49 protein-coding genes, 1 tRNA gene and 2 pseudogenes (1 of these 52 running past the window's edge) are annotated in these 55964 nt (G+C 73.6%); 25 read left to right on the forward strand and 27 right to left on the reverse strand.

Translation table 11 applies throughout. The annotated features are described in order from the left end of the window. The 3 genes and pseudogenes from ABT137_RS00005 to ABT137_RS00015 form a co-directional block, all read right to left on the reverse strand. Positions 1-99, reverse strand: a pseudogene (locus ABT137_RS00005) (glycerophosphodiester phosphodiesterase family protein); the annotation flags it as partial. Between the two features lie 19 nt (positions 100-118). Beyond that, complete coding sequence (locus ABT137_RS00010) at positions 119-529, reverse strand: rodlin (RefSeq protein ID WP_351699954.1); 411 nt, start codon at positions 527-529, stop codon at positions 119-121. A gap of 154 nt (positions 530-683) precedes the next feature. Beyond that, positions 684-1097 (reverse strand): rodlin, encoded by a 414-nt coding sequence (locus tag ABT137_RS00015; protein ID WP_351699956.1) that lies wholly within the window; start codon positions 1095-1097, stop codon positions 684-686. Positions 1098-1362: 265 nt separating this feature from the next. Here ABT137_RS00015 and ABT137_RS00020 point away from each other — a divergent pair, with 265 nt between their 5' ends. From ABT137_RS00020 to ABT137_RS00030, 3 genes are all read left to right on the forward strand, one after another. Beyond that, complete coding sequence (locus tag ABT137_RS00020; RefSeq protein ID WP_351699958.1) at positions 1363-1779, forward strand: rodlin; 417 nt, start codon at positions 1363-1365, stop codon at positions 1777-1779. 267 nt (positions 1780-2046) lie between these two features. Further along, complete coding sequence (locus ABT137_RS00025; protein WP_351699960.1) at positions 2047-2298, forward strand: chaplin; 252 nt, start codon at positions 2047-2049, stop codon at positions 2296-2298. Between the two features lie 118 nt (positions 2299-2416). Next, positions 2417-3139 carry a chaplin gene (locus ABT137_RS00030; RefSeq protein ID WP_351699962.1) on the forward strand — a complete coding sequence of 241 codons (723 nt, stop codon included), beginning with the start codon at positions 2417-2419 and terminating at the stop codon, positions 3137-3139. 48 nt (positions 3140-3187) lie between these two features. On the opposite strand, the gene ABT137_RS00035 is transcribed toward ABT137_RS00030, so the two are convergent. Then, positions 3188-4444 (reverse strand): FAD-dependent oxidoreductase, encoded by a 1257-nt coding sequence (locus ABT137_RS00035; protein ID WP_351699965.1) that lies wholly within the window; start codon positions 4442-4444, stop codon positions 3188-3190. Further along, positions 4444-5859, reverse strand: coding sequence for a carboxylate--amine ligase (locus tag ABT137_RS00040; protein WP_351699968.1), 1416 nt, complete (start codon positions 5857-5859; stop codon positions 4444-4446). Before ABT137_RS00040 ends, ABT137_RS00035 begins: the two co-directional genes overlap by 1 nt. A gap of 161 nt (positions 5860-6020) precedes the next feature. Here ABT137_RS00040 and ABT137_RS00045 point away from each other — a divergent pair, with 161 nt between their 5' ends. After that, positions 6021-7322 (forward strand): glycoside hydrolase family 26 protein, encoded by a 1302-nt coding sequence (locus tag ABT137_RS00045; protein WP_351699971.1) that lies wholly within the window; start codon positions 6021-6023, stop codon positions 7320-7322. A 23-nt stretch (positions 7323-7345) separates the two neighbouring features. Here the strand turns inward: ABT137_RS00045 and ABT137_RS00050 are convergent, their stop codons facing one another. The 9 genes from ABT137_RS00050 to ABT137_RS00090 are packed head-to-tail and all read right to left on the reverse strand — an operon-like array spanning position 7346 to position 17783. Continuing rightward, complete coding sequence (locus tag ABT137_RS00050; protein WP_351699974.1) at positions 7346-8464, reverse strand: GNAT family N-acetyltransferase; 1119 nt, start codon at positions 8462-8464, stop codon at positions 7346-7348. After that, positions 8461-9102 (reverse strand): YveK family protein, encoded by a 642-nt coding sequence (locus ABT137_RS00055; protein ID WP_351699977.1) that lies wholly within the window; start codon positions 9100-9102, stop codon positions 8461-8463. Before ABT137_RS00055 ends, ABT137_RS00050 begins: the two co-directional genes overlap by 4 nt. After that, positions 9099-10238 (reverse strand): glycosyltransferase, encoded by a 1140-nt coding sequence (locus ABT137_RS00060; protein WP_351699980.1) that lies wholly within the window; start codon positions 10236-10238, stop codon positions 9099-9101. The genes ABT137_RS00055 and ABT137_RS00060 overlap by 4 nt, the downstream gene beginning before the upstream one ends. A 1-nt stretch (position 10239) precedes the next feature. Beyond that, the gene (locus ABT137_RS00065; protein ID WP_351699982.1) at positions 10240-10995 is read right to left on the reverse strand and encodes a polysaccharide deacetylase family protein; all 756 of its coding nucleotides are present in this window, start codon (positions 10993-10995) and stop codon (positions 10240-10242) included. After that, positions 10979-12685, reverse strand: a complete 1707-nt coding sequence (gene murJ, locus ABT137_RS00070) for a murein biosynthesis integral membrane protein MurJ (RefSeq protein ID WP_351699984.1) — start codon at positions 12683-12685, stop codon at positions 10979-10981. The genes ABT137_RS00065 and murJ (ABT137_RS00070) overlap by 17 nt, the downstream gene beginning before the upstream one ends. After that, positions 12682-13977 carry an O-antigen ligase family protein gene (locus ABT137_RS00075; protein WP_351699987.1) on the reverse strand — a complete coding sequence of 432 codons (1296 nt, stop codon included), beginning with the start codon at positions 13975-13977 and terminating at the stop codon, positions 12682-12684. The genes murJ (ABT137_RS00070) and ABT137_RS00075 overlap by 4 nt, the downstream gene beginning before the upstream one ends. 2 nt (positions 13978-13979) lie before the next feature. Continuing rightward, on the reverse strand, positions 13980-15401 hold the full coding sequence (locus tag ABT137_RS00080) for an exopolysaccharide biosynthesis polyprenyl glycosylphosphotransferase (RefSeq protein ID WP_351699990.1): 1422 nt from the start codon (positions 15399-15401) through the stop codon (positions 13980-13982). Further along, positions 15398-16633, reverse strand: coding sequence for a glycosyltransferase (locus ABT137_RS00085; RefSeq protein WP_351699993.1), 1236 nt, complete (start codon positions 16631-16633; stop codon positions 15398-15400). Before ABT137_RS00085 ends, ABT137_RS00080 begins: the two co-directional genes overlap by 4 nt. A gap of 58 nt (positions 16634-16691) precedes the next feature. Then, positions 16692-17783, reverse strand: a complete 1092-nt coding sequence (locus ABT137_RS00090) for a DUF3344 domain-containing protein (protein ID WP_351699995.1) — start codon at positions 17781-17783, stop codon at positions 16692-16694. A 285-nt stretch (positions 17784-18068) separates the two neighbouring features. On the opposite strand from ABT137_RS00090, the gene ABT137_RS00095 reads away from it, so the two are divergent. The 7 genes from ABT137_RS00095 (at position 18069) to ABT137_RS00125 (ending at position 22212) form a co-directional block, all read left to right on the forward strand. After that, positions 18069-18308 (forward strand): chaplin, encoded by a 240-nt coding sequence (locus ABT137_RS00095; RefSeq protein WP_351699998.1) that lies wholly within the window; start codon positions 18069-18071, stop codon positions 18306-18308. A 229-nt stretch (positions 18309-18537) separates the two neighbouring features. Next, on the forward strand, positions 18538-18828 hold the full coding sequence (locus ABT137_RS00100) for a hypothetical protein (RefSeq protein WP_351701086.1): 291 nt from the start codon (positions 18538-18540) through the stop codon (positions 18826-18828). A 136-nt stretch (positions 18829-18964) separates the two neighbouring features. Beyond that, positions 18965-19465, forward strand: coding sequence for a DUF5949 family protein (locus ABT137_RS00105; protein WP_351700001.1), 501 nt, complete (start codon positions 18965-18967; stop codon positions 19463-19465). After that, positions 19465-20049, forward strand: a complete 585-nt coding sequence (locus tag ABT137_RS00110; protein WP_351700003.1) for a vitamin K epoxide reductase family protein — start codon at positions 19465-19467, stop codon at positions 20047-20049. Before ABT137_RS00105 ends, ABT137_RS00110 begins: the two co-directional genes overlap by 1 nt. A gap of 178 nt (positions 20050-20227) precedes the next feature. Beyond that, entirely contained in the window at positions 20228-20743 is a 516-nt protein-coding gene (locus tag ABT137_RS00115) for a hypothetical protein (RefSeq protein WP_351700006.1), read from the forward strand. Positions 20744-20867: 124 nt separating this feature from the next. Then, positions 20868-21362, forward strand: a complete 495-nt coding sequence (locus tag ABT137_RS00120; protein WP_351700008.1) for a tyrosinase cofactor — start codon at positions 20868-20870, stop codon at positions 21360-21362. After that, positions 21346-22212 (forward strand): tyrosinase family protein, encoded by an 867-nt coding sequence (locus ABT137_RS00125; protein WP_351700010.1) that lies wholly within the window; start codon positions 21346-21348, stop codon positions 22210-22212. The genes ABT137_RS00120 and ABT137_RS00125 overlap by 17 nt, the downstream gene beginning before the upstream one ends. A 64-nt stretch (positions 22213-22276) precedes the next feature. Here the strand turns inward: ABT137_RS00125 and ABT137_RS00130 are convergent, their stop codons facing one another. Together ABT137_RS00130 and ABT137_RS00135 are read right to left on the reverse strand one after the other, a co-directional pair. Next, positions 22277-22561, reverse strand: a complete 285-nt coding sequence (locus tag ABT137_RS00130; protein ID WP_351700012.1) for a chaplin — start codon at positions 22559-22561, stop codon at positions 22277-22279. A gap of 122 nt (positions 22562-22683) precedes the next feature. Continuing rightward, positions 22684-23655: a D-2-hydroxyacid dehydrogenase family protein gene (locus ABT137_RS00135; RefSeq protein WP_351700014.1), complete on the reverse strand. Its 972-nt coding sequence runs from the start codon at positions 23653-23655 to the stop codon at positions 22684-22686. 294 nt (positions 23656-23949) lie between these two features. Between ABT137_RS00135 and ABT137_RS00140 the strand changes: the two genes are divergently transcribed. Together ABT137_RS00140 and ABT137_RS00145 are read left to right on the forward strand one after the other, a co-directional pair. Then, positions 23950-24609, forward strand: a complete 660-nt coding sequence (locus ABT137_RS00140) for a TetR family transcriptional regulator (protein WP_351700016.1) — start codon at positions 23950-23952, stop codon at positions 24607-24609. A 103-nt stretch (positions 24610-24712) separates the two neighbouring features. Then, complete coding sequence (locus ABT137_RS00145) at positions 24713-25402, forward strand: GAF and ANTAR domain-containing protein (RefSeq protein WP_351700018.1); 690 nt, start codon at positions 24713-24715, stop codon at positions 25400-25402. 35 nt (positions 25403-25437) lie between these two features. Here ABT137_RS00145 and ABT137_RS00150 read toward each other — a convergent pair whose 3' ends face one another. Further along, positions 25438-26073, reverse strand: a complete 636-nt coding sequence (locus ABT137_RS00150; protein ID WP_351700020.1) for a TetR/AcrR family transcriptional regulator — start codon at positions 26071-26073, stop codon at positions 25438-25440. A 136-nt stretch (positions 26074-26209) separates the two neighbouring features. On the opposite strand from ABT137_RS00150, the gene ABT137_RS00155 reads away from it, so the two are divergent. From ABT137_RS00155 to ABT137_RS00175, 5 genes and pseudogenes are all read left to right on the forward strand, one after another. Further along, positions 26210-27337, forward strand: a complete 1128-nt coding sequence (locus tag ABT137_RS00155; protein ID WP_351700022.1) for a VOC family protein — start codon at positions 26210-26212, stop codon at positions 27335-27337. 52 nt (positions 27338-27389) lie between these two features. Next, on the forward strand, positions 27390-28325 hold the full coding sequence (locus ABT137_RS00160; RefSeq protein WP_351700025.1) for a fumarylacetoacetate hydrolase family protein: 936 nt from the start codon (positions 27390-27392) through the stop codon (positions 28323-28325). A 165-nt stretch (positions 28326-28490) separates the two neighbouring features. Continuing rightward, positions 28491-30119 carry a bifunctional 3-(3-hydroxy-phenyl)propionate/3-hydroxycinnamic acid hydroxylase MhpA gene (mhpA, locus tag ABT137_RS00165; RefSeq protein ID WP_351700028.1) on the forward strand — a complete coding sequence of 543 codons (1629 nt, stop codon included), beginning with the start codon at positions 28491-28493 and terminating at the stop codon, positions 30117-30119. Beyond that, positions 30116-30964 (forward strand): annotated as a pseudogene (locus ABT137_RS00170) (AMP-binding protein); the annotation flags it as partial. The gene mhpA and the pseudogene ABT137_RS00170, both read left to right, overlap by 4 nt. Positions 30965-31352: 388 nt before the next feature. Then, positions 31353-34145 (forward strand): helix-turn-helix transcriptional regulator, encoded by a 2793-nt coding sequence (locus ABT137_RS00175; protein ID WP_351700031.1) that lies wholly within the window; start codon positions 31353-31355, stop codon positions 34143-34145. A gap of 113 nt (positions 34146-34258) precedes the next feature. Here ABT137_RS00175 and ABT137_RS00180 read toward each other — a convergent pair whose 3' ends face one another. The 4 genes from ABT137_RS00180 to ABT137_RS00195 form a co-directional block, all read right to left on the reverse strand. After that, positions 34259-34930 carry a hemerythrin domain-containing protein gene (locus tag ABT137_RS00180; RefSeq protein ID WP_351700033.1) on the reverse strand — a complete coding sequence of 224 codons (672 nt, stop codon included), beginning with the start codon at positions 34928-34930 and terminating at the stop codon, positions 34259-34261. Positions 34931-34943: 13 nt separating this feature from the next. Beyond that, positions 34944-35861, reverse strand: coding sequence for a TIGR03619 family F420-dependent LLM class oxidoreductase (locus tag ABT137_RS00185; RefSeq protein WP_351700035.1), 918 nt, complete (start codon positions 35859-35861; stop codon positions 34944-34946). A 192-nt stretch (positions 35862-36053) separates the two neighbouring features. After that, a complete protein-coding gene (locus ABT137_RS00190) occupies positions 36054-38714 on the reverse strand; it encodes an AfsR/SARP family transcriptional regulator (protein WP_351700037.1) in 2661 nt (886 codons plus the stop codon). A gap of 153 nt (positions 38715-38867) precedes the next feature. Further along, positions 38868-38940, reverse strand: a tRNA-Arg gene (locus ABT137_RS00195). 320 nt (positions 38941-39260) lie between these two features. Between ABT137_RS00195 and ABT137_RS00200 the strand changes: the two genes are divergently transcribed. From ABT137_RS00200 to ABT137_RS00220, 5 genes are all read left to right on the forward strand, one after another. Further along, entirely contained in the window at positions 39261-40868 is a 1608-nt protein-coding gene (locus ABT137_RS00200) for a dynamin family protein (protein ID WP_351700039.1), read from the forward strand. Between the two features lie 276 nt (positions 40869-41144). Then, positions 41145-43076: a YfjP family GTPase gene (locus tag ABT137_RS00205; RefSeq protein ID WP_502984454.1), complete on the forward strand. Its 1932-nt coding sequence runs from the start codon at positions 41145-41147 to the stop codon at positions 43074-43076. Between the two features lie 323 nt (positions 43077-43399). Continuing rightward, positions 43400-43879, forward strand: coding sequence for a single-stranded DNA-binding protein (locus tag ABT137_RS00210; RefSeq protein ID WP_351700045.1), 480 nt, complete (start codon positions 43400-43402; stop codon positions 43877-43879). A 436-nt stretch (positions 43880-44315) separates the two neighbouring features. Continuing rightward, positions 44316-45683 carry a Cys-Gln thioester bond-forming surface protein gene (locus tag ABT137_RS00215; protein WP_351701089.1) on the forward strand — a complete coding sequence of 456 codons (1368 nt, stop codon included), beginning with the start codon at positions 44316-44318 and terminating at the stop codon, positions 45681-45683. Positions 45684-45707: 24 nt separating this feature from the next. Continuing rightward, positions 45708-46061, forward strand: coding sequence for a hypothetical protein (locus tag ABT137_RS00220; RefSeq protein ID WP_351700048.1), 354 nt, complete (start codon positions 45708-45710; stop codon positions 46059-46061). Between the two features lie 37 nt (positions 46062-46098). Here the strand turns inward: ABT137_RS00220 and ABT137_RS00225 are convergent, their stop codons facing one another. From ABT137_RS00225 to ABT137_RS00240, 4 genes are all read right to left on the reverse strand, one after another. Then, on the reverse strand, positions 46099-47157 hold the full coding sequence (locus ABT137_RS00225) for a zinc-dependent alcohol dehydrogenase family protein (RefSeq protein ID WP_351700049.1): 1059 nt from the start codon (positions 47155-47157) through the stop codon (positions 46099-46101). A 103-nt stretch (positions 47158-47260) separates the two neighbouring features. Then, positions 47261-48541, reverse strand: coding sequence for a DMT family transporter (locus ABT137_RS00230; RefSeq protein WP_351700050.1), 1281 nt, complete (start codon positions 48539-48541; stop codon positions 47261-47263). A gap of 266 nt (positions 48542-48807) precedes the next feature. Further along, positions 48808-50802: an FtsX-like permease family protein gene (locus ABT137_RS00235; protein ID WP_351700052.1), complete on the reverse strand. Its 1995-nt coding sequence runs from the start codon at positions 50800-50802 to the stop codon at positions 48808-48810. Continuing rightward, positions 50799-51554: an ABC transporter ATP-binding protein gene (locus tag ABT137_RS00240; RefSeq protein ID WP_351700054.1), complete on the reverse strand. Its 756-nt coding sequence runs from the start codon at positions 51552-51554 to the stop codon at positions 50799-50801. Before ABT137_RS00240 ends, ABT137_RS00235 begins: the two co-directional genes overlap by 4 nt. Positions 51555-51694: 140 nt before the next feature. On the opposite strand from ABT137_RS00240, the gene ABT137_RS00245 reads away from it, so the two are divergent. Further along, positions 51695-52927 carry a sensor histidine kinase gene (locus ABT137_RS00245; protein WP_351700056.1) on the forward strand — a complete coding sequence of 411 codons (1233 nt, stop codon included), beginning with the start codon at positions 51695-51697 and terminating at the stop codon, positions 52925-52927. Next, the gene (locus ABT137_RS00250; protein ID WP_351700058.1) at positions 52924-53625 is read left to right on the forward strand and encodes a response regulator; all 702 of its coding nucleotides are present in this window, start codon (positions 52924-52926) and stop codon (positions 53623-53625) included. Before ABT137_RS00245 ends, ABT137_RS00250 begins: the two co-directional genes overlap by 4 nt. A 3-nt stretch (positions 53626-53628) precedes the next feature. Here the strand turns inward: ABT137_RS00250 and ABT137_RS00255 are convergent, their stop codons facing one another. Together ABT137_RS00255 and murJ (ABT137_RS00260) are read right to left on the reverse strand one after the other, a co-directional pair. After that, on the reverse strand, positions 53629-53970 hold the full coding sequence (locus ABT137_RS00255) for a DUF4333 domain-containing protein (RefSeq protein WP_351700060.1): 342 nt from the start codon (positions 53968-53970) through the stop codon (positions 53629-53631). Between the two features lie 330 nt (positions 53971-54300). Continuing rightward, a protein-coding gene (gene murJ, locus ABT137_RS00260) for a murein biosynthesis integral membrane protein MurJ (protein ID WP_351700062.1) crosses the window boundary here: on the reverse strand, positions 54301-55964 show its 3' portion. It continues 13 nt past the right edge of the window; 1664 of the gene's 1677 nt are visible here — the last part of the coding sequence; its start codon lies off the right edge, out of view; its stop codon occupies positions 54301-54303.

The following is a 55964-nucleotide window of genomic DNA, read 5'->3' on the forward strand; positions in this document are numbered from 1 at the left end:
GTCCGCGAGCTCCAGGGCCGAGACCGCGCCCCGCCCGTTGGACGTACGGTTGACCCGTCGGTCGTGGACGCACACCAGGTGGCCGTCGGCGGTCGCCCGCCGCCGCGGCGTCTGCGGACTACTGGTTCGCGGTGCCGTTCGCGGACAGCGCGGAGATGTCGTCCAGGATGTGCGACAGCGGCTCGTCGCCCTTGGCCTGGGTGGAGTTCTCGACGCACTGCTGGTTCTGCGGCGCGGACAGGATCGGCACGTCCTGGGCGACGCCGACGGCGGCCGCACCGAGCAGACCCTGCAGGTTCGCCTTGACCGGGAGGCCGACGCACGGCTTGTTCAGCGAGCCCTGGACCAGCGAGAGCTGCGGGCTCTGGTCGCCGAACGTGGCCGAGTTGCCGAACTCCGACTTGGCGAAGTTGCCGCTGGCCGAGGTGGTGCCGTTGTCGTTGCCGGTGGCCAGGGCCTGGGGAGCGGCCGTGGCTGCGAAACCGGCGACGGTGACGGCGACAGCCGCGGTTGCCCACAGCTTCTTCATGTTTGTTCCCTTTCGAAAGGCGGACTCCGGGGAGGAGCTGCGTGATCGTCAACTTACCCGGATTCGCCGAGGTTGCGTGGTATGCCCCGATTGGCGTAGCGCGGTCGGATCAGCCGATCGGCGCCCTCGAACCGGGGCCCGGAAGGCTGCCGGGCTACTTGTTGCCGGTGCCGTTCGCGGACAGCGCGGAGATGTCGTCCAGGATGTGCGACAGCGGCTCGTCGCCCTTGGCCTGGGTGGAGTTCTCGACGCACTGCTGGTTCTGCGGCGCGGACAGGATCGGCACGTCCTGCAGGACGCCGACGGCGGCCGCACCGGCCAGGCCCTGGAGGTTCAGCTTCGCCGGGAGGCCGATGCAGGGCTTGTTGAAGGAGCCCTGGATGAGCGCCAGCTGGGGGCTCATGTTGCCGTACGTGGCGGAGTTGCCGAACGCCTGCTCGGCACCGTTGCCGCTGGCGGAGGTGGTGCCGTGGTCGTTGCCGGTGGCCAGGGCCGGCGAGGCGGCGGCAGCGGAGGCGCCGACGACGGAGGCGGCGACTGCGGCGGCGGCCAGAACCTTCTTGATCACTTGTCAGTTCCCTTCTGAGGACACCCCGTCCACCGGAGCGCACTGGTCAACTGCGCGCGCTTCGTTTGGTTGCTCCGCTTCACCCCAACGGCCCACGGTCCGGGAATCTCCGGATTGCGCGCCGGCCCTGGTTTCCGGGGAATTCCGGGGGCCGCCGGTCCGAACGGGTGACGTGCCGTGCGGTGCCGCAACCATTCCGGATGCGGGCGGTTGATGCCGGGCAGGAACGTCCGTCTTGGCCTGAGGGCCGGGAAAGGAATAGGAAATGCTGAAGAAGGCAATGGCCGCGGCGGCGGTCGCCGTGTCCGTCGTGGGTGTGTCGGCGGCGGCAGCCCCCCAGGCGCTTGCCACCGGGAACGACCACGGCACCACCTCCGCCAGCGGCAACGGCGCCAAGGAGGCGTTCGGCAACTCGGTGACCAAGGGCAAGATGAGCCCGCAGGCCACCCTGGTCCAGAGCTCGCTCAACAAGCTCTGCGTCGGCCTCCCCGCGAAGGCGAACGCCCAGGCGATCTTCGGCCTCATCGCCGCCGTCGGGGTGGCCCAGGACATCCCGGTCCTGTCCGCGCCGCAGAACCAGCAGTGTGCCGAGAACTCGACCCAGGCCAAGGGTGACGAGCCGGTGTCGCACGTCCTGGACGACATCGCGGTCCTCGCGGCCAACGGCGTCGCCAACCAGTGACCCCGGTCCCGTGAAGCCCGCCCGGGCGGTGCGCGTTTGTGCGCCCCCGGGCGGGCTTTCGTCGTGGCCGCGTAATTCCCGCCGCCGGAAGAAGCGTCGAAGAAGCGTTTCCTCTCTTTTTGTCAATTCTGCGGAGGCGTTCGAGTGAATTAACCGATGGCATGCGTTCCGTAGTTTCTTCGGCTGTCTATTCCTCGTTCTACAGCCTGCCGGTCATGGTGCGAGCCGTTCATGCTGTGCTCGCTCGGTTTCGGCCGACATACGGGCATGACCGCAGAGAAGGGAAAGTTCATGAAGAAGACCGCTGCTGTGATCGCCGGCGCCATCCTGGCGCTGGGCGGTGCCGTCCCCGCCTTCGCCGACGCCGGTGCGCAGGGCACCGCCACCACCTCCCCGGGCGCTGTCTCCGGCGACGTGATCGAGGTTCCGGTCCACGTCCCGGTCAACGCCTGCGGCGACACCGTCGACGTCATCGGTCTGCTGAACCCCGCGTTCGGCACCCCCTGCGCCAACGACTGACGGCGTCACACAGCGCACCAAGCTCCCGGCTGTGTCATGGCCGGCCTCGGACCGCCGATTCTTTGCATCCGCGGTCCGAGGCCGGCTTTCCACTTCGTCAAGCAGGAAGAGAACGAGATTGCGACAGACCCTCAGCAGGGGAATGCTCGCGGCCGCCGCCGCGACGAGCATTCTGTCCCTGTACGGCAGTCCCGCGCTCGCCGGCACGGACCCGACCGGGACCGCGGCCGGTTCGCCGGGTGTCGTGGCGGGCGGTGACGTCCAGACCCCGGCGAGCGCTCCGGCCGACGACTGCGCCAACTCGGCCGACACCGCCGCCGCGTCGCACGCGGCAGCCGGCAACTCCTGTGCGAACGACCGGGGTGCGGACGAGCACACCCGCGACCGCGCACGCGAGGGCTCGGGATACGGCTCCGAGGGGAACTCAGGCGGCGAGACCGGCACGACCCCGCCGCCCGACAGCCGCGAGACGCCTCCGCCCTACGGGGACGAAGCGCCCCCGGCCTACGGCGACGACACCCCGCCCGCGTACGGCGAGGACACTCCGCCCCCGTACGGCGAGGACACTCCGCCCGCGTACGGCGAAGACACCCCGCCCGCGCCGACGTCCCCGCCTCCCACCACACGGCCCCCGACATCGCCGCCTCCGGCCACCCACCCGCCGACGACCCCGCCGCCGGGCCGGACGCCTCCGCACGGTGGGGAGCACCACGGGGCGCCGCCCACCCTGCCGCACACCGGAAGCGCGGCCATGCTCGCGACCTCGGCCGTCAGCGCCGCGCTCGTCGCGGGTGGGGCGGTCCTGTACCGCCGGGGACGAGCGGCCTCCCGCCGGCCGTAGCGGAAACCGGGTGCCGGACGCCCGAAAGGCCCGGCACCCGCCCGCCCGTCAGCTCCGCACCGTGTCCGGTGCGGACTCCCGCCGCCCGGCCGGGACGCCCCAGCCGGCCGGCCCCGAGCGCAGCCGCCGCCGTACCCCGCGCACCAGTGTCTCGGCCGTGAAGCCGGCGCCGTGCACGAAACGCATCGCCGGACCGAAGCCCGCCGCCGTGACCAGACCGGCCAGGAACAGCCCGGGATACGACGACTCGAAGTCCCGGCCCACCTCGGGCGCCCCGTCGGCCCCGGTCACCAGGGTCGTCCGCAGGTCGTCGGCCAGCAGCCCGAGCCGCCCCCGGGTCGCCCTGAACCCCGTGGCCGCGATGACGTGTTCGGTCTCCAGGGTGCCCACCCCGCCACCGCGCACCGTGGTGTCCAGGCGTACCCCGCCCGCCGTCGCGCGTGCCGCCGTGACCTCGCGGCCGAGCAGCACCTCCACCCCGGACTCCACCCGCTCCCGCACCCACCAGGCGCCGGCCGGACCGAGGGCGCTCGCCGCGATCCGGGTCCGGGTCGGCTCGGCGAGCCGCCGGTACAGGCCGGGCCGCTCGGAGTAGAACCAGTTCCGCCAGCCGGGGCCGAGCCCGCTGTGCGGGGCGCGGACCGACTGCCACCAGGGGCGCTGCCAGGGCGGCGGCACCTCGTTCCAGAACAGTTCGTCCGCGCGCACCAGCACCCGTACCCGGCTGTCCAGTTCGGCGAGGAGCGCGGCCGTCTCCAGGGCCGCCTGGCCGCCGCCGATCACCGTGACGTCCCGGCCCCGGAAGCGGCCCAGGTCGGCGTGGTGGCTGCTGTGCGTGACCAGGTCGGGGGAGAGACCGCGCACGGCGGCGGGGATCTCCACGAACGGCAGCACGCCGATGGCGAGCGCGATCGTCCGGCCGCGCAGGACCTCGCCGTCCGCCGTCGTCGCCTCGAAGCCGCCGGCGCGCGGTGCGACCCGGGTGACCATGCGTTCGTCGACGGGCGGTGCGGCGTTGCGGGCGAACCACAGGCCGTACTCGGCGAACATCTCCAGCGGGATCGGCTGCCCGTGCCGGGCGGTCACACCGCGGCCCGCGCAGTAGACGTCCAGCCGCCAACGCGCCTCGGGGTCCGACAGGTTGGAGGCCCAGGGTTCGGACTTGAGGAACATCCCGCGGGGCATGTGGTCGCGCCAGGACGCCATCGGGCGGCCGAAGACCCGCACGTTCAGGCCCGCCGCCGCGGCGTGGGACGCGATGGACAGGCCGTACGGGCCCGCTCCCACCACCAGCAGGTCGTACATCAGCAGCTGCTCGCTTTCTCGTCGTCGGACCGGTCGGGCTGACCGGCGAGGCTGGAGACGCCGGGCGCGGCGGGGACACCGGCCACGCCGGTGAGTTCCTCGTCCCGGGCGGTGGGCACGAGGGATTCCTCGTCCCGGGCGGCGGGCACGAGGGGTTCCCCGGCCTGGGCGGCGGGCACCAGGGGCTCACCGGCCTGGCGGACCACGGGGGCGTGCGGGCGCGGCGCCTGGACGGGGGTCCCGTCGTGCAGCCGGTCGAGGAGCCGGCCCGCCACGTGCCTGCCCCACAGTGCCCACATCGCGAGGCCCGGTCCCCGGTCGTCCGGCGCGGACCAGGCCAGCTCCCGCCCGCGCGGGGCCGGACGCAGCGCGCTCAGCGGCGCGTAGTTCTCCACCACGAACGCCCGCCCCGCCAGCGGCACCCCGTCCGGCAGCGGACGGTGGGTCAGGTCCAGGTGCAGGGCGCGTACGACGTCCAGGCCGGCGCTGTCGGTGAAGAGCCGGAACTGGGCGCCCGGACGGGGGTTGAAGTCGAGGAGGTGGTAGCGGCCGGTGCTGCCGCAGCGCCGGAAGTCCAGGTCGAAGATGCCCCGGAAGCCCAGCTCGCCGGTGAGCCGCTCGGCCAGCGCCTGGACCTGCGGGTTGGGCGTCCACAGGCCGACCGCGGTCAGTCCGGCGCCACGCGGCCAGGCCCGCTGCTTGCGGCCGGGGCCGCCCGCGCGCACCTGCCCGGTGCGGTCGGCGTAGCCGTGGAAGAACCAGTCGCGGTCCGGGCCCGGCGGCAGGAACTCCTGGAGCAGCAGCCTGCTGCCCGCCTCCTCGCTGCGCAGGTACAGCTCCACCGCCTCCTGCGCCGAGCGCACCACGACCGTGCTGCGCAGCCCGGCCCCGGCCGGCAGCAGCCAGGGCCGGCTCCACTTGGCGATCACCGGCAGCCCGAGCCGCCGGACCGCGGCGGCGGTCTCCTCGGCGCTGTCCGGGACCAGGGTCGGCGGGTGCGGGATCCCGGCCGCCGCGCACACCTCGGCCAACTCGGCCTTGTCGGCGACGCGTTCGGGCAGGGTGCCGGGCTGCTGCGGGAGCAGGTAGGCGGGCGCGAGGTCGGCGCGGAGCCGGCCGGCCGCGATGGCGCTCGCGTCGTCCATCGGGATCAGCACCGCCGGGCGGGCGATCCGCGCCGCCACCCGGCGCAGCACGGCAGCGATCTCGGCGGGCGACGCGCCCGGCGCCGGCGGCGGATGCAGCCGCCGTACGAAGCGGGATTTGCGGACCGGGCTGCCCGCGGAGTCGGCGACCACGTGGACCTCCACCCCGGCTCTGCCGAGCGAGCGCACGGCCCCCAAGGTGCCGTGGTGAAAGGGATTCCGGTCGATCCGCAGCAGAACCGCGGGGACCCGGATGTCTAGCAGCGACACGGACCTTTTCCTTTGCGTCGGTTCACCCGTGCGGGCGTTCGGGGCACCCGAAAGCCGCAACCGCACTGGCGGAATTCATATTGATATGACTGAGTGTCAGTAACTGGCACTTCCTCAGCGGTGCTGCGAACGGACGATCACTGGTGGAGAAAGGAGCAGACATGGCCCCACAGCTGCGAAAGCGGACGCGGTTCTGGTGGTACCGACCGGCCCTGGCCGCGGCGGCCGTCGTCGTCGCCGCGGCGACCCTGGCGACCGGCCCGGGATTCGCCGCGGGTGCGGGGGCGGCGCGGACCACCGGCCCGCCGGCTCCGGCACCCGCGACGGCCGTCCCGACGCCCACGACGTCCGTCCCGGCATCGGCGGCACCCCTGCCGACCCCGGCCGCCGACGCACCGGCCGTCGGCGCGGCGGCCAAGGCGATGCCCCCGGCCTTCGGGGCGTTCCTCGACTCCGGCCCGCTCGGAGTGGCCCGGATGGCCCAGCTGAGCAGCTGGCTCGGCGGCACCGAGCTCAAGATCGCGCACACGTATCTGCCCGGCAACCGCTGGGCCGACATCGAGGGCGCCCCCGGCTTCCTGGACGTCTGGGCGCACTGGCGACGGGAGAAGGCCGACCGGACGCTCGTCCTCAACGTGCCCATGCAGGAGCGCAACGAGGAGGGCATCGGCGACGACGAGGTCCGCTCGCTGCTGCGGCAGGGTGCGGCCGGAGAGTTCGATCACCACTTCCGGGCCCTGGCCGAGCGGCTGGTGGAACTGCGGGTCCCGGACACCGTCATCGTGCTCGGCTGGGAGATGAACGGCATTACCTACACCCATCGTTGTGGGCCGGACCCGGAGGCCTGGAAGACATACTGGAAAAGGATCGTCACCACCATGCGTGCGGTCCCGGGCCAGAAATTCAGGTTCGACTTCACTTCGAGCCGGGGTCGCGACGCCGTACCGTGGACGCAGTGCTATCCCGGGGACGACACGGTCGACATCATCGGTATGGACTCGTACGACCAGCCGAGCGGACTTTCCTTCGACCAACAGGTGCGGGAGCCTTACGGGCTTCAGCAGCACGTCGATTTCGCGAAGGCCCACGGAAAACCCGTCTCCTATCCGGAATGGGGCCTCTTCCGCAACGGAGACAACGCCGAGTACATGCGGCGGATGCTCGCCTGGATGGACGAGCACAAGCCGCTGTACAACACGCTGACGGACTACTGCCCGCACGGTGTCTGGCAGTGCTCGGTCAACCCGCGCTCCGCGCACGTCTACCGCGAGGCCCTCTTCGGCCGCACCGACACCACGACACCGACGCCGAACCCGACACCCAGGCCGACACCGACCCCGAGCCTGACCCCGGCCCCGGCTGCCACGCCCAGTGCCCCGCCCGCGTCCGACTGCACGTCGATGGACCTGGGTGCCTGGATCGAGTACTGGCTCGGCGGGAAGTTCTGCTTCAGCCTCGACTGACGGACGGGTACGCCCGAGACCCCCTACTCCTGTCGGCGTTCCTTCCACCGCTGCCGCACCTCCTTGATCCGCTGCCGGGCGGCGGCGTCGCACAGCGCCGCCGTCAGCAGCGGGGCGGTGCGCCGCCGGGCCAGCAGCAGCCGCTGGTTGACGACCGGCTGGGGCCGCCAGTGGTGCTTGTACGGCTCGTCGCCGCGCAGCAGGCTCAGCGCGCCCCGCTCACCGGCGCCGGTGTGCTGGGTGCAGGCGTCCAGGAGCATCACCGCCACGTCCGCCTTGCGCTCCCGCAGCCGGGGATGCGCCCCGTACAGATAGCCGCCGGCGAGACTCGGCGACAGCAGGGTCAGGTCGACGGCGACCACCTCGTCGTCGAGCCGGAACTCGGTGACCACCGCGTCCCCGGACCGCACCATCGGCCCCACCGAGCGCACCAGATGCTCCTGGAACCGGGACTGGAGGTGCTCGGTGGTCACCTTCCGCCCCTGCCACTGGAGCCGGTGCAGGTCGAGGAGGCGGCGCAGCGCCGCGTCCACCCCGTCGGGCGGCACGACGTCCCGGCGCACCCCCAGCGAGCCCAGTTTGCGCAGCTTGGCACGGACCCGCTGGGCCTTGTTCGAGGGCAGCCGGCCGACCAGCTCGTCCATCGACACGGCCGGCAGCTCCAGGCAGACCGAGTCCGGCACCTTCCGGCACGGTCCGCGCCAGCGGTCGTAGACCCGCTCCGCCGCGCCACCCGGCCGCACCTCGCGGAAGTCGATCAGCGCCGTCCGGGCCGCCTCCGCCAGCTCCTGGGTGAGGGCGCCCGCCACCCGGCCGTCGTCGGCGTCGGCGAGCAGCACGTCCGCGTAGTCCGAGATCGCCCCGCCGAGCGGCACCAGCGTGGGCAGCGGCCGGTGCACCAGCGCCAGCGGGGCCGCGCCGACCAGCTCACCGCCGTAGCGGACCAGGACGAGGCGGAGCCGGCCGGGGGTCCCGTAGGAGCGCCACCAGGAGTGCAGCCAGGCGTGACTCTGGAACGGGGTGGCCGTGCCGCACCGCCGGTAGAGGCGGCCCCAGGCCGGGGCCAGCTCGGCGAAGGCGCCCTCGTCGGTGACGAGTTCGGTGGTGTACGCGGCGAGCGTCGGGTGGGCCGTCGTCGTCACAGCTGTCCGTGTACGTCGGCGGCGACGGCCGGACCGGGCACCGAGGCCTGGAAGGCGGCCTCCTCCACGCGGCGCCGGGGCCGTACCAGGAGCACCAGGCCGCCCAGCAGCCCGCCCGCGCTCGCGCCCACCAGCCCGGTCACCTTCGAGGACGCGGAGGTCGGCGCGGTCGGCTTCGGCGCCCGGGAGAACTGGAGGAGTTCGACGTTCGTGTCGCTCTTGGTGTCGTTGGCGTGCTGGATGAGCGAGCGGGCCACCGCGTTCGCCATGTCGGTGGCCTGGAGGGCGTGCGGCGAGCTGGCCGAGACGGCGACCATCGGCGCGTCCGGCGAGGTCTCCGTCTGCACACTGTTCTGCAGCGTCTTCAGCGGTACCCCGGCCCACATCTGCGCGTCCCCGAGCACCGCGAGCTGGGTGGCGACCCGGCCGTAGGCCTGCGCGAACCCCTGCGCGGACGCGGTGTCGGACTTGTCGGCGGTGACGGCGATGACGTAGGCGGTCGCCGTGTAGCTGGGCGGCGTCAGCACGCCGTAGGCGCCGCCCAGCAGCCCGCCGGCGAGGACCCCGGCCGCCAGCAGCGACCAGGGCGGGATGGCACGCGGGAACGGGCGGGGTGCTCGGACGGTGTTCTCGGTCATGGCGTACTGGCTCCCTGAGATGTGGTGGCGAGTGCGGCCGCGTAGACGTCCATGAGCTGGGCGGCGCTGCGGGTGATGCAGTAGTGACGGGCGGCGTCCGGCACGCCGCGCGGGCCGGGTCCGGCGGCGCGGGCGGCGGCCAGCGCCTCGGCGTAGGCGGCGGCGCCGCCCGTGACCCGGCGGGCGCCCGGGGCGGCGGCGGCCGGCAGGTCCTCGACGGCGGGGCAGGAGCTGTAGAGCACGGGCAGTCCCGCGGCCAGCGCCTCGACGACCGCGAGCCCGAAGGCCTCCTCGGCGGAGGGTGAGGCGAACACGTCCATGGCGGAGGTGAGGGCGGGCAGGTCGGGGTCGCGCGCGCTGTCGGAGGCGTAGGGCCGCTCGCCCGCGAACAGCACCCGGCCGGCCACCCCGGCCTCCTGCGCGGTGCGGCGCAGGGTGTCCTCCTCCGGGCCGCCGCCCACCAGCAGCAGTCTGCAGTCGGCGGGGAGGTGGGCGAGGGCCTCGACCAGGACGTCGAACCGCTTGCCGGGCGCGAGCCGCCCGACGGCTCCGACGACCCAGGCGTCCTGCGGGATGCCGAGGCGGTCGCGGACGCGCCGGCGCCGGGCGGGGTCGAAGCGGAACCGGTCCAGGTCGATGCCGTTCGGGACGACCTCGATCCGCGGCCCCGGCACCCCCCACCGGCGCAGCCGCTCGGCGACGGTCGGCGAGACGGCCACCGTGGACCGCCCGAGCCGCTCGCCCGCCAGGTACAACGCCCGCACGCCCGACGTCAGTTCACGCCCCTCCAGCTGCGAGTCGCCGAGCGAGTGCTCGGTGGCGACCACGGCCCGGACCCCCGCGAGGCGCGCCGCGATCCGGCCGTAGAGACAGGCCCGGTAGAGGTGGGTGTGGACGAGGTCGTAGCGGCCCCGGCGGATCAGCCGGACCAGGCGGGGCAGCGCGGACAGGTCCCGGTTCCCGGCCATCCCCAGGTGGACCACCCGCACCCCGTCCGCGGCCAGCCCGTCCGCGACCGACCCCGGGTTGGTGAGCGTGACGACATCGCAGGCGACCGGCAGGTGCCGCAGCAGCAGCCGCAGTTGCTGCTCCGCGCCGCCGATCCCAAGGCCTGTGATGACGTGAAGGGCCTTCATTTCACAGCCCCTGCACGGGACGGCGGCGCAGCCGGTGCAGCCGGTACTTCAGGAAGAGGCGCGCGGCGTGGTCGTTCTGCCCGATGTGCACGCGGGGCAGGGCGTGCGGGCCGCCCAGCGGGCCCGGGTCGATGGCGCAGGCGTAGCCGTATCCGGCGTCCCGTACGGCGTCGACGGCCCGCTGGTCGACGCTGCCGTAGGGGTAGCAGAAGCCCTCGACGGGGGCCTGGATCAGCTCCTCCAGCAGCGCCCGGCTGTCGGCGGTCTCGGCCCGCAGGGTCTCCGGGTCGGCCTTCGTCAGGTCGACGTGGGTGAGTCCGTGCGACCCGATCTCCACCCCGCTGCCCGCGGCCCGCCGGATCCCGTCGGCGGTGAGCAGCGGCTTGCGCGGGCCCAGCTGGTCCCAGGCGTTGTCGCCGCCGAGCCGGCCGGGCAGCACGAAGAGGGTGGCGCCGCAGCCCCAGCGGTCGAGGAGGGGCAGGGCGTGGTCGAGGAAGTCGGCGTACCCGTCGTCGAAGGTCAGCGCCACCAGCCGGCGCCCCTCGCCGCGGGCCCGGGCGGCGATCAGCCCGGCGACCGACACCCCGCGCAGCCCCCGCCGGCGCAGCCAGCCCAGCTGTTTCTCCAGACGCCCGGGGGAGACGGTGACGCGGTACGGGTCGTCGGAACAGTCGCCCACGGAGTGGTACATGGCGACCCAGGGGACCGGGCCGGTGACGCGTCCTGCCCTCGCGGCGGACTCAATGGAAGACGGCATGCGCGAGCCTTCGGGTGACGGTGGCTACGGAACGGAGTGCGGGTGCGAAGCCCTGGGCGTCCAGGGCTCGGCCGAGCAGGACGAAGACGACGGTGACGGCCGTGGTGCCGGCGGCCAGACCGGTGAACGGGTCCGCCGGCTGCGCGGCGGCGAAGAGCCCGGCGGCGGTCGCGGCGACCGCCGCCCGCACCGGCCGGCTCAGCTCGACGAGCACCCGCCGGGTACGGATCGGGACGCTGCGCGGGCCCATGCCGGCCAGCAGGAGCACGGCGGTGGCGGTGATCCCGGTGGCGTTGGCGGCGGCGATGCCGGTGACGCCGTACGCGTCGACCACCAGGGCGCCGATCCAGGAGGTCACCGCGATCCCGGCGGCCATGGCGCCCACCGGGTACCAGGAGGCGCGGCCCGCCGAGAAGTAGGAGCGGACCAGCACCCCGACCAGGGTCTGCCCGAGCAGCCCGAGCGCGTACACGCGCATCACCCCGGCCGTGGCGGCGGTGTCCACGGCGTTGAACGCCCCGCGCTGGAACAGCAGGTGGATGAGTTGCGGCGCACAGGACACGACCACGGCGGTGCCGAGCAGCACCACGCTCGCGGCCACCGACAGATCCCGCTCGACCCGGCTCCGGGCCCGCTCGGTGTCGCCCTCGGCCAGGGCCCGGGCCACCACCGGGAAGGTGACCGTGCACAGCATCATCGACATCGTCATCGGGATCTGCGCGACCTTCTGCGCGTAGTTGAGGTGCGAGATGGCCCCGGAGTGCAGGTGCGAGGCTAGGAACCGCTCGATCAGCACCTGCGACTGCCGGCACAGCGCGAACAGCAGCACGGTGGCCATCAGCGCCACGTTCAGGGGCCGCTCCTCGGTGCCGGCCGCGCCCTCCTCCCGCGCCTTCGGCCGGTGCCGCAACTGCCGCAGCAGTGACGGAAGCTGTACGACGACCATCAGGGCGCCCCCGGCCGCCACCCCGAACGCCGCCGACCTGACGCCCCAGTGGCCGCCGAGCGCGAACATCGCCGCGATGATGCCGGCGTTGTAGGCGACGTAGATCGCGGCCGGGGCGAGGAAGCGCCGGTGCGCGCGGAGGGCGGCGCTGCAGTACCCGGCCAGCCCGAAGGTCAGCACACAGGTGGCGGTGAGCCGGGTGCAGCCGACGGCCAGCCCGGGGTCCCGGAGCCCGGGCGCGAGCACCCCGACGAGCTGCGGGGCCCCGCCGATCAGCAGGGCGCCGACGCCGGCGAAGGCCAGGGCCAGCTTGGGCAGCGTCCCGGCGACGAGGGCCCGCACGGGATCGCCGGGCGCCCCCTGCGTCCGCCGGGCAAGGGCCACACTGAACGCGGGAACGAGGGCGAACGCCAGCCCGTCCTCGATGAGCAGCGTCGCCGCGAACTCGGGCACGGTCCACGCCACGAGAAACGCGTCGGTGTCCCGCCCGGCCCCGAAGAGCCGCGCGAGCGACTGGTCCCGGATGAGCCCGAGCAGCGACCCGAGCACGGAGAAGGCGGCGGTACCGAGAGCGGCCTTGGCCAGGAATCCACGAGTGGGCGGTGCGCTTTCAGCCTCGGCGCCGACAGCTCCCTGCTCGGGGGCGCGGGGCTGTGACACGTGCGGCTCCGCCGCGTGGGCGCGCTCCGCCCCCACCGGCCCGCAGTCGACATCCGACCCTTCCACCCCCGGCGCCGCAGTCATCCCGCACGCTCCGCCCCCACCAGCGCCCACCAGGCCACCGCCCCGAACACCACCGCCGTGAGAACCGTCGACGGCCCCCCGATATCGGCGTACGCGAAGTCCACCAGCTGCCAGATCAGCAACCCGCACCCCACCAGCGCACAGTCGAGACCGTCACCCGCACGCACCCGCCACAGCCCCCGCAGCCCGCACACCAGCAGCGCCAGCCAACTGCCCGCCAGCGCGAGCAGCCCGAGCAGACCCTGCTCGCTGAGCACCAGCAGGTACATGTTGTGCGGGGACAGCAGCGGCTGCTTCCGGTACGCCGCCCCCGCGCCCTCCGTGTCGCTCCCGGACGACAGCGCCAGCGAGGCGTGCGCGTCCCGGTACGCCGGGAAGTTCTTCAGGCCGACGCCGGTCACCGGGTGCTCCCGCCACATCCCCGTCGCCGCCGCCCACAGCGTGTACCGGTCGACCACCGACTGGTCCGGCGCGTCCGTGACCTGCCCGATGCTGCTGAACCGCTCCTGGAGCATCGCCGTACCGACCCCGAAGCCGCCCACCAGCACCACACCGGCCGCGACCGCGACCGCCGCCACCTTCAGCGCCCGCCGCAGCCCGGCCAGGGCGAGCTGCACACCGCAGGTCAGGACCGTCGCGATCCAGGCGCCCCGGCTGAAGGAGAGGGCCAGCGGCAGCAGCAGCCCGAGCGCGCACGCCCCCGCCGCCACCCGCTGCCGTACCGGGGAACGCCCCAGCGTGAGCCCGAGCGCGCAGATCAGACCGAACGACACCACCGTCGCCATGCCCATCACGTCCTGCGGCCCGAAGGTGCCGACCGCGCGGATCTCCTCGCCCTGGTACGACGCCCCGGTCCCGGTGACGTACTGGTGCACCCCGACCGCGCCCTGCCAGCTCGCGAGCCCCACGAACGACCAGGCCAGCAGCCGGAAGTCGGCGCGGTCCCGGACCAGCAGCACGACGGCGGCGGGGACCAGGACGAACACCTGGAGGTAGCGGCCGAGGCCGGTCACCCCGGCGCCCGGCGAGGCCGCGCCCATCGCCGCGACGGCCAGCCCCACGACCGGCATGCCGAGCACCGCCACGGCCGTGGCGGACAGCGGGCGCCGCCGCTCCCGCAGGGTGCGCAGCGCGGCGTACAGCACCACAAGGGCGGACACCGCATCGGCGGGCCCGGCACCGCTCTCCGCGCCGCCCGGGGCGAGCGGCAGCGCGAGGACCGCCAGTACGGCGACCGCGGCCAGTACCGGCGGCAGCCGCAGCGGCCTGGCCGGTGACAGTGCGAAGCTCATTCTCAGCTCCCCGTCGAGCGCACGAGCGCGGCCGCGGTGCGCAGCAGGATGCAGACGTCCTGCCACAGCGACCAGTTGTCGATGTAGGCGTTGTCGAAGCGGGCCCGGTCCTCGATGGAGGTGTCGCCGCGCAGCCCGTTGATCTGGGCGAGTCCGGTGATGCCGGTCTGCATCCGGTGGCGGGCCGCGTAGCCCGGGTAGGTCTGGCTGAACTGGCCGACGAAGTACGGCCGTTCGGGGCGCGGGCCGACCAGGCTCATGTCGCCCCAGAGCACGTTCCACAGCTGGAGCAGCTCGTCCAGGGACGTCTGGCGCAGGAAGCGGCAGAAGCGGCTCATCTTGATCTCGCCGGCCACGCTCCAGCGGGTGGCGGCCTCGTGCTCGTCGACCGGGCGGTGGGTGCGCAGCTTCAGCAGGGTGAAGGGGCGGCCGTCCTTGCCGATCCGCTCCTGCCGGAAGACGACTCCCGGCCCGTCGGTGATCCGCAGCACGGTCGCGCAGACCAGCAGCAGCGGTCCGGCCAGCACCAGCGCCGCCCCGGAGACGGCGATGTCCAGGAGCCGCTTGCCGACGCTGCCGCGCCGCCGCGAGCCCATCTCCAGGCGGCGGCAGGAGAACCCGGCGAGCTGGTCGCGCATCTCGTACGCCGGTGAGTCCGCGTCGACCTCCCACACCACGCAGCCCGACTCGGCCAGCGCCCGCAGCAGCGGGCCCTGTTCGGTGCGGACGGCGGGGTGGACGGTGAGGACGGCCCGGACGCCGTTCTGGATGAGGGCCCGCTCGACCTCCTCGCCGGTGGTCAGCACGGGCAGGCCCTCGTGGCCCTCGGGGTGTTCGGCGACGACGCCGACCGGGCGCACTCCGCAGCCCGGGTGGCGCAGCACGGCGGCGGCGACCCGCTGGGCGGTGGTGGCCGGGCCGATGACCAGGGCGGCGCGCGGCCGGCGCAGCAGGGCGAGGCGGCGCCGCCAGTGCACCAGGCCGCGGCCCGCGCCGGCCGCCGCCGCGTGCAGGGCGAAGCCGAGCAGCAGGACGCGGACGGACAGCGCGCGGTCCGGGTCCCAGGCGGCGAGGGCCGCGGCCAGGCCCAGCCAGACGACGGCGATCCGGCCGCAGACGACCGGGAGTTCGTCCAGGATCCCGGTCATCCGCCGGATGGTCAGCGGGCGCAGCAGTATCGCCCCGGCCACCAGCAGACCGACCAGGACGGGCCGGCGGACGGCCTCGTCGAGCACGGCCGCGCCGAGCAGCGCGGCACACAGGTCGGCGGCGAGCAGCGGCACCGGGGAGGCGGGCCGCACGGGCGGCCGCCGCAGTGGGAACCGGAAGCCGCCGGCGGTGCGCGGCGGCAGGACGGAGACGGGCGAGAGTCCGTGGTCCCGGGGCTGCGCGCCGGGGGAGGGGACGGTGCTTTCCGCGGTCACGAGTGGATGGACTCCCTGCGCTCGAAGGACACCAGCGGCCGCCCGCCGAGGAGTTCGCGGTACAGCTCCGCGACCGCCTCCGCCGTGCGCCGCACATCGTGCGTGGACAGGACGTGCCGGCGCCCCTGGTCGCCGAGCGAGGCGCGCAGCTCCGGGTCGAGGAGCAGCGCGGCGACGGCTCCGGCCAGCGCACCCGGCCGCCCCGGCGGGACCAGGCAGTGCCCTGCCTGGCCGGGCGGCAGGCTCTCGCGGGCGCCGTCGACATCGGTGACCAGCACCGGCCGCCCGCAGGCCAGCGCCTCCAGCGGGGCCAGCGCCATGCCCTCCCAGCGCGAGGGCAGCACCACCAGGTCGGCGGCCCGGTACCAGGGGCGGACGTCCGCGACGGGGCCCACGAACTCGACCGAGGCAGAGGCGGAGGCAGAGGCAGAGGCGGCGGAGACCGAGGCGGCGGCGAGCCGGCCCAGCGCCTCCCGGTCGGGTCCGTCGCCGACCAGAGCCAGCCGGGCGTCCGGCACCCGGCGCAGCACCTCGGGCCAGGCCCGCAGCAGCACGTCCTGGCCCTTCTGCCGGCACAGCCGCCCGACACAGACGACCAGGGGAGCATCCGCGGGCCGCTCGCCCGGGCTGCTCGGGGTGCCCGGGGTGCCCGGGCTGCTCGGGCTGCTCGGGGTGCCCGGGGTGCCCGGGGTGAAGTGCTCGGTGTCGATGCCGTTCGGGACGACCGTGTACCGGGCGCGGATCCCGGCGCGCACGCCGGTCGTGCGCTCGGCCTCACTCACGCACACCACCCGATGCGCCCAGCGCGCGCCCCACCGCTCCCACCTCAGCGCCAGTGCGGCGGTGGCGCCGCCGACCGCCTCGAAGGACCAGGCGTGCGGCTGGAACAGGGTCGGGACGCGTCCGCGTACGGCGAGCCGCCCGGCGAGGCCCGCCTTCGCGCTGTGCGCGTGCACCAGTGCGGGCCGTACCTCGTCGAGCAGCCGGCCGAGGCGGCGTACCTCGTCCGGGAGACCGGCGCCCGGCGAGCGGTCGGCGCGCCACCCGCGCACCTCGGCGCCCAGGTCCCGCGCGCGCTCGGCCAGTTCACCACCGGGGCAGGCCACCGTGACCCGCAGACCGGCCGTGAGCTGGGCCTTCGCCAGGTCCAGGACGACCCGGGCCACGCCGCCCTCGACGGGTTGCGCCAGGTGAAGGACCCGTGGCCGAGGGTCGGTGGCTGATCGGTGCATACGCGGATTCCTCGCTCACGGGGGGCGCGCTCGGGACTGCGGGCGGGGACGCGGCGTACTACCGCGCGTCCACGGCGGCGAAGAGCGCGCCCGCCCACGCCGCGTCGCGCTGGGAAACGAGCCGGAAGGTCAGCTGGTCACCGCCCTGTGCGAGACCAGTACCTAGATCGAACACATCCGAGTCGTAGCCGAGCGTGTTGGCGTACGCGGGCTCACGCCGGGCGCGTACCGGGCCGGGTTCGTTGATCGTGGAGTTGAGTACGTCGTCGGCCGGGTCGGCGGAGTCCTGGAGCGGGACGGGTGCGTGGCCGGCAGTGGTGTAGGTGAGCGAGTCGCCGGTGCCGCCCCGGTCGCCGTTGTAGGCCACCAGACCCACCCGGCCGTCGGCGCCACGCGGGGCGTGTAGCCCGTTCAGCCGTACCTCGGCCGGTGCGTCGAGGGAGTCGAAGCCGTCCCAGAGGGAGAGCGTGCGCAGCGGCTGCGCCGGATCCTCGTACGCCACGACCAGCGTCCAGCCGCCCCAGGCACCGGCCCCGGACCGTCCCGCGGCCGCGTTCACCTGGCCGACCGTCCACAGCCCGGATCCGCTGGAGCGGACGAGCTCGGTCACGTCCGCGGAGGCCTGGAAGGCGTCGGCGCCACGGCCCGTGCGGTGGCCCACGATGGTGTCGGCGAGCAACTCCTTGTAGGCGCCGCCGGGTTCGGCGATCAGCACCCGGCCGTCGTCCGCGGCCGGCTTCTGCTCGCCGGCCAGCAGGTTGCCGCCCCAGTACAGCCGCGCGTACGTCACCCGGGCGCCCTCCGGCAGCCGGAGCTCGGCGTGGGAGGAGTCGTACGTGTCGGGGTCGTCGTCGACGTCGACATAGAACATGTCGAAGTCCCCGTTCACTGCCGGGAGTTGCCCCTCCCGCGCGGCCTGGCAGGGCGGTTCGGACGGCTCGCCGGGCGTCGTGCGACAGCTGACGGACGCGTTGGCCGCGCGGGCGAAACCGCCGCGCAGCACCGCGTGGTAGCGCTCGGCGAAGGGGATGCGCGGAGCCTCGGGGGCGGGCGGGGCCGTCGCCCGGGCGGTGCCCGGTGCCCAGACCGAGGCGAGGACGAGCGCGCTCGCCGACGCACGGCGCAGCAGCGGGCCCAGGGGATTGCGCATGACCGGCTTCGTTCTTTCAGGGAGAAGGGGAGGGAGAGGGGGGAAGTGCGGGAGGAGGGGGCGGCGGGAAGAGTGCGATGGGATGCCAATACGGGTAAGTCAGGAGGCTCGCAACTCTAGTCGCTATCCGTATTAATCCGTCAAAACCGGGCAAGTGTGTCGGAGTCGTGAAGGCGGCTCCCCGGAGATCACTCCTTCGGCCGCACAACTCGGGGCGGCGCCACGCGTTGACACAGCGCTGGGCAACCGCCCGAATGTTTGTTTCGACCCCAAGGAGACCTCTCCATGTCGCGTATCGCGAAGGGCCTGGTCCTGACCACCGCCGCCGTCGCGGCCGTCGCCGGCGGTGCCGGTGCGGCTGCCGCCGACAGCGGCGCGAACAGCGCCGCCGCCCACTCCCCGGGCGTGGTGTCGGGCAACGTGATCGAGGTTCCGATCCACGTGCCGGTCAACGTCTGCGGCGACACCATCGACGTGATCGGCCTGCTGGACCCCGCCTTCGGCAACACCTGCGTCAGCGACTGACGCGGCGGTTGTTCCCTTCGGCCGGCCGTCCGCCCGCGCACCCCGCGGGCGGACGGCCGGTCCGGTTTTTCCGGCCGCTCCCCGAACCGTGCCCGGGCGGCCGGTGTTCACGGGATCTCATATGTCTTCCGAAAACGGGGTTTCCGGTCTGCCGGGGCATCGTTGGGCAGGACGTCGGAATTTCCCCGGGCGGCTTGCGTTGCCGAAAGTCGCCGAAGAAAGGAACATGATGAAGTCGCTGAAGGCCGTCGCCGTCGCCGCCGGTTCCGTGGCTCTCGTCGGCGTCGCCGCGCCCGCGTTCGCCTACAACACCGCCGACCTCACGCCCACCAGCCTCAACGGCGCCGTGAACACGCTCACCAAGGACGGCCTGGACCTGAACCAGGCGATGCCGCTGCGGCACCAGTCGAATGTGCTCGACACCGAGAACAAGCGCTCCCCGCTCAACACGGTCAAGACCGCGGCCGGCGCCCTCAACCAGCACAACCCGCTGCTGGGCGGTCTGCCGCTGCAGGGCTGAGCCGCGACGGGCCGGGCCGGGAGCGTTCGAGGGACACCGAGGGGTGTCCCTCGTTCGTGTGGCCCGGTCGGCGGGCGTCCGCCGACCGGGTGAGCGGGCACCCGGCCGCCGCACGGCCCGTCGGTAGGGTCGCGCGGTGACCTCAACCCCAAGCGAAACCCGCCCGTTCCGCCTCGCCGACCTCGGCACGCTCGTCGTGCTGGCCTGGAGCGGCGAGGCCCCCGACGGCAGTGACATGCCCTATCTGCTGGCCTACTCCCTCGGTGACGCCGAGGGCGGTCCCGAGGCCACCGCGGCCGCGATCGAGGCGCTGCTGGCGAACAACGGGCTGCCGGTCGGCGGCGACCTCGTCGACGGCATCGCCCGGCCCAGCCTGCCCGTCACCCTGCTCGTCGAGGCCGGCCAGGCCGTCCTCAGCCTGGCCCCGCTCAACGCCCAGTGCCCCGCGCCCGTGGAGTGGCTCGCCGCGGTCGGCGAACGCGGCTACGCCTACCTGGTGTTCACCACCCGCCCGTGGCCCGAGGGCGAACCCGGCAAGCCCGTCACCCCCGAGGCGCTGAAGGACTTCGCCGGGGCCGAGGAGACCCTGACGGCCGCCGCGCACGTCGTGCTGCCGGCCCGCAGCCTGCGCGGCTGATGGCCAGGGCCGCGGGCGCCGGGCGGGGGTTCGCGCTGCTGACGGTGGTCGCGGGGGCGGCCGGGCTGCTGGCCTCCTGGGTCATCACCCTCGACAAGTTCAAGCTGCTGGAGAACCCGCGCTTCGTGCCCGGGTGCAGCCTCAACCCGGTGGTGTCCTGCGGCAGCGTGATGAAGAGCGCCCAGGCCTCGGCGTTCGGGTTCCCCAACCCGATGCTGGGCCTGGTGGCCTACGGCGTCGTGATCTGCGTCGGCACGAGCCTGCTGGCCGGCGCCCGCTTCCCCGCCTGGTACTGGCTGACCTTCGACGCCGGCTGCGCCTTCGGCATCGGATTCGTGTCCTGGCTGCAGTTCGAGTCGCTGTACCGGATCGGCGCGCTGTGCCTGTGGTGCTGCCTGGCCTGGGTCGCCACCATCGTCCTGTTCTGGTACGTCACCTCCTTCGCCGTACGCCAACGGTTCCTGCCCGCGCCGCGCGGGCTGCGGGAGTTCCTCGACGAGTTCACCTGGGTGCTGCCGGTGCTGCACACCGGGGTCGTCGGCATGCTGATCCTGACCCGATGGTGGGACTTCTGGACCAGCTGAACAACTGAACAGCGGAATTCGGGAAGAATGGATTACCCATCAGCTGATTGGTGACCAGTGGATTGGTGAACAGCCGACTAATGCTGCACCCGGGCGAATTGTGAACTGATGCCGAATTCCGGCTCGTTACCCGGTACGGACGTCGCTCCTCTCGCAGCCCGAAAGGCCCGTACCTGATATGAAGCCGACCACCCGAGGAACCCTTGCCGTCGTCGTGGCGGGCGTCGCCGTCGCCGTGGGCGCGGCCGCCACGCCCGCCGCCGCGACCGGCGGAGTCCCCGTCCCCGTGCCCCTGGACGGCGTCGAGAAGTCCCTCGGCATGCAGATGCCCAAGCTCGGCATGGAGCTGCCGCTGCTGATCCCCGGCGTCCCCGAGGGGCCGCGCTACGTCGAGGGCCGGCTCATCCCGGAGGGGGCGCTGCCGCAGGTGCCGATGAACGGCCAGCTGCCCGGCGTCGGCCTCAGCGTGCCGCTCCCGCGCGCCCTCGGCGCCGGCTTCGACCACGTCGGCGTCGACATCCCCGCCTCCGACCTGCACACCCTCACCCCCGGCCTGGAGCTGGACGCCCCCCTCAGCGCACCCGACCCGCAGCACTACGGCCTGCCGCACCTGAAGATGCCCGTGGTCGGGGTGCTCGCCCCGGTCCTGCAGACGGTCGTCGGCGGCAACCTGGGCGCCGGCCCCGGCAAGTGACCCTTCTGGCGGTACGGCCCTTTCGGCCCGTTCCCGCGCCGGACGGCAGCGCGGTGGTGACCGGGCGGCCCCTCCGACGGTTACCGGTACCGACAGTGGTCGGTGAACCGTACGAGGAGTGAGCATGGTCGTCGGAGTCGGTGGTGTGGCGGTGGGCGCGGAGCCGGGAGCCGGGCAGCCGGGCAGAGCCGGGGCGGGCAGACCGACACGGCGCGAGGTGACGCGCGGGCTGTTCGCCTCCGTGGTCGCCCTGGTGTTCGCCCCGGTCGTCGCGGCCTCCCGTCCGTCGCCCTCGGCGGACGGGCCGGCCGGCACCTCCTTCGACGAGACCTACCGGGGCCGCCGCATCCGGGGCGCCCTCGTACCGGCGGCCGAGCGGGCCGTCGACGACGGCGAGTGGCAGGTCACCGTGGACGGCCGGCCGCTGCACCTGATGCGGCGGGCCGACGGCACCTGGCTCAGCATGGTCGACCACTACAGCTCGTATCCGACCCCGCTGGCGGCGACCCGGGCGGCCGTCGACGAGATGGGGCCGGGACAGCGGCTGCGCGATCCGGCGCCGGGCCCGACGGGCGGGGGACACATGCACATGGGGGGAGACCATGGCGTACGTGCGTAAGGACGTCAGCAGGCTGACGGCCGCCGAGCGGGGGCGGCTCGTGAAGGCGTTCCTGGAGGTCAAGCGGCGGGGCGAGTACGACGAGTTCGTGCGGACGCACATCGAGTACTACACCCCCGACGGCGAGGACGGGCTGCGCGCCGCCCATATGGCACCCTCCTTCCTGCCCTGGCACCGCCGCTTCCTGCTCGACCTGGAGCGGGCCCTGCGCCGGGTGGACGGGTCGGTGACGGTGCCGTACTGGGACTGGACGAGGGACCGTTCGGCGTCCGGGGTGCCGTGGACGAAGGACCTGCTCGGCGGGACCGGCCGGGCCCGCGACCAGCAGGTGATGACCGGTCCTTTCGCCTATGCGGCGGGGCACTGGACCATCACGGAGGGCATCACCGACGGCGAGTTCCTCGCCCGGGACCTGGGCCGGGCCCGCGACCCGATCGACCTGCCCACCGGGGCCGAACTCGACCGGGCGCTGGCCGACCCCGCCTACGACGTCCCGCCGTGGGACTCGACGGTCACCCGGGGTTTCCGCAACCGGCTGGAGGGCTGGGGGACCGGCAGCGGCAAGGCGTCCTGGCACAACCACAACCGGGTGCACCGCTGGGTCGGCGGCGCGATGCTCGGCGGCGCCTCCGTCAACGACCCCGTCTTCTGGTTCCACCACGCCTTCCTCGACCTCCAGTGGGAGCGGTGGCAGGCCCGGCACCGAGGGCAGCGCTACCTGCCGGCGAAGCCGCCCGGCCCAGGCGACCCGCAGCACGACCGGATCGTCGCCCGGGGCGGGAAGCTGCCGCCGTGGGACGTCACCCCCGAGTCGCTGGAGGACGTGAGCCGGATCTACCGGTACGCCTGAGGTGTCCCGGACAGAGGAGGAGCCCCGGCGCCCAGGGCGCCGGGGCTCCTCCGCGGGCGGTGGCTCAGGAGCCGTAGCCGCCGTTCTTGCCGTCGCCGCTCTTGAGGTGACCCTCGTTGACGCAGGTGCCGCCGAACGCGGGGTTCAGCAGACCGATGACGTCGACGGTGTCGCCGCACAGGTTCACCGGGATGTTGACCGGAACCTCGATGACGTTGCCGGACACCACGCCGGCCGAGCCGGCGGCGTCGCCGATGGCGCCCGCGTCGGCCAGGGCCAGGCCGGCCCCGCCGATCACCACAGCGCCGGTGCCGAGGGCTACGACGGCGGCCTTCGCGATGCGAGACATCACGTTCTCCTTCTTGTTGCTCGGGGAGTGCGGCGGCAGGACCAGCCGCCGCACTCCCCGTTCAACGCCCCGACCTGCGGCTGGTCACGCCGATCACCGGACGATCACTCCAAGGGCCGGAGTCAGGACACCCCTTGAGGCAGCCGCCGTACCGGGGCGCCCGCCAGGAAGGCCCGGATGTTCTCCACGGCCTGGCCGTAGTACGTCGTGTAGTTGGCGTAGGAGACGTAGCCGAGGTGCGGGGTGGCCAGCAGTCGGGGCGCGGTGCGCATCGGGTGGCCGGCGGGCAGCGGCTCGATGTCGAAGACGTCGACGCCGGCGCCCGCGAACCGGCCCTCGTGCAGCGCGGCGAGCAGCGCGTCCTGGTCGACGATGGCCGCGCGGGAGGTGTTGACGAGGTAGGCGGTGGGCTTGAGGAGGGCGAGTTCGGCGGCGCCGAGCAGGCCCCGGGTGCGGTCGCCGAGCGCCAGGTGGACGGAGACGAAGTCGCTGGAGGCCAGCAGGTCCTCCTTGCTCGGGGCGAGTTCGACCCCGGCCTCCGCCGCGCGCTCCTTGGTGAGGTTCTGGCTCCAGGCACTCACCTGCATGCCGAAGGCGAGGCCGACCTGGGCGACCTTGCTGCCGATCTTCCCGAGCCCGAGCAGTCCGAGCCGACGCCCGTGCAGATCGGCGCCGACGGTGGACTGCCAGGGGCCGCCGCTACGCAACGCCGTGCTCTCCTGGACCAACCCCCGGGCCAGCCCCAGCAGCAGCGCCCAGGTCAGCTCGACCGGCGGAGTCGACGAACTCTCCGTACCGCACACCGTGATCCCGTGCGCCTCGGCGGCCGCGTAGTCGATGACGCTGTTGCGCATCCCGGAGGCGATCAGGAGCCGGAGCCGGGGCAGCCGGCCGAGCAGCGAGCCGGGAAAGGCGACGCGCTCGCGCAGGGTGACGACGATGTCGAAGTCGACGAGAGCGGCCACGAGTTCGTCCTCGTCCCCGAGATGCTCCCGCACCGGGACGACCTCGACCTGACCGGACAGCGAGGCCCAGTCCCCGAACTCCCCGGCCACCCCTTGAAAGTCGTCGAGTACAGCACAACGAAGAACCATTACTTCACCGTACCGGCCACTCCGACGCGAACCTCGGCCGCGTACGCCACCGACCGGATCGGGGTGAACGCGCTGTTCGGCCACCCCCGCGCTGACCCGGATCCGCAAGGGGATTCACCGCGCACTTTTCCAGGCTCTTCGCAGTGCCCTTCCGGTTCCTTTCCGGAAGGGCCACGAGGGCCCTTTTCAGCTTCAGGCGCACACCCGCATGGTGACAACGTTGTCCCGGGTCTCGGGCCGCCCATGCCAGAATGAGGGCGCCCGTCGTCCGTCCGGTCTTCATCGAGGTTGTCCGTGTCCCAGCCCGTCGGCCGTGTGCCGCAGCGTCGCAACGCACGGTCCAACCGGGCGCGGATCCTGGCCACCGCCCGCCAGGAACTCGGCCGTAACCCGGACATCACCCTGGAGGAACTGGCCCGCGCCTCCGGTGTCGTACGGCGCACGCTCTTCGGGCACTTCCCGGGGCGGGCCGCGCTCCTGGAGGCGCTGGCCGAGGAGGCCGCCGAGGCGCTCCGTGCCGCCGTGGCGCGGGGAGCGGAGCCGGCCGAGCCGGCCGGCCGGGCCCTCGCGCGCTTCTCCCTGTCGATGTGGCCGGTGGGCGACCGCTACCGGATGCTGCTGGCCCTAGCCCACCGGGACCTGGGCGCGGAACGCGTAGCCGAGATCCTCCGGCCCGCCCGGGTCCGGGCCACGGCCGTCGTGGAGCGCGGCCAGCGGGACGGCGTCTTCCACTCCCACCTCCCGCCCGCGGTGCTCGCCGCCGCCCTGGAGGGCATGGCGATCGCCCTGCTGGAAGAGGTCAACACCGGAACGTTCGAGGACGACGGCACCCGCACGGCCGTCGCCACGCTCGTCGCGGCCGGCGTCCCGGAGCAGCAGGCCCGCACGGTGGTCGACGAGACCGCCGCCGAGATCGCCGCCGAGGCCGTGCCGGAGGATCCCGCCGAGGCCTGAACCGCGCGCTCCGGCGTCACGGGCGCCTCGTGGGCCCGGTCCGGTGGGCGTGGCATCCTGAGGGCGCGGCTTCGGCGCAACCGACCGGGAGGTGGTGGGCGCGATGGACTGGGCCCGGTTCGCGCAGCAGCTCGCGGCGATGGCGCGGGATCTGCTGGCACAGGAGTCGGTCGACGCCACGCTCATCCGGATCACCGCCTCGGCCGTGGAACTCGTGGAGGGCTGCGACGCGGCCGGCATCCTGGTGCTGCACGGCGGGAAGGTGCGGACGCTCGCGCCCACCGAGCAACTGGTCGTCGACAGTGACCTGTTGCAGGAGCGGCTGGGCGAGGGGCCCTGCTTCGACGCCGCCCGCACGAGGGCGGGGGAGCGGGTGTTCCGGATCCGGGACCTCACCCGGGAGCAGCCGGGCTGGCCCGCCTTCGCCCCGGAGATCCACCGGCTCGGCGTCGGCAGCATGATGGGCTTCCTGCTGTACACCGAGGACGAGGAACTCGGCGCGCTGAACATCTACTCCCGCCGGCCCGGCGCCTTCACCGAGGCCAGTGAGCTGGCCGGCTGGCTGCTGGCCTCGCACGCGGCGGTCGCCTTCTCCAGCGCCCGCACCCAGGCCCAGATGGAGCAGGCCGTCGCCACCCGCCACCTGATCGGCGAGGCCATGGGCATCCTCATGGGCAGTCATCGCCTCACCGAGGAACAGGCCTTCGACGTGCTGCGCCGCTACTCGCAGGAGAACAACGTCAAGCTCCGCGAGGTCGCCCGCCGGGTCTGCGACCAGGGCAGCTTGTCCTAGCGCAGGCCCTGGCCGTCAGCCGCCGTCGGCCGCCGTCAGCCGATGCCGGGCAGCGGGCGCCGGGCCACCTCGTGGGCGTCGTCCGGCGGTACGCCCAGCATGCGCAGGACCATCTCGGCGAGGTTCGCCGCGGCCTCGTCGCCGTCCACCTCGGGGCGGGCGAACCGCAGCTCCACCAGGGACAGCAGGCTGCCGCCGAGGGCGCACAGGGCCACGGTGGGGTCGGCGACGGTGAAGCGGCCGGAGGCCGTGCCCACCTGGACGTCCCGCAGCGCCCGCCTGGTCAGGCCGTTCTCGGCGTGGATGTGGCCGAGGCCGCGGCGGCGCAGGACCTGCATCAGCTCCGGGTGCGAGTCGGCCATCCGGGCACTGAGCCGGAAGCCCGCGGCGACCAGCTCCGCCGGGTCGTCGATCCCGGTCAGCCGCTCGTCGAAGGCCTGGCCGAACTCCTCCAGGGCGTCCACCACGGCCGTCTCGAACAGCTCCGCCTTGGAGTCGAAGTGGTTGTAGAAGGAGCCGAACCCGACGTCGGCCTGTTCGGCGATCGCCTGGATGCTGGCGCTGGTGTCGCCGGTCTCGGCGAGGATGCGCCGGGCCGCGCGCACGAGCGCCTGACGGGTCTCGGCGCGGCGTCGCTCGAACCGGTTGCCGGGCGGGGCTGACGTAGACATGCGCAGAGTCTAGCCGCGGTGCCGATGACGGTCGCAGTACTGATGGATTCATCAGTTAACTTCACGGAACGTCTTGACGATGGAAATCTCATGATTGATGATTTCGTCATTACGGCGATGTCGCTCGGAGGGCACCATGTCTGAAACCGTCAGGACGGCCCACCAGGACCTCCACAGCGAGCAGGGCGCCCTGCGCGGCGAGCATCCGGGCCGGTCCCGGAACCCCGTGATCAAGGTGGCGGACCTGGCCTGGCTGGAGTTCGAGAAGCCGGACCTGGACCGGGCCGAGGTCTTCGCCCGTGACTTCGGGTTCGCCGTCGCCGCCCGCACCGACGGCGAGCTGTGGCTGCGCGGCACCTTCGCCGGCTCGCCGTGCATGGTGATCCGCAAGGGGCGCACCGGCCGCTTCACGGGGCCGGTCTTCCGGGCGGCCGAGCGCTCCGACCTGGACCGGCTGGCCCGGGCGACGGGCACGGAGGTGCGGGACGCGGATGTTCCGGGCGGCGGAAAGGCTGTGAGCCTGCTCGACCCGTCCGGCTTCCCGGTGCGGGTCGTGCACTGCGGCGAGCGGCTGCCGGCGCTCCCCGAGCAGCGGCCGCTGCTGCTCAACTCCGGTACCGATCACCGTCGTACGAACGCCCCCCAGCGGCCGCCCCGCGAGCCGTCCCGGGTCCAGCGGCTCGGTCATGTGGTACTGGAGACCCGGGTGTTCGGGCAGGCCCTGGACTGGTACCTGGACACCCTCGGCATGATCGTGTCCGACTTCCTGTTCCTGGACGGGCAGCGCGAACGGGGCCCGGTCATGGCCTTCGTCCGCTGCGACCTGGGCGGCACACCGGCCGACCACCACACCCTCGCCATGCACCTGGGGCCCGGCACGGGGTACGTCCACTCCGCCTACCAGGTGACCGACCTGGATTCCATCGCGGCCGGCGGCGAATACCTCAAGGAGCGCGGCTACCGGCGGAGCTGGGGCATCGGACGGCATATCCAGGGCAGCCAGCTCTTCGACTACTGGCGGGACCCGGACCGCCTCATGCTGGAGCACTTCGCCGACGGCGACCTCTTCGCCGGCGACGTCGAACCCGGCTGGGCGCCCATGTCCACCAGCGGCCTGGCCCAGTGGGGACCGCCCGCCACCCGCGACTTCCTCGGCGCGAGCCCCTCCCCGCAGCGGGTCCGTGACGTCGTCCAGGCGCTGCGCGGCGACAACGAGATGGACGCCGCCCGCCTGCTCGGCCTGCTCAAGGCCGCGAAGTCCTGAGCCCGGTCACAGCGAGCCCCTTCACAGCGCCCCCTTCACAGAGAGCCACCTCATGAGCACCAACGTCCTGCGCACCGCCGACGGCTGGTGGGCCGTCCGCGGCGAACGCGCCGTCCCCGTCCGCACCCAGGCCGCCACCACCGCCGAACTGATCGCCGACCGCGCCGCCGTACAGGAGGCGGCCGCCTCGGGGGAGCCCGGCACGCCCGTCGCCGACCTGGCCGCACTCTCGCCGGTCACCACCCCCTGCCGGATGGTCGCCCAGATGGTCAACTACCGCAGCCACGCCCGTGACTCGGGCTTCACCGGCGACATCCCGCCCGCCTTCTTCCGCAAGGCGTCCGGGTCGGTCAGCGGCCCCGGTGAGGCCATCCGCCGGCCCGCGCACGTCGCCCTCCTCGACTACGAGGTCGAACTCGGCCTGGTCATGGGCGCCCCGCTGCCCGTCGGCACCGTGGTCGGGGAGCGGGACCTGCCGTCGTACGTCGCCGGACTCGTCGTCACCGACGACGTCAGCGCGCGGGACGTGCAGCTCACCAGGACGCAGTTCTACGAGAGCAAGTCGTACCCCACCTTCACGCCCACCGGGCCCTACCTCGCCCTCCTGGAGCCCGAGGACTTCGCGCACCTCCTGGACCTGCGGCTGCGGTTGAGCGTCAACGGGGAACCGCGTCAGGACCGCACCCTCGCCGACATGATCGTCCGCCCGGCCCGGGCGCTGACCCTGCTCGCCCGCTTCCAGGCCCTGGACCCGGGCGACCTGCTGCTGACCGGCACCCCGGGCGGTACCGCCCTGAAGGCGCCGCCGAAGCCGGTCGAGAAGCTCGGCGCGCTGCTGCCGCCCGCCGTGAAGTGGAAGGCGTTCTTCCGGAGCCAGGCGAAGAACCCGCGCTACCTGCACACCGGGGACGTGGTCACGGCGACGATCGCGACCCCGGACGGCCGGATCGACCTCGGCGAGCAGCGCACGCCCGTCACCGACGCGTAGGCGCTCCGCTGGAAGTGCCGCCGGGTGCCGTGTGCAGTGTGCCGTGTGTCGGCTGCTGCGCCGTCGTGGCTGGTCGCGCAGTTCCTCCCCCAGCCTTCGGCCGGGGGTACCCCCAGCGCCCCGTACGGGGCGCTGCTCCGCTCTGTACCTCCGAAAGAGCCGCACATGACCGTCAAGCCATCCTTGGCAGACGCACCCGTAGTGATCATCGGTGCCGGGCCGGTGGGTGTGACCGCCGCCCTTCTGCTCGCCCGGCGCGGAGTCCGCAGTGTCGTCCTGGAACGCCACCGGGACGTCTACCCGCTCCCGCGCGCCCTCGTCGTCGACGACGAGGTGCGCAGGATCCTCCAGGCCGTGGGCGTCGGCGAGGAGTTCGCCGCGATCGCCCGCCCGGGCAACGGGCTGCGCCTGCTCGACGCCCGGCACCGGGTGATGGCCGAGTTCCGCCGCGCCGGGCACGGACCGCACGGCTACCCGCAGACCAGCATGTTCGAGCAGCCGCAGTTGGAGCGGCTGCTCCGCGCCGAGCTGGCCCGCCGCCCGGAGTGCGAGCTGCGCGGCGGCGCGGAGGTCACCGGGGTCGCCGCCGTCGGGCCGGACAGCACCGGACCCGTGCGGGTCGCCTACCGCGACGACAGCGGCGGGCACGAGCTGCGCGCCGCGGCGGTGCTCGGCTGCGACGGCGCCAACAGCCTCACCCGGCAGGCGATCGGGGGCGTCTGGGAGGACCTTCGGTTCGAGGAGAGCTGGACCGTCGTCGACGTCCGCACCCCGGCCGCCGTCCGCTCCTGGGGCGGGGTCGACCAGGTCTGCGACCCGGACCGGCCGGCCACCTTCATGCGCGTCGGCGAGGACCGCTACCGCTGGGAGTTCCGGCTCCGCGAGGGCGAGTCCCGGCCGCTGCGGGAGCTGGTCGCGCCCTGGCTGCCGCGGTCGTACGACGGGGAGTTCGAGGTCGTCCGCGAGACGGAGTACACGTTCCGGGCGCGGATCGCCGACCGGTGGCGCGACGGCCGGGTCTTCCTCCTCGGCGACGCCGCCCACCTCACCCCGCCGTTCATCGGACAGGGCCTGTGCGCGGGGCTCCGGGACGCCCACAACCTCGCCTGGAAGCTCGCCCGGGTGCTCCGGCAGGGCGGCGACGAGCGGTTGCTGGACACCTACGAGAGCGAGCGCCGACCGCACGCCCGGCACATGATCCGGCTCGCGGTGGCCCTGGGCTGGGCGATGACCGGCGGCCAGGACGGCGTCGCCCCGCTGCGCCGCAGGCTCCTGGCCGCCGCCTGCCGCGTCCCCGGCCTGACCACGGCGTTCGGCCGCGACCTCAGCCCGGCCCTGACCGCCGGCCCCCTGGTCCGGCGCGGCACCCGCCGCGGCCTCGCCGGCACCCACTGCCCGCAGCCCTGGGTACGTGACGGCGGCCGCCGCGGCCGCCGGGTCCGCCTCGACGAGGTGCTCGGCGACGGCTTCACCGTCCTGACCGCCGCCGCTCCCGCGCCCTCGCCGGCCGCGCTCGCCCACGGACTCGGCGTCCGCGCCGTCCCGGTGACCGGCCTCCACGACGACGGCACGCTCGCCGCCTGGCTGCGTGCCGGCCGGGCCGACGCCGTCCTGCTGCGACCGGACCGGGTCGTCCTGGACGTCGTCCCGGCCGGCGGCCGCACCTTCACCGAGACCGCCGCCTGGGCGCCCCTGCTGCACACCGCGCGCAGCCCCCGCCCCGTCGAGAACCTCGCCGAGAACCCCGTCGAGAGCCCCATCGAGAACTTCCTGCCGAGGAGCACCACGTCATGACCCGCCCGGCCTCCCACACCAGCCCGGCCCCTTTCGCCACCCCTGACCCGCAGGCCGTCGCGGACAGCCGCATCATGGACTTCGCCCGCCGCAACGGGCGGGACGGCACCGACTACGCCGCCCTGCACCGCTGGTCGGTCACCGACCTGGAGGGCTTCTGGGCCGCGGTCTGGGAGTACTTCGGCATCGACGCGGCCACCCCGTACCAGCGGGTGCTCGCGGAGGAGCGGATGCCCGGCGCCCGCTGGTTCACCGGGGCCACCCTCAACTACGCCCACCACGCGCTGCGCGACCTCCCGGCCGACCGGCCCGCGGTCGTCGCCCTCGACGAGACCGGCTCCGGGTACGAGGTGACCGGGGACCGGCTGCGCGCCCAGGTCGGCTCCGTCGCCGCCACCCTGCGCGACCTCGGGGTCGGACCGGGCGACCGGGTCGTCGGCTACCTCCCCAACACCCCGCACGCGATCGTCGCGTTCCTCGCCGCCGCGAGCCTCGGCGCCGTGTGGTCGGTGTGCGGGCAGGACTACGCGCCGCGGGCCGCCGCCGCCCGGTTCGGCCAGCTCGACCCCGTCGTGCTGGTCGCCGCCGACGGCTACCTCTTCAACGGCGCGACGCACGACCGCCGCGACGCCGTCCTCGAACTCGCCGAGGCCCTGCCGACGCTGAAGGCCACCCTGCTGGTCGACCACGTGGGCCTGCCGTGGCCAGCCCGGCCGTACCCCTCGCTGGTCGTCCCCTGGGAGGACGCGGCCACCCGTACCGAGGAACTCGCCTGCACCCCGGTCCCCTTCGACCACCCGCTGTGGGTCGTCTTCTCCTCGGGTACGACGGGACTGCCGGGAGGTCCCGGTCAAACGCCTGCTCCAGGGCGCCCCGGTCGCCGAGGTCGCCGACCCGTCCGCCGTGGACGCGCCGGACCTCCTCGGCCACTACGCCCGGCTGGGCGCCGCGCGCCGGGAGCGGTCCGTGTGAGCGCCGGCCCGGTCGCCCGCGCCGTCGTCCTGTCCCCGGCGAGACCGGCCCGGCCGTAGGGCGCGTGGTCGCGTGGGCGGCGGGACTACGCGGTGCACGGGATGCGGGGCCGGCGGGCGCGGAAGAAGGCTGGGGCCGTGCTGTCCGGGTGGCTGGAGAGCTCCGACCGCGCGGCATCCGCTCGCTCTCTCTCCTCCTCGGCCCGGGAGCCCGGGAAGCGGCACTCGGGCACCGGACGACGAGCGTGGGAGTTGAGTGGTCTTGGGTCGTGGCACGCCGCTGCGGGGTCGTTCCGAACAACTGTCGCTGGGGCTGGCGGTGTTACGCCGTACGGTCCGCTCCGGCCAGAGCGGGATCGTGCTCGTCACCGGCGAACCGGGGATGGGCAAGAGCGCCCTGCTGGACGCCCTGGCCGGTGAGGCGGCCCCGCTCGGGTTCGTGATCGGGCGCAGCTCCGTGGACGAGATCGCCCGGACCTCGCCAGGCGCACCGCTGCTGATGGCGCTCAGGTCGGGGCCGCTGGCCTCGGCCGGAGCCGGAGCCGGTGCCGGGGCCAGGGAGATCGCCGAGCTCGACGGACTGTCGGCGCGGCCCCTCACCTTCATGGACCGGATCGGCGAGATCCTGGAGCGCGCCGCCGCGGACACCCCCGTCCTGATCGCGGTGGACGACGTGCAGTGGGCCGACCAGCTCAGCCGTACGGCGCTGGCCGCGCTGCCCGCCTGGCTCGCGGGACATCCGCTGGTGTGGGTGTTCACCAGCAGGGACGCCGACTGCCCGGTCTTCCGTGACCTGACGGCCCGTACCACCCCCTCCGCACCCGTCACCGTCGTCCCGCTGGCGGCCCTCGGCCGGGACGACGTCCAGCAGATCGCCCGGGACCGGCTCGGCCGCCGCCCGTCGGAGCCGGTCCGCCGGATGCTCGACGGCGTCGGCGGCAACCCCTTCCTCGCGGTCCAGGTCCTCGAAGGGCTGGTCCGGGCCGAGGCGCGCGGTGAGGCAGCCGAACGCGTCCCCGACGAGTTCATCGCGGGCGTCCGCCGGTCGCTGGCCGGCCTCGGCCCGGCCGCCGCCGACGTGGTGCGGATGGCCTCGGTGCTGGGCCGGACCTTCGCCGTGGACGAGATGGCCGAACTCCTCGCCCCCCGGCACGATCACGCCGCCGTCGCCACCGGTGTCGAGGCGGCCCTCGCCTGCGGACTGCTCGGCACCGTCGAGCACCGGATCGGCTTCCGCCACGACCTGGTCCGCGAGACCGTCTACGGCGCCCTCTCCGACGGCGCCCGGCGCCGCTTCCACCGCGGCTGCGCCGCCTTCCTGATCGGCAGCGGCCACAGCCCCCTGGAGGCCGCCCCGCACGCCCGGCTCAGCGTCACCGGGGACGACGAGGCCTGCGTACGGATCCTGCGGGACGCCGCCGAGGAGGCCGTACCGGCGCTGCCCGAGACCGCCGGGAAGCTGATCACCGAGGCGTTGCGGCCGCTGCGGCCGGGCAGCCGGGTGTGGCGGGAGACGGGCGAGCACGGCGTGGACGTACTGGCCCGGGTGCAGCGCGCGGCCGACGCGGTCCGGCTCGCGGAGACGCTGCTGCGGCGGACCGGCGAGCCCGAGACGACGGCCCGGATCCAGGTGCTGATGTCCCGCGCGCTGTGGCTGACCGGCAACCTCGGCGACTCCGTCGAGCGGATCGGCAGGGTCCTGGCGCTGCCCGGCATCTCGCCGGCGCTGCGGGCCCGGCTGGAGGCGGCCCGGGCCCTGGCGCTGACCGGCCACGACGCCACCGCCGCCCGGGCCGTGGCGCCGGCCGCGCTCCGGCAGGCGCGGGCGGTGGGCGACCGGGAGGCCATGGTGCTCGCGCTCCAGGCGGTCGGGGAGGTCGGCCGCAACTCCGGGCACCACCTCGACGCCATGACCGCGTTCCGCGAACTGCGCGAGCTGGAGGGCGTGAACCACGTCGCCGGCGAGATCATCGAGCTGCAGCTCCTCGACCGCTACGAGGAGTCGGAGGCGCTCATCGCGGCGGCCCTCGCCGACGCCCGGGACGAGGTCGAGGCGGTCCGGCCCTCCCTGCTGTCCGCCCACATGTGGCACGACTTCAACCTCAGCAGGCTGGACGACGCCGAGTCCGGGGCCCGGGCGCTGATCTCCTTGAGCGGCGAACTGGGCGGCCATGTATACGAGTTGGACGCGGTCGTGGTGCACGCCTCGGTGTGCGCGCTGCGCGGCGAGTGGGCGCAGGCCAAGCGGCTCGTCGCGGCCCGGGAGAGCCGGAGCAAGGCCGACGACGGCATCCGCAAGCCCAGCCTGCGGCTGATGCGCGGCTGGTTCGCCGCGGCCGAGGGACGGCCCGCGGACGCCGTGGACATCCTGGCGCCGGTCCTCTACACCGCCCTTGAGTCCAGGACCTGCTGGCCCTGGTGGCCCGGCTGGACGCGGATGCTGCTGGCGATCGGCACGGCCGCGGGCGACGAACGCTTCGCCAAGGAGGCGCTCACCCTCGCCGAGGAGGGCGCCGCCCGCAACCCGGGGGTGGCCAGCTACGAGGGGATCGCCTACCAGACCCAGGGCCTGGCCCGACAGGACCTCACCCTGCTGGAACGGGCCGCCGACACCCTCCGCCGCAGCCCCCGCCCCGAACTCCGGGCCGGCGGCGCCGCCGACTACGGAAGGCTGCTCGCGGCCCGGGGCCGGCGCGCGGAGGCCGCCGTCCACCTGGACCGGGCCTGGGCCGTCTACGACCGGATGGGCGCCCGCCCGGCGCAGGACGCACTGCACCGCGCGGCCCGCAAGGCCGGCATCCGGCGCCCCGCCTGGTCCGCGGGGACCTCCCGCCCGGCCCACGGCTGGGCCGCCCTCACCGAGGCCGAGACCCGGGTCGCGGCCCTCATCAGCGCCGGCCACACCAACCGGTCGGCGGCCGCCGAACTCGGTGTCTCGCCCAACACCGTGGGCACCCACCTGCGCTCGGTGTTCACCAAGCTCGACGTCAACTCCCGCGTCCAGCTGGTCAACGCCCACCGCAACCGCACGGACGAGCCGTCCGGGATCCGCTGAGCAGCAGCGTCCCGGCGCTGGGGGTACCCCCGGCCGAAGGCTGGGGGAGGAACTGCGCGACCGGCCACGACCGGCGCCGCAGTCGGCAGATCGCGGCACTTCCCGCGAAGCGCTCAGCGCGCCGCGACCCCGTACAGGCGGGCCTCCCGTCGGGCGTGCGAGCGGCGGCCGGACAGCCGCCACAGGACGCGGGCGGGCAGCGGCGCCTTGGTGAGCAGCGTCCGCTGCTCATCGGGGGTCGCCACCGCCATCAACGCGCTGAAGGCGCGCAGCAGATGCTTCCGGTCCAGCTTCGCCAGGCTGATCTCGCCGAGCTCCTCCCATTCGGCGACGCTCAGGCAGTCGGCGGCCAGCGGCAGGATGGTGTTCTCCTCCTCGTCCATGTGCGCGGTCAGCACCGAGCCCAGTTCGGTGAGGTGCGCCGCCACCTGCTCGCACAGGGGCGGCCGCGGATCGGCGGCCAGCCCGTCCAGCGCGTCCGTCACCCGCGTGACCAACTCCTCTAGCCGGTGGTGCTGTTCCGCCATGCGCGCGATCGCCCCGGCCTGCCCGGCGGTCCGTGCCGCGAGCCGGGGCCAGAGGAACTCGTCCTCGCTGGTGTGGTGGGCCTCCAGACCCATGAGCATGAACCGCACCGCGTCGACGACGAGCGCGGCCCGCGCGGTGTCGCCGGGCCGCAGCCCGCGCACCAGATCGGGCAGTTCCGCGCACGAGTGACGGAAACTGCGGTGCACCACCACCATGTCGTGGACGTCCGGCTTCGAGCTGTCCGCTGCATCAGTCATGGTCATGTATTCCTCAGCCCTTGCGCAGGAGTTCGTGGAAGCGGTGGGCCAGGTCCGTCAGCTCTTCCGTGCTCCGTGCGGTCTGCTGCAGGTCGACGAGGACCTCGTCCACCCCTGCCGCATGGGCGGCGAGCAGGTAGTCCGCGACCTGGACGACCGTTCCCCGGTGCGGAACGGCGTCGCCCGGTGCGGCCTCGGCCGTCACCACGGGGTTCACCCGGACGACGGTGCGCAGGGCGTCGGGGTCGCGTCCGTTCGCCTCGGCGATCTGCCGGATCTGCCCGATGACGTGGGCCAGTTGCGGCACCGGCAGCGCGACTCCCGCCCAGCCGTCGGCGCGCCGGCCGATCCGTTCCAGCGTGGCCGGAGTGAAACCGCCGAGGAGCACGGGCGGGCGGGGACGCTGCACGGGCAGCGTTTCGAGGTGCGCACCCGGGATCGTCCACAGCGCCCCCCGGTACTCGGCCGGCGAACCGGACCAGACGTGCTCCAGGACGTCCAGGATCTCCTCCATGCGCGCCCCGCGTCCCCGCCACGGCACACCGATGGCCTCGTACTCGTCGGACGACCAGCCGAGCCCGAACCCGATGTCGAGCCGCCCCTCGCTGAGGATGTCGACGGACGCCAGGGAACGGGCCAGCAGGAGCGGGGAGTAGAAGGGCGCGTTCAGCGTGCTGGTCCCGAGGCGCAGCCGGCGGGTGGCGTGCGCCAGGAAGGACAGGGTGGCGACGGGGTCCAGGAAGGTGCGGAACCCCTCCGGTACCGGACCACCGCCGGGGTAGGGGTCACGCGGCCGCGTCGGTACCAGGGCCCGGTCGCCCACCCAGAGGCTGTCGAAGCCGATCGCTTCGACCGTGGCGGCGAACCCGGAGATCGTGGCGGGGCCGGTGAACAATCCGTACTGGGGAGCTCCCAGACCGATCCTGAGCATGTCTGTCACCTGTTCGGGGAAGTGCTGCGGTCCGTTCCCGGATCACCCTGCCGAACACGGATCGACGTCCGGTCGACGGCGCGTGAAAGCGGGGCCGACGCGGTGAGCGAACCGGTTCGGTCTCGGCTTCGGCTTCGGCTTCGGCCTCGGTCTCGGTCTCGGCCCCGGTCTCGGCTTCGGCGAGGGACAGCCTCAGCGCTTCGCCGCTTCCTCCCGCAGGCGGTCGCTCACCTCGTACACATGCTGGGCCGCGGAGATGTTCACCTCGGCCCGGTCCGAGCTCAGCGCGGTGAACAGGCGGCCCACCTCCCGGCTGAAGAAGGCCGGGCTGTTCGGGTCGTCCTCGGCGCCGGCGACGGCCTCCGACTCGGCGAAGTACCGGACGGCCTCGGCGGTCCGGCCCTGGTCCGCCAGGACGACCGACAGCAGCCGGGTGGACATGAAGAACGGCACCGGGTCGTCGACGGCGTTCTCCCGCGGGATCGCCTCGCGCAGATCGGTCTCCGCCGCTGCCAGGTCACCGCGGATGAAGGCGAGCCAGGCCCGGATGTGCCGGGTCTGCGCCTGCCACGCGGGGTCGTCGCCCCGCTCGGCCGCCGCGACCGCCTCGTCCGCGATGCGCTCCAGTTCGCGCTGGTGTGCGGGCCCGGCGAAGAGCCCGCTCGACGCGACCACCGACAGCGCGGCGACGGCGATCCGCGCGGCGTCCGGGATGTCGCGCAGCACCCGGGAGAACACCGAGACCAGCAGGGTGTGCTCGGCCAGCAGCCAGGCACGCGCCTGCCCGGCGTCGTCGAACCGCAGTCCGGTCAGCGGCACGGAGAAGAGGTGGGTGCTCAGCGAGCCGGCCTGTTCGGTCGCGCTCATGGCCTGGAGCAGGGTGGCGTGCAGGAACATCGTCAGCCGCACCAGCGCCGCCTCGCGGTCCGCGACGGGATCCTCGCGATCGGCACGCCGGGCGGCGAACGCCCGTACCAGGTCGTGGAATCGGTAGCGGTCGGCCGAGTGCGGTTCCAGCAGACCGGCCTCCACCAGGTGCTCCAGCTGCTCCTCGGTCTCCTGTTCGGGCCGGTCGAGCAGCATCGCCGCGACCGCGACCGGGAAGTCGGCGGCGTCGAGCAGCGCGCACAGGCGCATCGCCCGGGCCCGGTCGGGGGCGAGCGCCCGGTAGCCGACCTGGAAGGTGGCCTCCACCGACATGCCTCCGGCCCGCAACTCGTCGAGCTGGTGCTCCTCGGCGCGCAGCCGCAGCAACTGCGCACCGAGCCCGCGGCCGGGACGAGCCGCCGTACGGGCACCGATGATGCGCAGCGCCAACGGCAACTGCCCGCACGCGTGCACCAGTTCCAGCGCCAGTTCCGGGGCGGCGGCGATCTCGGCGTCGCCGGTGAACCGGCCCAGCATGGCCACCGCCTCCCGCTGATCGGGCACCGGTACCTCGAAACGCGTCGCACCCGGCGGTACGAGCGACCGGTGCCGGGTCGTGACCAGCGCGGCGTTGCCGGGGGTGCCCGGGAGCAGCGGTGTCACCTGGGCGGTGTCGGACGCGTTGTCCAGGACCACCAGGATCCGGCGATCGGCGGTCAGCGTGCGGTAGGCCCCGGCGCGGGCGGTGGGCGTCGCGGGGATCCGGGCGGCGGGCATGCCGAGCGCGAGGAGGAAGTCGACCAGTACGTCGGCGGGATCGGCGGGGCTGCCGCCGTCACCCCGCAGGTCCACGTAGAGCTGCCCGTCCGGGTAGTCGCCGCGGATGCCGTGGGCGACGCGCAGGGCGAGCGCGGTCTTCCCGACGCCGCCGATGCCGCTGAGCACCGCGAGCGCGACCGCCTCCCCGCTGGGCCGCAGCGCGAGCCCGAGCCGCTCCCGCAGCCGCTCCCGGCCGACGAAGTCGCCGGGTGCCGGGGGAAGTTGCTGCGGGCGGACGCCGGCCGGGACCTCCTCGTCCCGCGTCGTGGCCGACCGGTCGGCTCCGTCCGCGGCGCCCGGACCGAGGCCGCCCGGCGGCGTCGTGGGGGCACCGGAAACACCGGCGGACCCGGTGGCACGGGGCGAGGCGGTGACACCGGCGCCGTTCATCCCGGCCTGCGACCGGACGGCGTCGGGCTCGGCGCCGCCGAGGATGCGGGCCTGCAACTCGCGCAGTTCCGGTCCCGGATCCATGCCCAGTTCGGCCACCAGGGTCTCGCGGGCGGCGGCGTAGACCGCCAGGGCCTCCGCCGTCCGCCCGGCGCGGTACAGCGCACGCATGCGCAGCGCGTACAGGTCCTCCCGCAGGGGATGGTCGGCGATCAGCGCGATCAGTTCCGTCGCCACCCGGGCGTGCTCGCCCAGTTCACCGGCACACTCCAGCCGCGCCACCCGGGCGTTCAGCCGCAACTCGACGAAGCGTCGGCGGTGCCGCTGGGCGTAGGGGCCGGGCACGCCGGACAGCGGCTCCCCCGACCACAGCGCCAGCGCGGCGTCGAAGGCCCGCAGGGCGGGGCCGGTCCGTCCCGCGGCCCTCAGCTCCTCGCCGTCCCGGACGAGCCGCTCGAAACGCAGGGCGTCGACGGCCTGCTCCGGGATGTCGAGCTGGTACCCGCCCTGCGTGGTCTCCAGCCGGGAGCGTTCCTCGCCCAGCGAGAGGCGGATGCGGTAGACGTACGTCTGCACGGAGCGCACCGCGTTGTCGGGCGGCTCTTCCCACAGCGCGTCGATGAGGCGGTCGAGGCCGCACTGGCGTCCGTCTCCGAGCAGCAGCCGCGCCAGGACGGCGCGCTGCAGAGGGCTGCCCAGATCCAGCTCGCGCCCGTCGTGGCGGCCACTCAGCGGCCCCAGCAGCCCGAACTCGTACGCTTCCCCCGCCGTCGCCACCTGCCAGAGCTTAGCCGTCCGGACAGGCGCGTCACGCGGCTCCGAGCGGGCCGCACCGGCCCGCCGGTCACCGCGGGCGCCACGACGGGAGATCCACCACCGCCACGGGACAGAACCGGCCACCCGCCGTGCGACCTCACCACTCCTGCGGAGCGCCCCCGGCAGGACTCGAACCTGCGGCCAAGCGCTTAGAAGGCGCCTGCTCTATCCACTGAGCTACGGGGGCCGGCTGTGCTGGCCTCGTACGCACTGCCCTGGTGGGGCGGGTCCGTGACGTTGCCGGGGACAAGGATAGAACTCCCCTATCCGTGTCCCTGTTGCTTCGCCTCCGTGGCTCAATGTGGAGGTTCGGTGAAGCGGTCCTGATAATCGCAGGCAGGTACGAATCGTGCATCGCTTTTGGCGCCCGACGCACCGGGTGTTGTGCACTCGTTATGCCTGGACTGTGCCTCCGTCCCAGTCGCCCCTTCCGCCCGTTGTGTCCTGTCGGCACGCAGACATGTCTATATGCTTCAGAATTACCCTAAAATTGGGCATTCTTCGCATGTGGTGACCTTGGACGTACGGCCTCAGCTGCTCGACACACTTTCCGCCCTGCGCGACCGTGTCGCTGCCGCACGCTTCCCGCTGCCCCTGGCGGGGGCTCCACGCGCGCGTGCCAACCGCGACGAACTGCTCGCACAGCTCGACGACTATCTGGTGCCCCGCCTCAGAGAGCCCGAAGCGCCACTTCTGGCCGTGGTGGGCGGATCCACGGGCGCCGGCAAGTCGACCCTCGTCAACTCACTGGTGGGCCGCCGGGTCAGCGAGGCGGGCGTGCTGCGGCCGACCACCCGCACGCCGGTCCTGGTCTGTCATCCGGAGGACCATCACTGGTTCAGCGGCATGCGCGTGCTGCCCGACCTCACCCGAGAGTGGGTACCGCACCAGGAGCCCAGCGACGATCCCTTCCTCCCCGGCGAGAACTCCGCGCGCGTGCTGCGCGTCGAGACCGCCGACAGCATCCCGCGCGGCCTCGCCCTGCTGGACGCCCCCGACATCGACTCCCTGGTCGTCGACAACCGCGTCCTCGCCGCAGAGCTCATCTGCGCCGCCGACGTCTGGGTGATGGTGACCACGGCCGCCCGCTACGCCGACGCCATCCCCTGGCACCTGCTGCGCGCCGCCAAGGAGTACGACGCCACCCTGGTGACCGTCCTCGACCGGGTCCCGCACACGGTCGTCTCCGAGGTCTCCCGGCAGTACGGCGCCCTCCTCACCAAGGCCGGACTCGGCGACGTACCCCGGTTCACCGTGCCCGAGCTGCCCGAGTCGGCCTGGGGCGGCGGCCTGCTCCCGGCCACCGCGGTCGCACCGCTGCGCGCCTGGCTCCTCCACCAGGCCCAGGACCCCGGCGCCCGCAGCCACACCCTGGCCCGCACCGCCCACGGCCTCCTCGACTCCCTCAAGGCCCGGATGCCCGAGCTGGCCGGCGCCGCCGCCGCCCAGTACGCCGCGGCCCTGCGCCTGACCTCCGCCGTCGAGACGGCCTACGACAGCGAGCACGCGCGCGTACGCGGACGCCTCCAGGGCGGAGCCGTCCTCGCCGGCGACGCCCTCAAGCGCTGGCGCGCCTACCCCCTCGACTGCTCCGCCGACGAACTCCTGGACGCCCTGGTCGAGAGCCTCGCCGCCCTGCTGCTCTGCTCCGTCACCGCCGCCGACGAACGCGTCGACGACGCCTGGCGCCGCGAGCCGGCCTCCGCCGCCCCCGGACTCACCGACCGCGACCCGTCCCTGGAGAGCGCCGAGCACCGCATCGGCCTCGCCGTCCGGCGCTGGCGGCGCGAGCTGGAGGAGTACGCCGAGGACGAGGTGCGCGAGCTCGACCGCAGCGTCGCCCCGGACTCCGAGGTCGTCGCCGCCCTGGTCGCCACCGCGCTGCTCGGCGGCCGGCGCGCCAAGATCGCGGGGGAGCGGCTCGCCGAGCGCATCGGCGCCCACGGCGCGCTGCGGCTGCGCGACCGCGCCGGACGGCTGCTCACCGAGCACGTCGACCGCGTCCTGCACGCCGAACGCGAGCGCCGCCTCGCCCCGCTCGACGCCCTCGACGTGCACCCCGAACCCCAGGCCGAACTCATCGCCGCCCTGTCCGTCCTGCAGAAGGAGAGGTGACCGGTGACCGCCGTCACTGACCACGACCACACGGATCACATGGAACGCATGGATCACACCAGTGACCTCACCGGTGACTACGCCAGCGACTTCGAGACCGGACCGGTCGCGGCGGCCTCCGCCCCGGACGCCGCACGGGAGTCCGCACGGGAGTCCGCACGAGACCGTGCCCCGGACGGCGCCCAGCACCGGGACGAGGCCGGGAAGGACGCCAAGGACGCCAAGGACGCAAAGGACGCAAAGGACGCAAAGGACGCCAAGGACGTCAAGAACGTCATGGACTCCAAGGAGCCCAAGGAGCACGCGGGCACCGCCGGAGCCCGGGGAGTTCCCGGATCCCCCGGAGCCAAGCAGGCCGCCGAGGCGGCCGAAGCCGCCGAGGCGGCCGCCGAGACCGAGAACGTCCCGCACGCACGCGTGCGGGAGCAGCGGGAGCCGGCCGACGACCGCCCGCCCACCGGCACCGCCGCCGACGACCGCCCGCCGGCCGCCGACGATCCGGCCGCCGCCGACGACGTCTGGGACGACGGTCTCATCGCCCGCCGGGTCACCGAGACCGCCAAAGCCGCCGTCCCCGTCGTGGAGACCCGCGGCCCGGGCGCCCCGTCCCCCGCCCCGCTCGCGTACGACGGCCCGCTGCGCTCCCGCCTCGACGCCCTGCGCGAACTCGTCGGCCTCTCCCGCACCCGTCTCGACAGCAACACCCTCGCCGAGGCCGGCCGGGTCCTGGACGAGGCGGCCACCCGGCGCCGGCTCTCCGGCCAGCACACCGTCGTCGCCCTCGCCGGCGCCACCGGCAGCGGCAAGTCGCAGCTGTTCAACGCGCTCGCCGGAGTCGCCATCTCGGAGACCGGGGTACGCCGGCCCACCACCGCCGCGCCCATCGTGTGCAGCTGGAGCGACGGCAGCGCCGGCCTCATCGACCGGCTCGGCATCCCGGGCCGGCTCCGCCGCCGCCCCGTGCACAACCCGGAGGCGGACGCACAGCTGCGCGGGCTGGTCCTGATCGACCTGCCCGACCACGACTCGGCCGCCGTCCAGCACCGCGCACAGGTCGACCGGATCCTGAAACTCGTCGACGCGGTGATCTGGGTCGTCGACCCCGAGAAGTACGCCGACGCCGTCCTCCACGAGCGCTATCTGCGGCCCATGGCCGGCCACGCCGAGGTCATGTTCATCGTCCTCAACCAGACCGACCGGCTGCCCGGCGAGGCCACCGACCTGGTCCTGGACGATCTGCGCCGGCTGCTCGACGACGACGGCATCGCCCTCGGCGAGTACGGCGACCCGGGCGCGACCGTGCTCGCGCTGTCCGCGCTCACCGGCGATGGCGTCGGCGAACTGCGCGAGGTGCTCGGCCAGTTCGTGTCCGAGCGGGGCGCGGCGGCCCGCCGGGTCGCCGCCGACGTGGATGCCGCCGCGGCCCGGTTGCGGCCCGTCTACGCCACCGGCAGGCGCGCCGGGCTCAGCGAGGAGGCGCGTGACGACTTCGCCGCCCGGCTCGCGGACGCGGTCGGTGCCACCGCCGCGGGCGAGGCCGCCGAACGGACCTGGCGGCGCAACGCCAACCGGGCCTGCGGCACGCCCTGGCTGCGGCTGCGGCGCTGGTACCAGAAGCGCGGCGAGCCGCCCACCGGACGTCTGCAGAAGGCCCAGCCGGAGGTGGAGGCCACCGCGCGGCAGCGCGTCGAGCAGGCGGTGCGCACGGTCTCCGAGCGGGCCTCGGCCGGGCTGCCCGCGCCCTGGGCGCAGGCGGTGCGCGAGGCGGCCGTACGCGGCTCGCAGGGCCTTCCGGAGGCGCTCGACGACCTGGCCGCACGGGCCGGGCTGCCGCCGGGGCGGCCACCGCGGCCGGGCTGGTGGCCGGTGGCGGTGCTGGCCCAGGCCGCCATGACGCTCCTCCAGGTGGTCGGCGGACTGTGGCTGATGGGGCAGATCACCGGGGTGACGGCGCCCAACCTGGGCGTTCCGGTGCTGCTGATGGTCTCCGGGATCATCGGCGGCCCGCTGGTCGAGTGGGGCTGCCGGATGGCGGCCCGTGGCCCGGCCCGCCGCTACGGACTGGAGGCGGAACGCCGGCTCCGCGAGGCGGCGGCCGGCTGCGGGCGGGCCCGGGTGCTGGACCCGGTGGCGGCGGAACTGCTGCGGTACCAGGAGGTGCGGGAGCAGTACGCGAGGGTGACGCGGACGGGCGCCGGAGTGAGGTGAGGCCGGGGCCGGGGCCGGGGTGAGACTCCGTCTGGGGGGACGGGGTCACTCGTCCGGGTGGTGGAATTTTCCACAGGCCGGCGGTGGTCCACAGCGCCCGGCGGGCCCGGGCCGACGGCGGCAGTCTGGTCCCACGGCGATCGCGCCCCACACGGACGCACAAGGACGCACACCGACGCACACCGATGCAGTCGGACGCACTCGACGAACACGAGCGCGAACGCATCCCATGCACGCGGTCGCCGCGGTGGACACAGCCGTACGGGACGGACCCGTACGCGGCTCCGCCCGGCCGCGGCGGCCGGGCGAGGGAGGGGTTCGTGATGAACGAGACGATGGTCTGCGCGGTGGGCAACGTGGCGACGCAGCCGGTGTTCCGGGAGCTGGCGGCAGGTCCGTCGGCCCGGTTCCGGCTGGCGGTGACCTCGCGCTACTGGGACCGGGAGAAGAACGCCTGGACGGACGGCCACACCAACTTCTTCACGGTGTGGGCAAACCGGCAGCTCGCCACCAACGCGGCGACCTCGCTGACGGTCGGCGACCCGGTCGTCGTACAGGGACGGCTGAAGGTGCGCACCGAGACCCGGGAGGGCCAGCAGTGGGCCTCCGCCGACATCGACGCGGTGGCGATCGGCCACGACCTCGCCCGCGGCACGGCGGCCTTCCGGCGAACCGGCAGGCCGGACACGACGGCACCGGCACCACCGCGCCCGGAACCCGACTGGGAGACACCGGCGGAGTCCCCAGACACACCCGCCCAGGCACAACCGGAACCGTTGGCGGCGGCGGTGCCCGCGTCGTGACGGAACGTGAAGTGGCACCGCGTCGAGGCCTGTCGGGGCCGACCCGTCCGAACGGCGGCCGATCGGACACCCGTTGACGCCCGCTGATGTGCATTGACGTCTCTTGACGACCCTTGACGGCTTATCGGCGAATGCGCTCCGAAGCACCCGCCGTCACGACCGGGTGGATTTGTCGATAAGCCCCGCTCGTTCGCGCCTTCGCGATAACGATTACGGATCGGATCGCTCATCGGACCATCTCACCGGGAAAGGGCGGTCCGGCTGATCCATAGGATGCCGGACGTGGACCCTGGGGTCGCTGATTCTGCTGGTGGGACCACCCCCCGCGTCCAACGGGTCCTGCTCGAAGGGGAATTCTGTGCTCGCTGCGTTCTCTGGTCTCTCGGCGCCCCGCGCGTCCACCAGGCACTACGGCACCGCCGTGGCCGTCAGAGGCATGGCCCGCCTCGGCGCCGCGACCCTGGTGTCCGGGCTGGTGGCCGCCGCCGCGCTGACCGGCGCCGGCCGGGCCGTGGCCGACGACGGGATCGCCCAGAGCCAGAGCGGGGCCACGGCGACCATGAACGGCCTGAAGACCTACGGCGAGGCCGTGGTCCACGGCGACAGCGGCGACGAGCAGGTGGCCGCGGGCCTCTTCGAGATGTCCGTGGACGGCGGCGGCACGCTCCAGACGTACTGCGTCGACCTCCACAACCCCGCCCAGCGGGACGCCAAGTACCAGGAGACGGCGTGGAGCGGCACCTCGCTCGGCGCCAACAGGAACGCCGGCAACATCCGCTGGATCCTGCAGAACTCCTACCCGCAGGTCAACGACCTCGCCGCGCTGGCCCGCAAGGCCGGTGCCGGCAACCTCACCGAGCAGGACGCGGCGGCCGGCACGCAGGTGGCGATCTGGCGTTTCTCGGACGGCGCGGACGCCGACGCCGTCGACCCGCAGGCCGAGAAGCTCGCCGACTACCTGGAGAAGAACGCCCGTGGCCAGAACGAGCCGCAGGCCTCGCTGACCCTCTCCCCGCCGGCCGTGTCCGGCCGGCCCGGCGGCCTGCTCGGCCCGGTGACGGTCCACACCAACGCGGGCACGGTCACCGTGGTCCCGCCGTCCGACGCGGCGCTCAGCGGCGTACGGATCACCGACAAGACCGGCAAGCCGGTCGCCACCGCGCAGGACGGCAGCGAGCTGTACTTCAAGGTTCCCGACGACGCGGCGGACAGCTCCGCCGAGCTGGCCGTCCAGGCGTCGACGACGGTCCCCGTCGGCCGGGCCTTCACCTCCGAGAGCCGCAGCCAGACGCAGATCCTGGCCGGCTCCAGCGAGTCCACGGTCGCCGCGACGGCGAACGCGACCTGGGCGGACCAGGGCGCGATACCGGCACTGTCGGCCGAGAAGAACTGCGCCCGGAGCGGCGTGGACATCACCGCGGCCAACACCGGGGACAAGCCGTTCACCTTCGAGCTGGTGAGCACGGAGTACACCATCCCCGCCGACGCCTCGCGGACGGTGACCGTCCCGCTCCAGGAGGACCAGGCCTACGACTTCACGATCACCGGCGCGAACGGCCTCGAACGCCGCTTCACCGGTGTCCTCGACTGCAAGACCCAGGGCGCCGACGCCGGCCTCGCCACCCAGACGCTCAGCGAGCCCAGCCCGGCCTCGGTCGGCGGCACCGCCTCCGACGTCAACCTGGCCGCGACCGGCGGCGACTCCGCGACCGGCGTGATCACGGGCGTGGCCATCGGCCTGGTGGTGATCGGCGGCGCGGTCCTGGTGATCCTCCGTCAGCGGGAGAACCAGCAGACCGACTGAGTCCCGGACGGGCACTATGACGTCATGACCAACTCACCCGCACCCGGCAGGTCGTCGTCCTCGGACTCCATCCTGTCCCTGTGGTCGCACGACTCGGTGCTGTCGATCGGCTCGGTGGGCTCCGTGCTCTCCATCGGCTCGGTGGGCTCGGCCCTCTCCATCGGCTCGATCGGCAGCGCCCTCTCGGCAGGCTCGATCGGCTCGGCCCTGTCCCTCGTCTCGGCCGGCTCCTGGCTGAGCACGGGCTCCGTCCTCTCCGCCAACTCCCGCTGGTCCACCCTGTCCTGGCGTTCTTCCCGCTCCTTCCGCACGGCGGGCGTGGTGGGAGCGGCCGCGGCAACGGCCCTCCTCCTGCACAGAACCCTGCACAGGCCCTGACCGGGACCCCGTCGGCCTCGCGAGCGACTGGCGTGCCCTACTCGTCGTCCTCGTCCCGGCCGTCCTCGAAGACGAGAAGCGGTTTGGCGCCGTGGGCGGGCGCTTCGGCGAACGAGACGGCTTCGGCGAAGTGTTCGAGCGGGAACGGCCGGCCCTCGGGGATGGTCAGCACTCCACCGGCGACGAGACTGCGTACCTCGCACAGCGCGTCCAGGACATCCGCAGGCGAGGCGGTGCCGAACCAGCGGTTCAGCCAGAAGCCCCGGACCACTTTGGTCTCGTAGATGAGCGAGCGCGCCGACACCGGAATCGTCAGCGCCGCCGGGTCGGTCTGCCGGTGGGTGGAGAGGGCGCCGTAGACCACGACCACTCCTCCCGGAGCCAGCGCCCGGGACACCTGGGCACCGACGTGGCCCGCGACGCAGTCGGTGGCCTTGCGTACGCCGGCCGGTCCCGCGATCTCGGCCACCCGCTGCAACAGATCCTCGTCCTCGGTGCAGACGACCTCGTCGCCACCCAGCGCCTTGATCTCCTCGACGGCATCCCGCCGCCGCACCACATTGATCGTGCGAATCCCCAGATGCCCGGCCAGCTGAACGACGAGCCGGCCGACGGTGGAGCCCGCCGCCGTCTGCAACAGCCATTCACCCGGCTGCACGTCGAGCTCGCGCGTCACCAGGAGCAGCGCGGTCAGCGGGTTGACGGCGAGTTGGCAGGCATCGGAGTCGCTCAGCCGGTCGGGAACCGGCATGAGCCTTCGCGTATCGGCGACAAGGTATTCCTGCCAGGTGCCGTCCACCTGCGGCCCGGGTACCGCCGGGATCGCAGCGTTCACCACGCGCTCGCCGATCCGCAGCCCCTCGGTGCCCGGACCGAGGGCCTCGACACGGCCCACGCACTCCATGTAGCCGCCGACCGTGGGGAACCCGGGGGAGAAACCGTAACGGCCACGCAGCACGTGCAGATCGCTGGCGTGAATCGGAGTCGCCTTCACACGGATCAACGCCTGACCGGCTTCCGCCGTGGGAACCGGCCGGGATTCCAGCCGCAGCACATCGCTCGGTTCACCGACCTCACCGGCTACGAGCGCACGCATGGACCGTGGCATGAGCGACCTTTCCTCTCTCCCAGCTTGCGCCCCTCCCCGAGCGCTGTCATGTCGAAAGGAACCCGGGTGCGGTGTCGACTTGAGTCTCCATTCACGGCCGCCGACCATGGTCCGACCGTGTCTCGACGGGGTCGTCGAAAGGCGGCCTCTCTTCCGCCATGTCCGGCCTGCCCAGGTACATGGTGTCGAACGCCCCTGCGCCGTGGTAGGTGAGCGTGAGCGTCGGGCTCTCGTCCCCGCCGAGTCCCGCCCATTCCGCTCTGGGGTCCCGTTCGGCATGGTGCCCGAACGGTCGGGGTTCCGGTGATGTCGGCCAGGCCGCCACGAGAGCCCGGGCCGGCGTGTGGTGTTCCCGCTCACCGGTGGGTGACTCACCGGTCGTGGACGGCAGTTGTGGTGTGTACGGGGCGTGGCTCGGGTACGGCGGTATCCCTCTGCGGTGTTTGCCGTGCTGTGGCGCTGACTGCTCTCCGTCCTCGCTGGTCACTACGACCGTGACACCGAGGATGATCAGCACGAGCCCGGGTATGGCCGCGGGCTGGATGCTCTGCCCCATCAGCCACCACGCGGCGAGCGCGGCCACCGGAGTCTCCAGCAGGAGGAGGACACTCATCGTCGTTGCCGAGGTCCTGCCGAGGGCGAAGGTCATGGAGCCGAGTCCCAGAAGCTGGGGCAGGAGGAGCAGCCCGAGCAGCGACAGTCGCGTGGATGTGTCGAAACCCGTGAGCGGGATGTCGGCCAGCCGGCAGATGGCGAGGAGTTCCAGCCCGCAGACCAGCGAGCTGACCGTCGAGAACAAGGGGGTACTCACATCTGTGCGCGCCTTCTGGCTCAGAGCGGTGTACCCGGCCTGAGCCACGGCACCGGCGAGGGCGAGCAGATCGCCCATCAGCGCCGTGCCGCCGGACCTGATGTCAAGACCGGCGGCCGCGGCCGCTCCCACCACGGCGAGCGTCAGACCCGCCCAGGTCCTTCGAGAGGCCCGGAGGCCCTGTCCCGCGGCGATGAGGGCCTGCCAGACGGGCTGGGTGGCCACGAGCGCCGTGGACATGGCGACCGAGGTCATCCGCGTGCTCGTCATGAAGGCCGCGAGGTGCAGGGCGAGCGACGTGGCCGCGAGGAAGCCGAAGACCAGGGGCCGCCATTGCTCCCGGCGCAGAAGTCCGCGCTCGCCGCGCGCGATACGTGCCACCTCGCGGCGGCGCAGTATCAGCAGGAACGGTCCGAGTGTGGCGAAGCCCAGGGCGTTGCGCCAGAAGGCCATGGCGAGGGGTGGGGCGGAGGCGGCGGCGGTGAGCGGGGCGGTGGCCGAGATGGAGACCACCGCGACCGCCATTGCCGCGACGGTCAGCGGATCGATTCTGGACTTCACGCGTTCGTACCGCCGTCCGCGGTCGGTCGGGTCGCGGCGGGTGCCGGGGTCTCCCGGCCGTCACCTGCGGAACACATGGACTGGGTGAGGGAGTTGACCATTACGTACACGGGGTTCTGTGTCCTCGAAGCGGGGCCGGGCGGGCCAGGCGCACCACGGGATGGTGGTGGCCCTGGAGGGTGGGCGTGTTGCGCGAGACATGGCGCATGGATCGCATGAATCGCTTGGATATCGGGTGAATGTCGGGCGGGTCGGCCGCTCTCCGGTCAGTCCGGCCTCGGCCCCGCCTCCCTCGCGACCGTGCGCAGCAGCGGGCGGCTCGCCGCGCTCGACGCCGTCAGGCCCGCGAAGCCGAGCGTCAGGCAGCCGGCGAGGAGTGCGGCGCCGGTGCCGTCGACGTGCGGGGCGCCGCCCGCGAGGGTCAGCGGGGCCGCGCAGAACAGGCCCGTGAGCAGGGCGCCGCCCGCGAGTACGGCGGCGGGGAGTACCGACTCGGTGCGCCGGGCCGCGTCCAGGACGCGCAGCGGGGTGCCCGCGAGGTGGAGCAGGCCGTAGGTGCGTCGGCGGTCCAGGACGGAGGACGCGGCCGTGATGCCCGTGGCGGCGATGGCGATGGCGAAGCTCGCGCCGAGCACGGCGAGCGTCACGAGGTGGAAGTCGCGGTCGAACTGCCGGGACTGCCAGTCGACGTCCGTGCCGGTGACCGGGTACTGGCCGGGCACGAGACCGGTGAGCGCGCCGCGTGCCGCGTCCAGCCGGTCCGGGTCCGCGACGGCCGCGGTGACCTGGCGCTCGCCGCGTTCGCCGGTACCGGTGGCGACCCAGCCGTCGTCCGTGCCGACCGTGGCCTCGATGCCCGCTCGCTCCAGGCGGGCGGAGACCTGCTGTCGTACGGCGGCGACGCGGTCCTTCGGTACGGACAGCGCGAGTCGCTCCGCGGCACCCCACGGCACACCGCCGCCACCGAGGCTGAACAGCGCGAAGAATCCGGCCACGAAGGCCGCCAGCGTCAACGCGGACACCGAACGCCACGCCGACTTGGGGTCGTCGAGCAGGCGGCGCCCCGCGAGCAGCGTCGCGGAACGCCGGGCCAGAACGGTGACGAGGCCGCCGAGCACGCCGACCACCCAGGGGCCGATGACGGACAGCGCGGCGAAGACGGCGGCGCAGCAGTAGACGATCGCGTCGATGTCCATCGGCCGGTCCTTGGACAGCCACCAGTAGCCGACGAGGACGAGGACGAACAGCAGCGCGCGTACGGCCTTCAGACGGGGCGTGCGCGAGCGGCGGACGACCCCGAGCGGGCCCACGACCACCTGCCGCAGCCCGGCCAGTGCGCTGGCCGCCACGGTCAGCACCACGCCGGCGAGCACGGCGAGCAGTACGGACGGGCCCACCCACAGGTCGGACACATACCAACTGCCGCCCGCGAACGGGACCTTGGCCGCGAGCGGGAACAGCGCCGCATAGCCCAGCGCGCCCACGGCCGCCCCCGCCGCACCGGTCAGCGCCGCCTCGGCCACCGCCATCCCCGCGATCCGGCCCGGCCCGGCGCCCAGCAGCCGCAGCGTGGCCAGCCGGGTGTCGCGGCGCGAGACGGACAGGCGGGCCGAGGAGGCGCCGAGTACGAGCAGCGGGACGACCAGCAGGACCGAGGCGATCTTCAGCAGGGCCTGGTACTGGGCGCCGAGGCCGTCCGCCGTGCGGCTGCCCGTGAAGTCGGCGACGGGTGTGGGCGTGACGATGTCGCCCGGGCGGCGTGGATCGGTGCCGCGCCGCGCCGTCATCGCCGGGTCGTCGGCGCGGTGCCCGACGACGGCCACTTTCTCGCCCGGCCTGACCAGCGCGGCCCGGCCGAGCGTGCCGGTGGTGCGCCTGCCGGGCAGTTCGCCGAGCGCGGGCGAGGTCCACACCTCGCCCGGCCGGGGGAAGCGCGGCACACCGGGGAGCGCGGGCGCCCGGCCGCCGCGGCCCGGCAGCGCGGCGACGTCGACGACGGTCACGGGCTCACCGTCGACGAAGGCGGTGCCCACCGCCTCGACGGCCACCGCGCGCGAGAGGACGGCCTTGACGGGCGTACGCCAGTCCGCGTGCGCGGCGCGTGCGCCGATGCCGAGGTTGGCGCCGACGCACAGGAGCAGCAGCGTGGTGCACATCGCCGAGGCGGCGGCGGGCAGCGCGAGCCCGAGACGGCCGTGCCGGCCACCGCCGCGCAGCAGCCGCAGGGTGAGCGTCCAGGTGGTGCGGTCCAGCGCCCTCATCGCACGCCTCCGGCCTGCGCAGCGGCCTGGATCGGGCCCGCCGTGGCCTGGACCGGGTCCGCCTCGGTCGTCTCGTCCACGATCCGCCCGTCCCGGACGTGCGCCGTACGGTCGCACCAGCGGGCCACCGACTCGTCGTGGGTGACCACGACCAGCGCCGCGTGCTGCTTCCTGGTGACCTCCGTCAGCATCCGGATCACCTCCTGCCCCGTCGCCCGGTCGAGCGCGCCCGTCGGCTCGTCGGCGAAGACGACCTGGGCGCCCGTCACCAACGCCCGTGCGAGGGCGACCCGTTGGGACTGTCCGCCGGACAACTGGCCGGGGCGGCTGTCCTCCTTGCCTGCCAGGCCCAGCGGCTCGAACCACGCGCGGGCCCGCCGCTCCGCCTCGCGGCGCGAGGTGCCGCCGAGCATCAGCGGCAGCGCCACGTTCTCCACGGCCGGCAGTTCGGGCAGCAACTGGCCGAACTGGAAGACGAACCCGAACCGGGTGCGGCGCACTTCGCTGCGCTGCGGCTCGCCCATCTCGTCGATGCGCTCGCCGTTCAGCAGCACCTGGCCGGCGTCGGGGCGCTCGATGTTCGCGAGGCAGTGCAGCAACGTCGACTTGCCGGACCCCGAAGGGCCCATCACGGCCAGCGACTCGCCCGCCCGCACGGCGATGTCGACGCTGTCGAGGGCACGGGTGGATCCGAAGGACTTGGACAGTCCGATGCCGCACAACACGGGCGGCGCCGAGGAGGTGAGGTTCATGCCCTACAACTTCCGCCTCCGGCACGGCCCTTGGCCTCGGCCGGGCGACCGGTTCGCGGCCGCCGCGTCGTCCTTTCGGCCGAGGCCGCCCGACGGGAGCCGCCCTTACGCTGCGGGATGTGCGAAACGACGTGCGAGACATGGACGATCACGCCCCGACTCCCCGGCTGCCCCGTACGGCCCTCACCGCGCTCGCGGTGGTCATGGCGCTGCTGTGGGCGGTCGACGTGGCCGGCGTCGCCGCCACGTCCGGACTCGACGGCCCCGGCGTGTGGTGGAGGCTGGCCCCGGGCCTGGTCGCGGTCGTGGCGCTGCTGCTGCCGGAGCGACATCGCGCGTCGGCCTGGGGCACCGGAGCCGCCGTACTCGTCTCCTGGACGGTGACCCTGGCCTTCTTCACCTCCTTGACCTCGACGTTCGCCGACTGGGGTCTGCTGGAGACGCTGTGCCTGCTGCTCCTGCTGGTCCGCGCCGCGCGGGAGACCCCGCAGCCATGGCTGGCCGCCGCACTGGCCACGGCCATCGCCTCCGCCGTGATCCCGGCACCGATGCGGCTGGCCGGAGGCGGCAACGTCTACTTCTCCTTCGCCCTGATCTTCCTCACCGGCGGCGCCGTCGCCCTCGGCTCCTACCTGCGCAGCCTCGACGACCGCCGAAGCCGCGCCGTCGCCGCCACGCGCCACAGCGAACGCCTCGAACTCGCCCGCGAACTCCACGACTTCGTCGCCCACCACGTCACCGGCATCGTCGTCCAGGCACAGGCCGCCCGGACGATCCGCGAGATCGCGCCCGAGCAGGTGGACCCGCTGCTGCGCGGTATCGAGCAGGCCGGGTCCGAGACCCTGGAGTCGATGCGCAAGCTGGTGCGCGTGCTGCGCGAGGACGACGTACGAGCGGTACGGCCGGGGGAGCTCTACGCCGAACTGGGCGAACTGGTCGCCAGGTTCTCCGAGCGTGACGACGTCCCCGCCACCCTCCAGGTCGCCGCCGAAGCCCGGCACACGCGGCCCGCCCCCGAGGTGGAGACCTCCGTACGGAACGTGGTGCGCGAGGCGCTGACGAACGTCCGCCGCCACGCGGCCGGTTCGCCGTCCGTCTCCGTGCGGGTCGCTCTGTCGGGCGAGGCGGGCGCGGCCGGCGCGGACGCGGCCGACCGGCGGCTGCGGGTCGAGGTGCACAACGCGCCGCCGCCCCGGCAGGCGGCGCCGCACGCCGAACCCCTCGGCGGGCGCGGCGGCCTGGGCCTCGTCGGGCTGACCGAACGCACGGAGGCCGTCGGCGGCACGCTGCACGCGAGCCGGGCCGAGGACGGCGGCTGGCGGCTGACGGCGGAGTTCCCGCTGCGCGGCGCTGTGACAGGATCGCCCGCATGAGCAACGCCAGCACCAACGCCAACGCCAGCGGCAGCGGTTCGGCGATCCGCGTCCTGATCGCCGACGACCAGGACATGGTGCGCACGGGCTTCCGGCTGATCCTCGAGACCCAGCCCGGCATCGAGGTCGTGGGCGAGGCGGCCGACGGCGCGGAGTGCGTGCACCTGGCCCGGCGAGTGCGCCCCGACGTCTGCCTGGTCGACATCCGGATGCCGAAACTCGACGGACTGGAGGTGACCCGGCTGCTCGCGGGCCCGAAGGCCGTCGACCCGCTGCGCGTGGTGGTCGTGACCACCTTCGACCAGGACGACTACGTCTACGGCGCGCTGAGCAACGGCGCCTGCGGGTTCCTGCTGAAGGACGCGGGCCCCGGACTGCTGGTGGAGGCCGTACGCGCGGCGGCCCGCGGCGATGCGCTGATCTCCCCCGCCGTGACCGTACGGCTGCTGAAGCGGATCGGTGAACAGCGGCCCGCCGCGGGCGGCCCGGCGTCCTCCGGGCCGCTGACGGAACGGGAGCTGGAGGTGACCCGGCTGGTCGCCGACGGGCGGACCAACCAGGAGGTCTGCGCCGAGCTCGTCGTCTCGCTCTCCACCGTCAAGTCCCATCTGGCGAGCATCCAGGCCAAGTTGGGGCTGCGGAACCGTGTGGAGATCGCCGCCTGGGCCTGGCGCAGCGGCGTGGTCGGCGACCGCTGACCTCTACTTCTCCAGGCCGTAGTCGAAACTCACCCGGTCGCCGTGCACTCCGGTCACGGAGATCAGCATCGTGCTGCTCTTACCCTTGAAGACGGCGGTGCACCGCACGGTGTAGTCCATCTTCGCGGGCAGCCCGCTCGGGCAGCTCACGGACTGCGGGCCGTCCTGCACGAAGGGGATGGCGTAGTTCTCCTTGGCGAGCTTCTCGACCTCCGCGCGCGGCACCGTGTGATCCGCTCCGCTCGCGGTGGCGACCGAGGAGTTGTCGAACACGTTCCATGCCGTCACCACGCCCCCGGCCACTACGGCAGCCGCGGCCACTGCGAGGACGATGCGCTTCTTCATGGGGTGCTCCTTCGATTCCCGCGACGGCCGGACCCTACCGGCTGTTCGCCTCAGAGCTTCCTTCGCCGCCCGCCACCGCCACCTCGGCCAGGCGGCCGGTTGCGACCCCCGGGCCCCGGCCGAAAGGACGACGGCAGCCATCCGCCGCCCGGCCCGCCCGGCCCTGCCCGCTCGTCACGGTCGGCCTCGTGCCCTCGCGGGCGGTGCACACAGAAGGCCGGGGGCGCCGGCCGCGGACACCACGAGTACCGCTGTGCGAAATGCCTCGGCTTCCCGAGCCGGGACGCTCTCGCATGCGTCCTGTCGCCGTCCCGTCCGGTGGTGCCGGGTTCATCCCAGCCCGGGCAGGCCGCGCAGTTCTCCGATGCGCAGGAGCCGCGCCATGAGGACGAACAGCAGGGCCATCGTGATGCCGCCCGCGGCCAGCGAGAGCGCCGGTGTCCAGGAGGCTGATGCCAGGTCCTGGCTGCAGGCTCGGGCGATGAGCCGTCCGGCGGCCCCGGCGGCGAGTGCGGCGGCCGTCAGTTGTGTGTAGGTCCGGCAGATCCGCCGACCGTCCAGCAGACCCTCGACGCGCCGCCGCAGCCGCACGGCCGTCAGCAGGAGGCCGATCGCGTAGGCCAGGGCATAGGCGGCGGCCATCCCGGTGACCGCCCAGCGCGGGGGCAGCAGGAGGTGACAGCCCACGGCCAGAGCGATGTTGATGCCGCTGATCCACACCGCCATCCGGAACGGCGTGCGGGTGTCCTCGAAGGCGTAGAAGCCGCGCAGCAGGAGGTACTGGGCGGAGAACGGGATCAGCCCCAGGCCGAAGGCCTGCAGCATGTGGCCCAGGGGGCGGGTGGCCGCGGCGTCCGTGGCGCCGTGGGCGAACAGCAGCTGTGCGATCTGCGGTCCGAAGACGAGGAAGAAGAAGGCGGCAGGGACGACGACAACGCCGCTCACCCGCAGCGCGCGGGACAGGTCGGCGCGCAGATCGTCGACACGGTGTTCGGCCACGGCCCGGCTCATGCGCGGCAGCAGGGCGGTCACGAGGGAGACGGTGACGATCGACTGGGGCAGCATCCAGATCTGCTGGGCGTAGCTGTAGGCGGTGTAGCCGACGCCGTCGTGCGGCAGCGCGGCGTCGGCGGAGGAGGCGAGGCGGGTGACGACCGTGCTCGCCACGAGGTTGGCCAGTACGAACAACAGGGTCCACCGGGCCGCGTTCACGCTCTTGCGCAGGCCGGTGCCGCGCCAGTCGAAGCGCGGACGGAAGCGGAAGCCTGCCGCCAGTGCGTAGGGGATCAAGGCGAGCGCCTGGAGGGCCAGGGCGAGCGTGGTCCCGGTCCCGAGGAGCCTGACCTGCGCATCGCTGATGTCCGAGACCTGTTCGGGGGCGGTCAGCAGACCGAGGTAGAGGCCGAACACGGCGATCAGAACGAGGTTGTTGAGGACCGGGGTCCACATCATCGCCCCGAACCGGTCCCGGGCATTGAGGACCTGGCCGAAGATGCTGAACACGCCGTAGAAGAAGATCTGCGGGAGCAGGAAACGGGCGAAGACCACGGTCAACTCGAAGGCGTCGTGCGTGGCGGGCGTGTCCTGCTGATAGACGCTGATGATCTCGGGGGCGGCCCAGGTGGCCAGCGCGGTCCCCGCGCCGAGGACGCACAGCACCAGGGTGACCAGGCGTTGTTCGAAGGCGACGCCGCCGTCGGGGTCCTCCGCGCGGGCCCGGACCAGTTGCGGGACCAGGACGGAGTTCAGCGCGCCGCCGATCAGCAGGAAGTACAGGCTGGTCGGTACCGTGTTGGCCTGGTTGTAGGTGGTGGCCAGCAGCCCGGTGCCCAGTGCGGCGGCCTGCAGCACCTGCCGTATCAGCCCGGTGGCACGCGAGACCACCGTTCCCGCCGCCATCACCGCGGACGAACGCAGCAGGCCCCCGCCCCTGGCCTTCTTCGGCGCGGCATGCCTCCGTCTGGTGGCCGACCGCTCTAACCGGTCAGGAGACG

Source organism: Streptomyces sp. NPDC001980 (assembly GCF_040296885.1).
In the GTDB taxonomy this organism is placed as follows: Bacteria; Actinomycetota; Actinomycetes; order Streptomycetales; family Streptomycetaceae; genus Streptomyces.

Excerpts from the sequence above, each read along its gene's own strand:
- ABT137_RS00010 (WP_351699954.1), bottom strand. The coding sequence starts at position 529 with ATGAAGAAGCTGTGGGCAACCGCGGCTGTCGCCGTCACCGTCGCCGGT.
- ABT137_RS00020 (WP_351699958.1), top strand. The coding sequence starts at position 1,363 with ATGCTGAAGAAGGCAATGGCCGCGGCGGCGGTCGCCGTGTCCGTCGTG.
- ABT137_RS00025 (WP_351699960.1), top strand. The coding sequence starts at position 2,047 with ATGACCGCAGAGAAGGGAAAGTTCATGAAGAAGACCGCTGCTGTGATC.
- ABT137_RS00035 (WP_351699965.1), bottom strand. The coding sequence starts at position 4,444 with ATGTACGACCTGCTGGTGGTGGGAGCGGGCCCGTACGGCCTGTCCATC.
- ABT137_RS00045 (WP_351699971.1), top strand. The coding sequence starts at position 6,021 with ATGGCCCCACAGCTGCGAAAGCGGACGCGGTTCTGGTGGTACCGACCG.
- ABT137_RS00055 (WP_351699977.1), bottom strand. The coding sequence starts at position 9,102 with ATGACCGAGAACACCGTCCGAGCACCCCGCCCGTTCCCGCGTGCCATC.
- ABT137_RS00060 (WP_351699980.1), bottom strand. The coding sequence starts at position 10,238 with ATGAAGGCCCTTCACGTCATCACAGGCCTTGGGATCGGCGGCGCGGAG.
- ABT137_RS00065 (WP_351699982.1), bottom strand. The coding sequence starts at position 10,995 with ATGCCGTCTTCCATTGAGTCCGCCGCGAGGGCAGGACGCGTCACCGGC.
- murJ (WP_351699984.1), bottom strand. The coding sequence starts at position 12,685 with ATGACTGCGGCGCCGGGGGTGGAAGGGTCGGATGTCGACTGCGGGCCG.
- ABT137_RS00075 (WP_351699987.1), bottom strand. The coding sequence starts at position 13,977 with ATGAGCTTCGCACTGTCACCGGCCAGGCCGCTGCGGCTGCCGCCGGTA.
- ABT137_RS00085 (WP_351699993.1), bottom strand. The coding sequence starts at position 16,633 with ATGCACCGATCAGCCACCGACCCTCGGCCACGGGTCCTTCACCTGGCG.
- ABT137_RS00090 (WP_351699995.1), bottom strand. The coding sequence starts at position 17,783 with ATGCGCAATCCCCTGGGCCCGCTGCTGCGCCGTGCGTCGGCGAGCGCG.
- ABT137_RS00095 (WP_351699998.1), top strand. The coding sequence starts at position 18,069 with ATGTCGCGTATCGCGAAGGGCCTGGTCCTGACCACCGCCGCCGTCGCG.
- ABT137_RS00100 (WP_351701086.1), top strand. The coding sequence starts at position 18,538 with ATGAAGTCGCTGAAGGCCGTCGCCGTCGCCGCCGGTTCCGTGGCTCTC.
- ABT137_RS00110 (WP_351700003.1), top strand. The coding sequence starts at position 19,465 with ATGGCCAGGGCCGCGGGCGCCGGGCGGGGGTTCGCGCTGCTGACGGTG.
- ABT137_RS00115 (WP_351700006.1), top strand. The coding sequence starts at position 20,228 with ATGAAGCCGACCACCCGAGGAACCCTTGCCGTCGTCGTGGCGGGCGTC.
- ABT137_RS00120 (WP_351700008.1), top strand. The coding sequence starts at position 20,868 with ATGGTCGTCGGAGTCGGTGGTGTGGCGGTGGGCGCGGAGCCGGGAGCC.
- ABT137_RS00125 (WP_351700010.1), top strand. The coding sequence starts at position 21,346 with ATGGCGTACGTGCGTAAGGACGTCAGCAGGCTGACGGCCGCCGAGCGG.
- ABT137_RS00130 (WP_351700012.1), bottom strand. The coding sequence starts at position 22,561 with ATGTCTCGCATCGCGAAGGCCGCCGTCGTAGCCCTCGGCACCGGCGCT.
- ABT137_RS00135 (WP_351700014.1), bottom strand. The coding sequence starts at position 23,655 with ATGGTTCTTCGTTGTGCTGTACTCGACGACTTTCAAGGGGTGGCCGGG.
- ABT137_RS00145 (WP_351700018.1), top strand. The coding sequence starts at position 24,713 with ATGGACTGGGCCCGGTTCGCGCAGCAGCTCGCGGCGATGGCGCGGGAT.
- ABT137_RS00150 (WP_351700020.1), bottom strand. The coding sequence starts at position 26,073 with ATGTCTACGTCAGCCCCGCCCGGCAACCGGTTCGAGCGACGCCGCGCC.
- ABT137_RS00155 (WP_351700022.1), top strand. The coding sequence starts at position 26,210 with ATGTCTGAAACCGTCAGGACGGCCCACCAGGACCTCCACAGCGAGCAG.
- ABT137_RS00160 (WP_351700025.1), top strand. The coding sequence starts at position 27,390 with ATGAGCACCAACGTCCTGCGCACCGCCGACGGCTGGTGGGCCGTCCGC.
- mhpA (WP_351700028.1), top strand. The coding sequence starts at position 28,491 with ATGACCGTCAAGCCATCCTTGGCAGACGCACCCGTAGTGATCATCGGT.
- ABT137_RS00180 (WP_351700033.1), bottom strand. The coding sequence starts at position 34,930 with ATGACTGATGCAGCGGACAGCTCGAAGCCGGACGTCCACGACATGGTG.
- ABT137_RS00185 (WP_351700035.1), bottom strand. The coding sequence starts at position 35,861 with ATGCTCAGGATCGGTCTGGGAGCTCCCCAGTACGGATTGTTCACCGGC.
- ABT137_RS00205 (WP_502984454.1), top strand. The coding sequence starts at position 41,145 with ATGGACTCCAAGGAGCCCAAGGAGCACGCGGGCACCGCCGGAGCCCGG.
- ABT137_RS00210 (WP_351700045.1), top strand. The coding sequence starts at position 43,400 with ATGAACGAGACGATGGTCTGCGCGGTGGGCAACGTGGCGACGCAGCCG.
- ABT137_RS00215 (WP_351701089.1), top strand. The coding sequence starts at position 44,316 with ATGGCCCGCCTCGGCGCCGCGACCCTGGTGTCCGGGCTGGTGGCCGCC.
- ABT137_RS00220 (WP_351700048.1), top strand. The coding sequence starts at position 45,708 with ATGACCAACTCACCCGCACCCGGCAGGTCGTCGTCCTCGGACTCCATC.
- ABT137_RS00225 (WP_351700049.1), bottom strand. The coding sequence starts at position 47,157 with ATGCGTGCGCTCGTAGCCGGTGAGGTCGGTGAACCGAGCGATGTGCTG.
- ABT137_RS00235 (WP_351700052.1), bottom strand. The coding sequence starts at position 50,802 with ATGAGGGCGCTGGACCGCACCACCTGGACGCTCACCCTGCGGCTGCTG.
- ABT137_RS00240 (WP_351700054.1), bottom strand. The coding sequence starts at position 51,554 with ATGAACCTCACCTCCTCGGCGCCGCCCGTGTTGTGCGGCATCGGACTG.
- ABT137_RS00245 (WP_351700056.1), top strand. The coding sequence starts at position 51,695 with ATGGACGATCACGCCCCGACTCCCCGGCTGCCCCGTACGGCCCTCACC.
- ABT137_RS00250 (WP_351700058.1), top strand. The coding sequence starts at position 52,924 with ATGAGCAACGCCAGCACCAACGCCAACGCCAGCGGCAGCGGTTCGGCG.
- ABT137_RS00255 (WP_351700060.1), bottom strand. The coding sequence starts at position 53,970 with ATGAAGAAGCGCATCGTCCTCGCAGTGGCCGCGGCTGCCGTAGTGGCC.